The 44,983-nt window shown below is 55.9% G+C and carries 49 protein-coding genes; 20 read left to right on the top strand and 29 right to left on the bottom strand.

Features of this window, described 5'->3' with window-relative positions:
- The coding region (locus tag GEAM_RS20745) for a DUF2931 family protein (RefSeq protein WP_034795563.1) at positions 1-220 on the top strand (220 nt) is incomplete at its 5' end.
- 16 nt (positions 221-236) lie between these two features.
- Here the strand turns inward: GEAM_RS20745 and GEAM_RS20740 are convergent.
- The 7 genes from GEAM_RS20740 to GEAM_RS20710 all read right to left on the bottom strand — a co-directional run bounded on the left by GEAM_RS20740 (position 237) and on the right by GEAM_RS20710 (position 7,713).
- On the bottom strand, positions 237-1,058 hold the full coding sequence (locus GEAM_RS20740) for a sulfurtransferase (protein ID WP_034795561.1): 822 nt from the start codon (positions 1,056-1,058) through the stop codon (positions 237-239).
- Complete coding sequence (locus GEAM_RS20735) at positions 1,039-2,055, bottom strand: ornithine cyclodeaminase family protein (RefSeq protein WP_034795560.1); 1,017 nt, start codon at positions 2,053-2,055, stop codon at positions 1,039-1,041. The genes GEAM_RS20740 and GEAM_RS20735 overlap by 20 nt, the downstream gene beginning before the upstream one ends.
- Before the next feature lies 1 nt (position 2,056).
- Entirely contained in the window at positions 2,057-3,055 is a 999-nt protein-coding gene (locus GEAM_RS20730) for a 1-aminocyclopropane-1-carboxylate deaminase/D-cysteine desulfhydrase (protein ID WP_034795559.1), read from the bottom strand.
- A 66-nt stretch (positions 3,056-3,121) separates the two neighbouring features.
- The gene (locus GEAM_RS20725) at positions 3,122-4,450 is read right to left on the bottom strand and encodes a M20/M25/M40 family metallo-hydrolase (RefSeq protein WP_034795558.1); all 1,329 of its coding nucleotides are present in this window, start codon (positions 4,448-4,450) and stop codon (positions 3,122-3,124) included.
- Positions 4,447-5,361 (bottom strand): ABC transporter permease, encoded by a 915-nt coding sequence (locus tag GEAM_RS20720; protein ID WP_034795557.1) that lies wholly within the window; start codon positions 5,359-5,361, stop codon positions 4,447-4,449. The genes GEAM_RS20725 and GEAM_RS20720 overlap by 4 nt, the downstream gene beginning before the upstream one ends.
- Before the next feature lies 1 nt (position 5,362).
- Positions 5,363-6,223 (bottom strand): ABC transporter permease, encoded by an 861-nt coding sequence (locus GEAM_RS20715; RefSeq protein ID WP_034795556.1) that lies wholly within the window; start codon positions 6,221-6,223, stop codon positions 5,363-5,365.
- Positions 6,220-7,713, bottom strand: coding sequence for an ABC transporter substrate-binding protein (locus tag GEAM_RS20710; RefSeq protein WP_034795555.1), 1,494 nt, complete (start codon positions 7,711-7,713; stop codon positions 6,220-6,222). The genes GEAM_RS20715 and GEAM_RS20710 overlap by 4 nt, the downstream gene beginning before the upstream one ends.
- Before the next feature lie 185 nt (positions 7,714-7,898).
- On the opposite strand from GEAM_RS20710, the gene GEAM_RS20705 reads away from it, so the two are divergent.
- On the top strand, positions 7,899-8,558 hold the full coding sequence (locus GEAM_RS20705; protein ID WP_034795554.1) for a GntR family transcriptional regulator: 660 nt from the start codon (positions 7,899-7,901) through the stop codon (positions 8,556-8,558).
- 66 nt (positions 8,559-8,624) lie between these two features.
- Here GEAM_RS20705 and gap read toward each other — a convergent pair whose 3' ends face one another.
- The 4 genes from gap to GEAM_RS20685 form a co-directional block, all read right to left on the bottom strand.
- On the bottom strand, positions 8,625-9,635 hold the full coding sequence (gene gap, locus GEAM_RS20700; RefSeq protein ID WP_034795551.1) for a type I glyceraldehyde-3-phosphate dehydrogenase: 1,011 nt from the start codon (positions 9,633-9,635) through the stop codon (positions 8,625-8,627).
- 77 nt (positions 9,636-9,712) lie between these two features.
- Entirely contained in the window at positions 9,713-10,693 is a 981-nt protein-coding gene (locus tag GEAM_RS20695; protein WP_034795550.1) for a GlxA family transcriptional regulator, read from the bottom strand.
- Between the two features lie 64 nt (positions 10,694-10,757).
- The gene (map, locus tag GEAM_RS20690; RefSeq protein ID WP_034795547.1) at positions 10,758-11,519 is read right to left on the bottom strand and encodes a type I methionyl aminopeptidase; all 762 of its coding nucleotides are present in this window, start codon (positions 11,517-11,519) and stop codon (positions 10,758-10,760) included.
- Positions 11,509-11,766 carry a ParD-like family protein gene (locus GEAM_RS20685; RefSeq protein ID WP_034795545.1) on the bottom strand — a complete coding sequence of 86 codons (258 nt, stop codon included), beginning with the start codon at positions 11,764-11,766 and terminating at the stop codon, positions 11,509-11,511. The genes map and GEAM_RS20685 overlap by 11 nt, the downstream gene beginning before the upstream one ends.
- Positions 11,767-11,954: 188 nt before the next feature.
- Here GEAM_RS20685 and GEAM_RS20680 point away from each other — a divergent pair, with 188 nt between their 5' ends.
- Positions 11,955-12,377, top strand: a complete 423-nt coding sequence (locus GEAM_RS20680; protein WP_244956660.1) for a nucleotide triphosphate diphosphatase NUDT15 — start codon at positions 11,955-11,957, stop codon at positions 12,375-12,377.
- A gap of 670 nt (positions 12,378-13,047) precedes the next feature.
- Here GEAM_RS20680 and GEAM_RS20675 read toward each other — a convergent pair.
- Positions 13,048-13,935, bottom strand: coding sequence for a LysR family transcriptional regulator (locus GEAM_RS20675; protein WP_034795540.1), 888 nt, complete (start codon positions 13,933-13,935; stop codon positions 13,048-13,050).
- An 88-nt stretch (positions 13,936-14,023) separates the two neighbouring features.
- On the opposite strand from GEAM_RS20675, the gene GEAM_RS20670 reads away from it, so the two are divergent.
- From GEAM_RS20670 to GEAM_RS20640, 7 genes are all read left to right on the top strand, one after another.
- Positions 14,024-14,575: an NAD(P)H-dependent oxidoreductase gene (locus tag GEAM_RS20670; protein WP_034795538.1), complete on the top strand. Its 552-nt coding sequence runs from the start codon at positions 14,024-14,026 to the stop codon at positions 14,573-14,575.
- A 98-nt stretch (positions 14,576-14,673) separates the two neighbouring features.
- The gene (locus tag GEAM_RS20665) at positions 14,674-15,252 is read left to right on the top strand and encodes a flavin reductase family protein (RefSeq protein WP_034795535.1); all 579 of its coding nucleotides are present in this window, start codon (positions 14,674-14,676) and stop codon (positions 15,250-15,252) included.
- Between the two features lie 213 nt (positions 15,253-15,465).
- Positions 15,466-16,878 (top strand): MATE family efflux transporter, encoded by a 1,413-nt coding sequence (locus GEAM_RS20660; RefSeq protein WP_084674152.1) that lies wholly within the window; start codon positions 15,466-15,468, stop codon positions 16,876-16,878.
- Between the two features lie 56 nt (positions 16,879-16,934).
- Complete coding sequence (locus GEAM_RS20655; protein ID WP_051899591.1) at positions 16,935-17,822, top strand: MBL fold metallo-hydrolase; 888 nt, start codon at positions 16,935-16,937, stop codon at positions 17,820-17,822.
- A 144-nt stretch (positions 17,823-17,966) separates the two neighbouring features.
- The gene (locus GEAM_RS20650) at positions 17,967-18,563 is read left to right on the top strand and encodes a TetR/AcrR family transcriptional regulator (protein WP_034795533.1); all 597 of its coding nucleotides are present in this window, start codon (positions 17,967-17,969) and stop codon (positions 18,561-18,563) included.
- Between the two features lie 29 nt (positions 18,564-18,592).
- A complete protein-coding gene (locus GEAM_RS20645) occupies positions 18,593-19,309 on the top strand; it encodes an SDR family oxidoreductase (protein WP_034795531.1) in 717 nt (238 codons plus the stop codon).
- A gap of 71 nt (positions 19,310-19,380) precedes the next feature.
- On the top strand, positions 19,381-20,250 hold the full coding sequence (locus GEAM_RS20640; protein WP_034795529.1) for an NmrA family NAD(P)-binding protein: 870 nt from the start codon (positions 19,381-19,383) through the stop codon (positions 20,248-20,250).
- Between the two features lie 10 nt (positions 20,251-20,260).
- Here the strand turns inward: GEAM_RS20640 and GEAM_RS20635 are convergent, their stop codons facing one another.
- Entirely contained in the window at positions 20,261-21,151 is an 891-nt protein-coding gene (locus GEAM_RS20635) for a LysR family transcriptional regulator (protein ID WP_034795527.1), read from the bottom strand.
- Between the two features lie 101 nt (positions 21,152-21,252).
- Between GEAM_RS20635 and GEAM_RS20630 the strand changes: the two genes are divergently transcribed.
- On the top strand, positions 21,253-21,891 hold the full coding sequence (locus GEAM_RS20630; protein WP_034795523.1) for an NADPH-dependent F420 reductase: 639 nt from the start codon (positions 21,253-21,255) through the stop codon (positions 21,889-21,891).
- Here GEAM_RS20630 and argE read toward each other — a convergent pair.
- The 9 genes from argE to GEAM_RS20585 form a co-directional block, all read right to left on the bottom strand.
- Entirely contained in the window at positions 21,859-23,022 is a 1,164-nt protein-coding gene (argE, locus tag GEAM_RS20625) for an acetylornithine deacetylase (protein ID WP_336509653.1), read from the bottom strand. The two genes, GEAM_RS20630 and argE, sit on opposite strands and share 33 nt — an antisense overlap.
- A gap of 7 nt (positions 23,023-23,029) precedes the next feature.
- Positions 23,030-23,440, bottom strand: coding sequence for a RidA family protein (locus tag GEAM_RS20620; protein WP_210435893.1), 411 nt, complete (start codon positions 23,438-23,440; stop codon positions 23,030-23,032).
- An 84-nt stretch (positions 23,441-23,524) separates the two neighbouring features.
- On the bottom strand, positions 23,525-24,277 hold the full coding sequence (locus tag GEAM_RS20615) for an amino acid ABC transporter ATP-binding protein (protein ID WP_034795513.1): 753 nt from the start codon (positions 24,275-24,277) through the stop codon (positions 23,525-23,527).
- Positions 24,264-24,932, bottom strand: coding sequence for an amino acid ABC transporter permease (locus tag GEAM_RS20610; RefSeq protein WP_034795510.1), 669 nt, complete (start codon positions 24,930-24,932; stop codon positions 24,264-24,266). Before GEAM_RS20610 ends, GEAM_RS20615 begins: the two co-directional genes overlap by 14 nt.
- A complete protein-coding gene (locus tag GEAM_RS20605; RefSeq protein WP_034795508.1) occupies positions 24,929-25,600 on the bottom strand; it encodes an amino acid ABC transporter permease in 672 nt (223 codons plus the stop codon). The genes GEAM_RS20610 and GEAM_RS20605 overlap by 4 nt, the downstream gene beginning before the upstream one ends.
- A gap of 92 nt (positions 25,601-25,692) precedes the next feature.
- Complete coding sequence (locus GEAM_RS20600; protein WP_034795506.1) at positions 25,693-26,493, bottom strand: transporter substrate-binding domain-containing protein; 801 nt, start codon at positions 26,491-26,493, stop codon at positions 25,693-25,695.
- Between the two features lie 114 nt (positions 26,494-26,607).
- A complete protein-coding gene (locus GEAM_RS20595; protein WP_034795505.1) occupies positions 26,608-27,576 on the bottom strand; it encodes an agmatinase in 969 nt (322 codons plus the stop codon).
- A gap of 43 nt (positions 27,577-27,619) precedes the next feature.
- On the bottom strand, positions 27,620-28,495 hold the full coding sequence (locus tag GEAM_RS20590) for a MurR/RpiR family transcriptional regulator (RefSeq protein ID WP_034795503.1): 876 nt from the start codon (positions 28,493-28,495) through the stop codon (positions 27,620-27,622).
- Between the two features lie 312 nt (positions 28,496-28,807).
- Positions 28,808-29,782, bottom strand: a complete 975-nt coding sequence (locus tag GEAM_RS20585; protein ID WP_034795501.1) for an NmrA/HSCARG family protein — start codon at positions 29,780-29,782, stop codon at positions 28,808-28,810.
- Between the two features lie 94 nt (positions 29,783-29,876).
- Between GEAM_RS20585 and GEAM_RS20580 the strand changes: the two genes are divergently transcribed.
- The gene (locus GEAM_RS20580; RefSeq protein WP_034795499.1) at positions 29,877-30,782 is read left to right on the top strand and encodes a LysR family transcriptional regulator; all 906 of its coding nucleotides are present in this window, start codon (positions 29,877-29,879) and stop codon (positions 30,780-30,782) included.
- Positions 30,783-30,872: 90 nt separating this feature from the next.
- Complete coding sequence (locus GEAM_RS20575) at positions 30,873-31,262, top strand: hypothetical protein (RefSeq protein WP_034795496.1); 390 nt, start codon at positions 30,873-30,875, stop codon at positions 31,260-31,262.
- A gap of 11 nt (positions 31,263-31,273) precedes the next feature.
- Here GEAM_RS20575 and GEAM_RS20570 read toward each other — a convergent pair whose 3' ends face one another.
- From GEAM_RS20570 to GEAM_RS22900, 3 genes are all read right to left on the bottom strand, one after another.
- Entirely contained in the window at positions 31,274-31,612 is a 339-nt protein-coding gene (locus GEAM_RS20570) for a tRNA-binding protein (RefSeq protein WP_034795493.1), read from the bottom strand.
- Between the two features lie 192 nt (positions 31,613-31,804).
- A complete protein-coding gene (locus GEAM_RS20565) occupies positions 31,805-32,014 on the bottom strand; it encodes a hypothetical protein (protein ID WP_034795490.1) in 210 nt (69 codons plus the stop codon).
- 51 nt (positions 32,015-32,065) lie between these two features.
- A complete protein-coding gene (locus tag GEAM_RS22900) occupies positions 32,066-32,401 on the bottom strand; it encodes a hypothetical protein (protein ID WP_072009940.1) in 336 nt (111 codons plus the stop codon).
- A gap of 290 nt (positions 32,402-32,691) precedes the next feature.
- On the opposite strand from GEAM_RS22900, the gene GEAM_RS20560 reads away from it, so the two are divergent.
- Together GEAM_RS20560 and GEAM_RS20555 are read left to right on the top strand one after the other, a co-directional pair.
- Positions 32,692-32,961 (top strand): metal-sensing transcriptional repressor, encoded by a 270-nt coding sequence (locus GEAM_RS20560; protein ID WP_034795488.1) that lies wholly within the window; start codon positions 32,692-32,694, stop codon positions 32,959-32,961.
- A 77-nt stretch (positions 32,962-33,038) separates the two neighbouring features.
- The gene (locus GEAM_RS20555; protein WP_034795486.1) at positions 33,039-33,389 is read left to right on the top strand and encodes a DUF3147 family protein; all 351 of its coding nucleotides are present in this window, start codon (positions 33,039-33,041) and stop codon (positions 33,387-33,389) included.
- A 20-nt stretch (positions 33,390-33,409) separates the two neighbouring features.
- Here GEAM_RS20555 and GEAM_RS20550 read toward each other — a convergent pair whose 3' ends face one another.
- Complete coding sequence (locus GEAM_RS20550) at positions 33,410-34,351, bottom strand: GlxA family transcriptional regulator (RefSeq protein ID WP_034795483.1); 942 nt, start codon at positions 34,349-34,351, stop codon at positions 33,410-33,412.
- Positions 34,352-34,540: 189 nt separating this feature from the next.
- Here GEAM_RS20550 and GEAM_RS20545 point away from each other — a divergent pair, with 189 nt between their 5' ends.
- Positions 34,541-35,359, top strand: coding sequence for an SDR family NAD(P)-dependent oxidoreductase (locus GEAM_RS20545; RefSeq protein WP_034795480.1), 819 nt, complete (start codon positions 34,541-34,543; stop codon positions 35,357-35,359).
- 63 nt (positions 35,360-35,422) lie between these two features.
- On the opposite strand, the gene GEAM_RS20540 is transcribed toward GEAM_RS20545, so the two are convergent.
- From GEAM_RS20540 to GEAM_RS22895, 3 genes are all read right to left on the bottom strand, one after another.
- Positions 35,423-36,298, bottom strand: coding sequence for a dioxygenase family protein (locus GEAM_RS20540; protein WP_034795477.1), 876 nt, complete (start codon positions 36,296-36,298; stop codon positions 35,423-35,425).
- A gap of 311 nt (positions 36,299-36,609) precedes the next feature.
- A complete protein-coding gene (locus GEAM_RS20535; RefSeq protein WP_034795474.1) occupies positions 36,610-37,677 on the bottom strand; it encodes a maleylacetate reductase in 1,068 nt (355 codons plus the stop codon).
- 380 nt (positions 37,678-38,057) lie between these two features.
- Entirely contained in the window at positions 38,058-38,327 is a 270-nt protein-coding gene (locus tag GEAM_RS22895) for a PAAR domain-containing protein (RefSeq protein ID WP_072009939.1), read from the bottom strand.
- A gap of 230 nt (positions 38,328-38,557) precedes the next feature.
- On the opposite strand from GEAM_RS22895, the gene GEAM_RS20530 reads away from it, so the two are divergent.
- From GEAM_RS20530 to GEAM_RS20515, 4 genes are read left to right on the top strand one after another with little or no spacing between them, the layout of a single operon-like run.
- On the top strand, positions 38,558-41,116 hold the full coding sequence (locus GEAM_RS20530) for a type VI secretion system Vgr family protein (protein WP_051899590.1): 2,559 nt from the start codon (positions 38,558-38,560) through the stop codon (positions 41,114-41,116).
- The gene (locus tag GEAM_RS20525) at positions 41,113-43,386 is read left to right on the top strand and encodes a T6SS effector phospholipase Tle3 domain-containing protein (RefSeq protein WP_244956658.1); all 2,274 of its coding nucleotides are present in this window, start codon (positions 41,113-41,115) and stop codon (positions 43,384-43,386) included. The genes GEAM_RS20530 and GEAM_RS20525 overlap by 4 nt, the downstream gene beginning before the upstream one ends.
- Entirely contained in the window at positions 43,383-44,096 is a 714-nt protein-coding gene (locus GEAM_RS20520) for a T6SS immunity protein Tli3 family protein (RefSeq protein WP_034795472.1), read from the top strand. The genes GEAM_RS20525 and GEAM_RS20520 overlap by 4 nt, the downstream gene beginning before the upstream one ends.
- A gap of 29 nt (positions 44,097-44,125) precedes the next feature.
- Positions 44,126-44,839: a T6SS immunity protein Tli3 family protein gene (locus tag GEAM_RS20515; protein WP_034795469.1), complete on the top strand. Its 714-nt coding sequence runs from the start codon at positions 44,126-44,128 to the stop codon at positions 44,837-44,839.
- Positions 44,840-44,983: the final 144 nt, after the last annotated feature.

Genomic DNA, 44,983 nt, shown 5'->3' with positions numbered 1-44,983 from the left:
CATGATTATAGGTTTGGCACCCGAAGGAAAAGTCACGGTCTGGCTGCAAGATGTGGGTAAGTATCCTAATTACCATGTTACACCTTTAGCCATAGAAACACTTTCAGGTGACCAGTTAAATGCATGTAAAGGTATTACCCGATTTTCTAATGGCTATGAATATGGAGAAGAAACAAAGGCTTTCATCAAAAACAAAATCTACCCCTACGGCAGCTGGTAGAGGCCGTGCTTTAGCATCACTTCCCCGTCACTGAACCCAACTCCTCGTGCTCGGCCCATTCGTGCCACGAGCCAACGTAAATTGCGAGGTTTTGGTAGCCCGCCAGTCTGAGGGCGGCGAGAACGGTGGCGGCTCTAGCGCCGCGATGGCAGTAAATCATAATGCGCTGTCGCGAGTGTAAACCCGCCTGCTCGGCGCGTTGGGCGATTTCAGCGGCGGGTCGAAATGCGCCGTTTTCCAGTACATCTTCCCAGAACAGCAAGTGTGCGCCAGGAATGCGGCCTGCGCGGTGGCAGCAGTCGTGGACAAAGCTGCCGTCGAATTCGCTCGGGCGTCTGGCGTCCAAAATCACACTCTGCACGCCACCGGCGGCAATCACTTCGTCGCGGCTGGCAACCCATTGGCGCTGCCTTGGTGTCAGTGCGGGGGCGGGGATTTCGCTTGGCGAGACAACTGCCGATGCGCCTTGCCCCGGCGCTAATGGGCCTCCGGCAGCGACCCAAGCTTCTAGCCCGCCGTCAAGGATCAGTGCCTCTTCGCAGCCGATAAACCACGCAAACCACGCGCCGCGCGGGGAGCGCATTCCCACCCGTTGCTCGAAGAATACCGGAATGCGGTTTTCTGCCTGTGGAAGCTGCCGCCAAGCCTGTTGGAAAGAGTGCGCCATGGTGGCGAGGCCCGCCTCGGTGCAGTCGGGGATAAAATAGTCGTAAACGTTGAGATTGACCGCGTTCGGCAAGCTAGCCTGCTGCCAGTCAGCCTGTTCGCGCACGTCAATCAGTAAAAATTGCTCGCCCCGTGCCAATTGGGCCAATAAGTCAGCGGCTTGAATGAGCATCAGGCGCTCCGTTGAATAGGGGTAACAGCTGGCCGATCTCTTGCTGCTGGGCGTCATGCAACAGGCGGGCGGCGAGGGCGATATCAAACACGTTCAGGCCAAATGAGGAGAAATAGACGCAGTCATCTGCCGAAGGCCGCCAGTGGTCGATAAGCAACTGCGCGAGGTCGGCGTCCAGCTGTTCGGCGCTAAACTCTCCGGCGCGATACATCTGGAACAGGCTTTTAGCGCTGGTCTGGCAGAAGTCGCCCCATAAATCGGCGACGACCTTGCTGGCTTGCCGAATACCCTCAAAGCTCATCTCGTGGTAGCCCACTTGCAGAATGATTCGCCCCTGCTGCATCACCTCGGGGCCGAGAAATGGCTCCGCGGCGCTGGTACAGGTAATGAGCGCGTCGAAAGGCTGCGACAACGCCTGTTCGAGGCTGTCCGGCAGCGCCACTGGCCAAGGCAGAGGGCCGGAATTTTGCACTAATTGGTCGCGCTTCTCGGCGGAACGGTTCCAGCAGATCAGGCCATCCAACTCAGGGAAAAGCGCTTTTAACATATGCAGATGAGCCTGCGCCTGCACGCCTGCGCCGAGCAACAGCACCCGCCTGACCGGGCGCGGTGCGGCTAAACGCAGAGCCAGCGCGGAAACTGCGGCGGTGCGGGTGGCGGTCAGCCCGCCGCTTTCCACCAGCCCGACGGGCATGCCGCTGTCGGCCTGATTTATCAGCGTCATGGTCAGCGCCAGCGGAAAACCGTCTTGCGGCTGCGGGCGGTGAGCCGTCCATTTGACGCCCGCGGCGTTAAACCGCCCGCCGACGCTGGCGGGCAGCGCGTAAGCCTTGGCGCGCGGTGATGCTAAATCGACATGCGTCTCGGCGGGCATCTGTGCCGCATTGCTACGCATCAAATGCACCACGTCGGTCACGTCCTGCACCGCCCGCTGCGGGCTGTCGCCGCCGAGTGCCAGCACGTCTCGCGCAGTCAGATAACGCAGCATCGGCAACATCTCAGCGCTCCAGCAGTTTTTGAGCGAAGGGATAGAGGGCCGGAGAGCCGCCGCAGTGGACGAAAATCACTCGCGAGTTGGGTTGGATTTTGCCCTCCTGCACCAGTGAAATCAGGCCGTGCATGGCTTTGCCGGTGTAAACCGGGTCAAGCAGCACCCCTTCGGCCTGCGCCACGCGATAGATGGCCTCGATCCCGCCTTCAGAAGGCACGCCGTAGGCCGCGCCGACAAAGCCGTCTTCAATCCAAATGTCCTCTGGCGACCAGCTTTGCGGCCATTGCAACAGGTCTGCGCAATCCTGCGCCATCGCGGAGATCCGCTCTTGAAACCACTGCGCCTTGGCACTCACGCTGATACCAACGATTTTGGTCTGTGGCCAATACTGGCGTGCGCCGACATACAAACCCGCCAGCGTGCCGCCGGAGCCGGTCGGGGCGACAATGACGTCTGGCGGCTGTTGGCCACGGGCTTTGAGCTGCGCGTCTAGCTCTTCCACGGCTCGCACATAGCCCAACGCGCCCAGCGGGGTTGCACCGCCGAGGGGGATAATCAGCGCCTTTTCGCCGCGCGCGGTGGCAGCATCGGCGTGAGCCTGCATCGCATCGGCAATCTGGGTGAAATAGCCGTCCGGGTCGAGAAACTCTAGCTCTGCGCCAAACAGCTTGTCGAGCAGCAGGTTGCCCTGATAGCTCTCCGGCGAGTTACCGCGCAGCACCAGCACCGGCTTCATGCCAAATTTACGCGCCGCGGCTGCCACCATGCGCGCATGGTTGGACTGGTGCCCACCGGTGGTAATGATCACATTGATCCCCTGGCGCACGGCGTCGGCCATCAGATATTCCAGCTTACGGACTTTATTGCCGCCGCCGCCAAAGCCGGTGTAATCGTCGCGTTTGATGTCCAGCTGGATACCCAGCGACTCGCCGAGGCGGGTTAACGGCTCAAGCGGCGTGGGGAAGAAACCGAGTTCTACGCGTTCAAAATCATCTGTCTTGTGCATATTTTTTATCCTGAAGTCAGGTTGGGTGGTTCCCTGGTGTTAACGCCCGGCCAGAAGCCGGAAAAATCAAAATGCGGTCAGCCAGTCGCTAATGGATTGCTGAAAACGCTGCAAACCGCGCAGCGTAACGAACTCGTTGACGCCGTGGGCATTGCCGCCGTGGCCCAGACCGCCAATCAGAAAAGCCGGGGCGATGGGGGCGAAGGCGTAGGCGGGCGCGCAACCCGGCGCCCACGGCCAGATCTGTGGCACGGCCTGTTGCTGGTGGTAGCTGGCGAGTAGCGGCTCGACGCCCGTGGCCTCTAGGCCAAAGCGGCATCCGGGGTAACTGTCGTCGAGCTGTAATGCTGCGCCGGGCAAGGTAGCAAGCTGCTGTTGAATCGCAGACAGCAGGGCGGCAGAGTCAATGCCCGGCGGCGTGCGCAGGGCGAACTCGGCCTCGGCGTGATGTGGGATCACTCCGCGCCCGCCCTGAGGTTGCGTGTGGATCTCGGCTATGTTCAGCACCGCGCTGCCTAGCCACTGTTGCAGGCAGCTCAGGGTGTCGCCGCTGACTGACAGCGCCTCGCTGCGGCGAAAACGCAGTTCTTCTTCAATGCTGAACGTCTTCGCCAACTCGCCAAGCAGGGCATTGGCCGGGGCATCGGGCAAGATTTTTGCCAACACGCCGTTGGCGCTTGCCGGAGCGATTTGGCCAAGGGCTTCGACTAAGCGCCATGCCGGGTTGGCTATCCAACTGGCGTTGCTGGCGTGAATGGCCGCATGCGGGCCACCCCACGCGCCGCCGCTGACGCTGAGTCTGCCGCCAGCCAGCCCGGTAAAGCCGAGGTAAACGCGCGGCGCGCCGCCGCCGTATTCGCACAGAGAGGGGAACAGCACGGCCTCTGCCGGAGCAATCGGGCAGGGACTCCGGGCCAGATAGCGACGCAAATAGCCGCTGCCGATCTCCTCTTCACCTTCAAGAATAAATTCCAGATTGACGTTAAGCAGGCCAGTATCCAGCAGGTTTTTCACCGCCATCAGCATGCCCGCCAGCGGGCCTTTATTGTTCTCCGCGCCGCGCGCCACGTAGACTTCGCCCAGTTCCGGCCACTCCACCACGCCGCCAGAAAACGGCGGAATATCCCAGCCGCTGTCGGTGGCGGGCATCACGTCATACATGTTGTAGAGCACCAGCGTTTTGGCCGCGCCGCGTTCTAAGCGGGCGTGAACCAGCGGCGGGGCAGGCTGCGAAAGCTGCGCGCTGACCGGCAGCACCGGCTCGGCACCCAACTCGTCGAGCAGCCAGTTTTCCAGCCACTGGGCCAACTCGCGCTGTTGGTTAATTTCCCCGGCGACGCTGCGAAAAGGGGTGATGTCGGCGAGCAGTTGCAGCGTGGGTTTGATATCAATCACAGGCGGATCCTCGGGTTGAGCACCACGTACAGCAGGTCAATCAGCAAATTGATGCCGACGAACACCAGCGCGGCCAGCAGGACAATGGCCTGAACTAGCGGGAAGTCGCGGTTTTGGATGGCTTGCACCGCCAATCGGCCAATCCCCGGCCAAGCAAAAATGATCTCGGTGACCAGCGCTCCGCCTAGCAGCGAGGCGAAATACATCCCCTGCACGGTGATAACCGGGATTAAGGCGTTGCGCAGCCCGTGTCGCACCACAATCCGCCACTGGCTGAGGCCCTTGGCGCGCGCGGTACGGATGTAATCTTGCTGGAGGACGTCAATCAGGCTGGCGCGCACTAATCGCGCGATGGCGCTCATGTAGTAAGCGCCGAGGCTCAGGGCGGGCATCACCAGATTTGCCGCCTGACCATAGCCGCCCGAGGGCAGCCAGCGCAGGTTTAGGCTAAACAGGATGATCATCATCAGTCCCAGCCAAAACACCGGCACCGCCTGTCCGCTGAAGGCTATCAGGCGCGAGAACAGATCCCATAAGCTGTTCTGCTTGAGGGCGCTCAGGATGCCGAGCGCCAAGCCGACCAGCGTGCTCCACGCCAGCGCGGTAACCGCCAGCAGCAGGGTGGCGGGGATGCGTTGACTAATCAGGCTAGTGACCGGCTGGCTGTAGCGCAGGGAATCCCCTAAATCGCCGTGCAGTACGCCGTTGAGATAGTGGCCGTATTGCCACAGCAGAGGACGGTCGAAGCCCATGCTGTGGCGAAATGCGTCGATTTCCTGCTGGCTGGAGCCGGGGGGCATCATCACCGCCGCCGGATCGCCGGTCAGGTGCAGGCTCAAGAAAATCAGCACCGAGACGCCAAACATCACTAAAACTGACTGGCCGAGGCGGGCCAAAATGTAGCTCAGCATATCAATCCAGCCTTATCTGCGTTCTGCGCAGCAAACTGTCACCGAGCAGGTTGCAGCCAACCACCAGCGCCACGATAAACAGCCCCGGATAGAGCACCAGCCACTGCGCCAGCAGCATGTACGAGCGGCCTTCACCAATCAGATTACCCAGCGTCGGGGTCGGCGGTTGAATGCCCACCCCGAGGAAACCGATGGACGCTTCCAGTACGATCAGCCGAGGAATATCCAGCGTTAACAACACGATAAGCGGCGTAGCAAGGTTGGGTAACAGATGGCGCAGCAGGATGCGCGGAGTGGAAAAGCCCATCGCGCGCACGGCTTCGATATATTCCAGCTCACGAATTTCCAGCGTTTTGGCACGCGCCACGCGGGCATAAATCGCCCAACTGGTGACGCCCATGATCACGATGATGTTGCTGAGAGAGGCACCGAACAGCGCCATCACCAGTAAAATCAGCAGGATAAAGGGCACGGCGAGCTGGATATCCATCAAACGCATAATAGTGGCGTCCAGCCAGCCACCGACGTAACCCGCCAGCATGCCCAGCAGCGAGCCGACCACGGCGGCAATCGATGCCGACATCAGCACGATAAACAGCGACAGCCTGCTACCGGCCAAAATGCGCGAAAGCATGTCGCGCCCGAGCTGATCAGTGCCCAGCCAGTGCATGCCGGACGCCGTGTGGCTGCCGGGCGGCAAGAAGGTATCGGCCAGACTGTTGGTCAGTGGGTCGGGTAGCGGCAGCCACGGCGAAAGCAGCGCGGCGAGGATAATCAGCGCCAGCAGCAGGCCGCCCAGAATCCCGTCGCCATACAGGCGGCGACGAGGTTTTCTGCGCAAAACGGAGAGCGGTGAAATCATTTAATGCTCATTGTGAACAGGGAAATACGCGCATCCGGGCGACCGGAGAAGGTCAGGGCGTCGCTGCTGGCGTAAATCGAATCCTCACGGTACAACGGGATCAGCGGCTGCTTGTCGGCCACCACCTGCTGAATCTGCTGCAAGATTTTCTCGCGCTTGGCGGGGTCAACCGTCAGGCGGCTCTCATTGAGTAATTTGTCCAGATCGGGGTCGCTGACGGTTGAGTAAGGCTCGCCGGAGTGCAGAATTGGGTACAAGGCGGCGTCGGCGTCCAGCGTTTGGGTGGAGCCCCACGCCAGCATATAGAGCGGAGCCTGTTTTTGCGCCGCCACTTGCTGGGTGTAAACCGACCACTCCGGCACCTCCAGCTCGGCTTTGACGCCAATCGCAGCTAAGTCCTGCACGATGGCCTGCGCCACGTCAGCACTGGCGATGTAGCGGCGCGGAGCCTGAAACTTCAGGCTAAATCCGTTCGGATAGCCCGCCTCTGCCAGCAGCTGCTTGGCCTTGGCGATGTCCTGCGCCGGTGCGGCAATCGGCTGATAACCAAAATCTTTTTCCCCCGCCATAGTGCCGGTCGGGGTGCCAAAGCCGTGCAGTAGCTGGGTGGTGTAAGCCGTGCGGTTGAGATCCAGCGAAAGGGCTTGGCGCACGCGCACATCATTCAGCGGCTTTTGATCGTTCTTCAGGCCGAGATAAATCGTCAGGCCGCCGCCTTTTACCTGTTCGAGATGAATGCCCGGCTTGTTTTTCAACGCCGGTACCAAGTCGGCCGGCACGCTGTCCACCAGCTGTACTTCCCCGGTCAGCAAGGCCGTGACGCGGGCGGTGGCTTCAGGAATAGGCTTCCAAGTCACCGTGTCGATAGCCGGTTTGCCGCGCCAGTAGTCCGGGTTGGCTTTCATCACCACTTTCTCGTCAGGCACGAACTCGGACAGTGTGTAAGCACCGCTGCCAATTGGCTTACGCGCGAACTCGGCGGCACCGACTTTACTGACATAGGCCGGTGGCACGATGTAGGCCGGGTAGCGGCTCATGCGGGTTGGCAGCAGAGGGTCCGGCCCATCGGTGTGGATGCGAACTTGATAATCGCCGGTCACTTCGACCGACTTGATGGTGCGGATGTAAGAGATGGTCGGCGCGTGGTTGGCCGGGTCGAGAATGCGGTCGAGGGAGAACTTCACTGCCTTGGCATCAACCGGCTCGCCGTCGGTAAACTTCACCCCTTGGCGCAGGTCAAATTGCCAAGTCGAGGCATCAATGGCTTTCCAACTCGTCGCCAGCCCCGGCTGTAATTTCATCTGCGGGTCGCGCAGCACCAGCGTATCGAACAGGTTATCAACCAGCGTGGCGGGCTCTTTCAAAAAGCCCGGATCCATGGCCGTGGCCGAGGTCGCCTGAGCAATGGTTAATTCAGAAGCTGAAGCCAGAGGTGATATCAGGCTGATTAACACAGCCAGCGAGGCAAGTTTGAAGGCAGGTAGTCTCATAGCATTTCCCCAATATGATGTCGTCAACAAGCGGTTGGCGAAAGTAGAATGCGTCTTTGACGGCGCGTGGTTGTTTACTCACTGTTCGATTTCTTAATACAGGATATATCCTATATAATGTATTTTTTGCAAGCCATGCATAAAACCGCAAAAGCAAAGTCAATTTTTTGCTAAAGGAAATTCACATGTTTGAGATGGAAAAAGCGCAGCGGGTTAGCCTCACCATGCAGGTTGAAGCCAATCTGAAGAGCGCGCTAATTGTCGGCGTGTTGAAGCCGGGCGCGCGGTTAGTGACCAAGGAAATTGCTGGACAGTTGGGAACCAGCGTGACGCCGGTGCGCGAGGCTTTGCTGCGGCTGGTGGCCGCCGGTGCGTTGGATGCTACCCCCGCGCAGGCTTTTTTGGTGCCGGATATTTCTCTGGCTCAGTATCAGGAGATCACCCTGATCCGCAAAAATCTCGAAGGATTAGCGATTGCGCAGGCCAGCCAGAAGATGGATGCCAGCAAGCTAAAACGCCTGACCGCGCTCAATGCCGCTTTTATGAAAGCCAAGCTGGCGCAGGATACCGAGCAGGCGTTGCAGGCCAACCGCGAGTTCCGTTTTGCGTTGTATGAGTATGCCGAGATGCCGACCCTGACCTCGCTGATTGAGCAGCTTTGGGTGCAGATTGGTCCGTGCTTCAACTACTTATATCCGCAATCTGCCGACATGGCGCAGGGCCACCATAACTATGATGAGCTGTTGCTGGGGCTGAAGGCGGGGGACAGCGCGCGCTGCGTGGCGTCGATTCATAAAGCCATCGACGACGGCGCCGCCATTCTCGAAAAGCACTATTTCGCTTAATGATTGATTTACTGATACAAAAAGGCCCGCACGACGGCGGGCCTCAACTGTTGCTTCACACTGCCATTACAGGCCGCGTTGGTCCATCAGCACGGCTAAATCGACCAGACGGTTGGAGAAGGCCCATTCGTTGTCGTACCACGCGAGGATCTTCACCAGATTGCCGCCAATCACCAGCGTGGACAGCCCGTCGATAATCGACGAACGCGCATCTCCCTGATAGTCGCTCGACACCAGCGGCTCGTCGCTGTAGCCCAAAATGCCTTTCAACGGACCGGATCCTGCGGCTTGGCGGAAGGCGTTATTCACTTCTTCGGCAGTGACGTCGCGTTTTAGCGTCACGGTCAGGTCAACGATAGAAACCACCGGCACCGGCACGCGCAGTGAGTAGCCGGTCAGGCGTCCATCTAGTTCAGGAATGACTTTGCCCAAGGCTTTGGCCGCGCCGCTGGAGTAAGGAACAATCGACAGGGCCGCCGCACGCGCGCCGCGCAGGTCTTTTTCTGGCTGGTCGTGCAGTGCCTGACTGTTGGTGTAGGCGTGGGTGGTGTTCATCAGGCCATGCTCAATGCCGAAGCTCTGATGCAGAACCTGCGCGGCCGGAGCCAGACCGTTGGTGGTGCAGCTGCCGTTGCTGACAATTTTGTGCTGCGCCGGGTCATATTTCTCATGGTTCACGCCCATCACCACGGTGATGTCATCGTCTTTGCCCGGCGCGGAGAGGATCACGCGCTTGGCGCCGCCTTTGGTGATGTGCACTTCGGCTTTGGCTTTTTCTGTGAAGAACCCGGTGGACTCAATGACCAGTTCGACGCCCACGCTGCTCCATGGTATTGCACCCGGATCGCGCTCAGAGAAAACGCGGATGGCGTCGCCATTCACTTTCAGCTGGCCTTCGGAGGCTTCGACATCGGCCGCGAGGGTGCCTTGCAGTGAGTCATATTTAAGAAGGTGTGCGAGGGTTTTGCTGTCGGTCAGGTCGTTGATTGCCACGACTTGAAAATCGCTGCGGCCGAGCGCGGCGCGCAGAACGTTTCTACCAATGCGACCAAAACCATTAATGCCTACTTTGACCATGATGTACTCCTTGGTGAGTTGTCTGGTTTCAAAATAGTGCTTTGGCTGGTTGGCGTAAATGACAAATAAGAATCAATTTAGGCCATATTGCGCGCATAGAAGCGTTCGCGATAATCCGACGGCGTGAGTTGCAGATTGCGTTCAAACACCCGGCGCAGATTCAGGCTATTGCCAAATCCGGTCATGGCGGCGATCTGCTCGATTTTGTCTGAGCTTTGCTCAAGGTGCTGGCGGGCGACGTCGAGACGCACTTCTTCAACGTATTTCGCCGGGCTGCTGCCGGTTTCTCGGGTGAAGACGCGGGTGAAGTTGCGTGGGCTCATGGCGACGCGCTCGGCCAGTTTCTCCACTGACAGGTCGCCGGAAAGATTTTGCAGGATCCAGCTTTGCAGGTCGCGGATAGGGCCGGGGGTGTTGGACTGGCTGAGCAGGAAACGGCTGAACTGTGACTGCCCGCCGGGGCGGCGCAGGAACATCACCAAGTCTTGTGCAACGTCGCGGGCCAGCGTGAAGCTGTGATCATCTTCCACCAGCGCCAGCGTGAGGTCAAAGCCGGAGCTGACACCCGCCGAGGTCCAGACATTGCCGTCTTGCAGATAAATCGGGCCTTTCTCGACCAGCACGTTGGGATAGGTATTTTGCAGGTTATCCAGCTGCCGCCAGTGGGTGGTGGCGCGACGCCCGTCGAGCAAGCCCGCCTGCGCCAGCAGCAGCGCACCGCCGCAAATCGACACCACTCTTTTGGTATGAGGCGCCGCGCGGGTGATCCAGTTGGCGACCAGTGCGGATTCCTCAGGAGTCGAGCCTTTACCGGTGATCATCACGGTATCGCGAGGCACTGCGGGGTCGAGGTCCTCCAGCCGATGGTCGGCCAGCAGGTTCAAACCGGACATGCCGCGGATCACGCGATGCGACTGGGTGGTGGCGATTTCCACCTGATAGGGCGGATGAGGGGAATCCTTGGGCCTCAAGCGATTGGCTTGCATCAGGATGTCGGCGATGCCGGTAGGCTCGAACAGCATGCCCCCTTCGGGGACAATAATCAGGAATGTGTGCATGTCCTTAAAATACAAAAAAGGACAAAATAGGTCAAGAAAGGCCCAAGTGAATGGGCCTTAAATTTTATGGCCAAGGGGTGAGGATTTCATAGCCATCTTTGGTGACTAACACCATGTGTTCCCACTGCGCGGAGAGGGAGTGGTCTTTGGTCACCACTGTCCAGCCATCTTTTAACAGTTTGGAGAAACGCTGGCCGGCGTTGATCATCGGCTCGATGGTGAACAGCATGCCCTCTTTCAGCACTAAGCCTTGGCCTTTTTGGCCGTAGTGCAGCACCTGCGGATCTTCGTGGTAGCCCTGTCCGATGCCGTGGCCGCAATACTCTTCTACCACGCTAAAGCCTTCGCGCTTGGCAACGGCGGCAATCGCAAAGCCCACGTCGCCAAGGGTGGCGCCCGGACGAACCACTTCAATACCCGCGTGCATGGCTTCGAGGGTGGTGTCCACCAGTCGGCGGGCGAGGATTGAAGGCTCACCGGCATAGAACATGCGGCTGGTGTCGCCGTACCAACCGTCTTTGATCAGCGCCACGTCAACGTTGACGATATCGCCTTTTTTCAACACTTTATCGGAAGGAATACCGTGGCAAATTACGTGATTCACCGAGATACAGGTGGTTTTGGTGTAGCCCTGATAGCCAATGTTGGCCGGGATAGCGCCCAGCTCGTTGACGATAAAGTCGTGGCACAGCGCGTCCAGATGATCTGTGGTGACGCCCGGCTGCACGTGTGGCTCAATCATTTGCAGCACACGGGCGGCAAGGTGCCCGGCGGCGCGCGCCTTGATGATGCCTTCGGGGGATTTAATAAAGGAGTTATTGCTCATTAACACTCTTCCTTGTTGTCACGCCATCGTTAAGTAGTGTCTTTATGCCATCGAACTGCTCGTTCGATTCCGTGCTGGCTTTTACCAATAGCTGGCAGATATCACGGTGAGAAAGGTCTGGGTGCATTTCCATCAGCATGCCGACTTTCATCCAATGCTCGGCCTGAGCATTCATTGAACGAGTGAATGCCATGCTGGCGATACGCAGGTTTTCATGCATCATTTCTGAGATTTTGATAATGCCCATCGGGGTTCTCGCAATATATGGTTTATATATGATTCGTATATGTTCCGTATCTTAGCTGACTTGCGCGCCAAGTTGCAACTCCGAGGATATTGTTGGAGAAAGCGGCGGGGCTGGTTGGCAAACCACTCGGTGAGAACTATGTTGGAGGGGAGAAATAGCTGCCAGCAGAGCGAAATTAACGGAGAGAAATGATGAGCTTAATGCCTAAAATCGGCGTTGGGGTACTGGTTTTCCGCGAAGGGAAATTGTTGTTAGGTCGCAGGAAAGGCAGCCACGGAGCGGGTTTTTGGTCGGCTCCCGGCGGCCATTTAGAGTTTGGTGAAACGCCAGAGCAGTGCGCCATGAGAGAAACCCTCGAAGAAACCGGCCTGTCTCTTGACGTGGTGCAGCCCGGCCCGTGGGTCAACGACATTTTCACTGCTGAACAAAAACACTATGTGACCCTGTTCTGTATCGCGGAATCAAAAGCCGGGCAGGGCGAGCCGATTAACACCGAGCCTGAGAAGTGCGAAGGCTGGGGTTGGTATGATTGCGAGCAGCTGCCACAGCCGCTTTTTCAACCACTTGAAGACTTGATAGAAAAAGTGGGAAATATCAAAAATTTGATTTAATTTTCGGGTATGGCTGAGAATAAAAACATGTTCTTAAATACAGTGTTGACACCTCGCTAAGAACGAGTAGATTGGGACTTAACGGTGAAGCGAAGTTTGAAGTAACAAGTATTTCTTACCCCTCCTTCATCGTTATATAGAGAGTTTTAAATACTCTATAAAATAGAGTGCGATACGGGCCACGAAATATTGTTGTTTGGGCGATTCACCGCGGAGAGGGATGAAAACCAATTCGAGTGATGACGATTTCAGGCCACGTAGTTAATCTTCACAATCGCACGCATGGGAATGCGCGATGATGTAAGGCCTTGTTGTTAAGAGTAATGTTCGCGATTTGGGTACGAAAGTATGTGATCGAGAATGTCGCGATGAAAGTAAGGCAACGCATCAAAGAGTATATATCGCGTGGGAGATGTACTTATCCGCTTCTCTATTTCGAACAGAGAAACCGATAAATGACACAGGATTGATGCTTTATTCCATTTTATTATAGGAGGACGGCAGTACCTGAGTTACTAATATATCCTGTGAAGCTATGTACATCATTTGAAGTAGTATTAAGTTATAAGTTGATGAATGTTAATTACTAACACTGTAGTACCTTAAAAGCCCCGGCAAATATCGCTGGGGCTTTTTCATTTCTGCTACAGAAATACTTTGTTTTCTCTTATCAGTGCAGCAGTTGGCCGAGGATCTCGGCGACGTGCTGCAACGCGATGTCCTGCGAGCGGCGCTGATGCCAGGCGATGTGTAGCGGGAAGCCCGCCACGGGTACCGGCAGGGGAAGTGCAGTAATGCCTTGGGTTAAAGGCACAACCCGTGAAGGGAGCAGCGCCATTAAATCTGACCTGGACAGCAACGGCGGCACCATCTGGAAATTTGGCAGCACCAGCCCGACCCGGCGGCTCAACCCCCTTTGTGCTAACGCGGCGTCAACCGGAGTCGTATTCTCACCTTTACCTGAAACCACAATGTGCGGATAGGCTAACCAGCCATCAATGTCGAAGTTCGCGGCGGCGGGATGCTGCTCGCGCATGGCAACCACGTACTCCTCTTCCAGCAGCGTTTTGCAGTAAAGCTCCTCTTCCACCTGTGGGAAAACCGAAACTGCAATGTCAGTTGAACCGTTAAGCAGTGCCGTTTTTGCACTGTCGGCTCCGGCCCATGTCTGAATAACTAAGTTAATTCCTGGCGCAGACACCTGCAAAGTCTGCATCAGCGGCCCGATCACAAAAAGTGCCGGGTAATCCGCCATGGTGATGCGTAATGTCTGCTGGATCTGATTGAGAGGAAGCGAAGGCGGATTGATCAGTTCGACCACGTTTCCCAGCAGCGATTTGAGCGGCGCGCGCAGCGTCTGGGCATAAGGCGTGAGGCGCATGGTGCCTCGCCCGCGCTCGAGTAAAGGGTCATTAAACAGAGAGCGGCAGCGCGCGAGAGCAGCCGAGGTCGCAGACTGTGACATGCACAATCTGTCCGCCGCGCGGGTGACGTGTGCTTCGTCCAATAAGGCGTCGAGCACCACCAACAAGTTGAGGTCGAGCGTTCTTAAATTCATCTCATCGATAATAGATTATCTTTATTATCTGTTGGAGTAATTTCTCACCGCTGCTCATTATCTCCTTATCAACCTAAGGAGACGCGCCATGAGTAAAACATTAATCCTGATTTTCCATCCAGACCTGACCACTTCCAAGGCGAATGCAGCCCTAATCGCCGAAGCGTCCAAGCTTGAAGAAGTTGAAATCGTTGATGTTCAGTCACTTTACCCGCAGGGGATGGACATCCATGCTGACGGCGAGCGCGAAGCCGCGCGGCTGCTGTCTGCCGATCGCATCGTGCTGCAATTCCCACTTCACTGGTACAGCATGCCAGCCGTAATGTTGCAATGGCAGGCGGCGGTACTGACGCGGATGTTCTATCTGTGTTATCTGCAAGAGGGCAGTAAGCTCGAGGGTAAACCGCTATTTATTGCCGCCACCGCGGGCAATGTTGAAGAGTCTTATCGCCGCGGGGGGAGAAATCTGTTCAGCATTGAGTCCCTGCTGGCGCCGCTGCAAGCCACTGCTCATCGCTGTGGGCTAGCGTGGAACACGCCTTTTGTGGTGTATACCGCCGACAAGCTGGAGGCTGATGTTTTACAGGCCAAAGGTGAGGAATATGCACAGGCGCTGCGTGGATGGATGCAGAGTGAATAATTCACCTTCAAGGGTTTTTCTGGGTAACTGACTTTTGCTATTGTTATGCCGCCTAACGAACGACAAACAGAAGCGAGCCTAGCCGCCAAGGAACCCTGATGAACGAATTTATTGCGCCCGTTGAACTCGAAAAATCATACCGCTTACTCAATCACGGACCGACGGTGTTGGTGTCTGGCAGCCACGGCGGGGTGGATAACGTGATGACCGCCGCGTGGTCGTGCGCGCTGGACTTTACCCCGTCCAAAGTGATGGTGGTGCTGGATAAAATCACTAAAACCCGCGAGCTGATCGAAAAGAGCGGCACCTTTGTGTTGCAGGTTCCGACCGTGGCTCAGTTGCAACTGACTTATGATTTAGGCCGCAGCAGCCTGTTTACCGAGCCGGAGAAATTGGCGAAAACCGGCGTGCAGCTGTTCAGCATTGAAGGCCACGACGGCCCCTTTGTCGAAGGTTGCTCGGCGTGGTTGTCCTGCCGGTTAATCAATGAGCCGCACAACCAGCAGGCCCACGACATGTTTATTGGCGAAGTGATTGGCGCATGGGCCGATACGCGCGTGTTTAAAAACGGCCACTGGGCGTTTGAAAGCTCCGACCCAGATTTCCGCAGTTTGCACTACATCGCTGGCGGCAACTTCTATGCCATTGGCGAGTCACTGCAAGTCGAAAGAGAGTAACCAGACGACATAGGGTCACATGAGAAAATTTTATTCATGTGATCCTTGCTTACTTTCCCCGTCACTCATCTCCCCAAAAATATTTATCATTCCCCCTCTTGCGTTCAGATTTCACCACTCATAGTATTATGATCATAATATAATGATGTGAGCTGATGGGCGTTGCCCTTCATGCCGCGTAGCGAGCAGCCTTAACCACACCAGGGTGAAAAAATGAACGCGAATGTCCAACCAAGCAGTGAGGCTGTGAAGCGCCAAAAGCGCGAAGCGATGCTTAACGGGCCTGTGTTTAAAACCATGATGCGCCTCGCGCTGCCAACCATTGGCGTGCTGGTGGCACAGACATTGGTGAGCGTGGCCGAGACTTACTATGTGTCGTTTCTGGGCACATCCGCGCTGGTCGGCGTCTCAATGGTTTTCCCACTGTGGATGCTAATGACCATGATGGCCGCCGGTGGGATTGGCGGCGGCGTGGCTTCCGCCGTGGCGCGGGCCGCAGGGGCGGGCAGACATGCTGACGTGGACGCGTTGATCCTGCACGCCATTGTAATTGCCGTTGCCTTCGGGCTGGCCTTTTCGGTGCTGGTTATCGGATTCGGGCCGCACCTGTATGCCGCGCTGGGCGGCACGGGTGAGGCGCTGAAGTCGGCGCAAACCTACTCGATTTTTGTCTTCTTAGCCGCCGTGCCGATTTGGATCGTCAATCTGCTGTCGGCAGTGCTGCGCGGGGTGGGGAATGTCAAGGTTCCCGCCACGGTGACGCTGGTCGGCGCGCTGGTGCTGATCCCCCTTTCGCCACTGTTTATCTTCGGGCTGGGGCCTTTCCACGGCTTCGGATTGGCCGGGGCCGGTATCGCCATCAGCCTCTATTACTGGCTGGCGGCCATTGTGCTGATTCGCTACATGGCTAGCGGGCGCTCGGGTCTGCACCTTCGCCGCTCTCCGCTGCGTGTGGACTTATTCCGCGACATTTTGAAAGTCGGCATTTTGGCGGCGCTGGGCACTATTCAGTTGAATATCATGGTGTTGCTGGTCACTGGCGCGGTGGGCAAGTTCGGCGTTGAAGCCATTGGCGGTTACGGCACGGCGTCGCGACTCGACTATGTATTGATCCCCATTCTGTTTGGTCTGGGAACCGCCGTCCTGACCATGGTCGGCACCAATATCGGGGCAGGGCAGATTGCCAGAGCGCGGAAGATTGCCTGGATTGGCGTGGCAGCCAGCGTGGTTATCACTGAAACAATCGGTCTGATGGTGGCGCTGTTCCCTGACCTGTGGCTGGGTCTGTTTACCCACGACGCGGCGATTAAACAGACCGGCGCACTCTATCTGCACGTCATCGCCCCTCTGTACGCGGCCAACGCCATTGTTTTCGCGCTCGGTTTTGCGGCGCAGGGCAGTGGTCATATGTGGCGCATTTTCTTGGCAGGCACGGTGCGTCTGGCGATAGCGGCGGGAGGTGGCTGGCTCGCCGTCTCGGCCTTCGGCGCGAGTCTGGAAGCGCTGTTTATCATCGTGTTATCGGGCATGGTTATCTCGGCGGTTATTTGCGTGGTGACTGAGCTTTCAGGGGCGATGTGGCCGCGAACCTCCCCCGACGATTCAGCGAAAGCCCAACTGGCCTAGTTGCTCCAATAGTTTTGAAAAATAAGTTTTAACGCTGAATGAGGAAGAGGTAAACCATGAATACGCAAATCGGGGCGACCTGGAAAATTGGGCAGACGATTGTCACGCGAATTGAAGAGTTGCACGGCCCAAGCTTTAGGCCAGCGGAGCTGTTCGACAACTGGGACCCAGAGGTGCTCAAGGAGCACGGCCACTGGCTGGCGCCGCACTTTTACCAGCCTGCCACCGACCAGATTGTGATGTCGGTACACTCGTGGTTAATCCGCACGCCGCATCACACCATTCTGGTTGATGCCTGCTGCGGCAATGACAAACAGCGCCCGGCGTCGCCGCACTTCCATCAGTTGAACGAGCCTTATCTCGACCGATTGAAAAGCGCGGGCGTCTCGCCGGAAGAGGTGGATTACGTGCTCTGTACCCACCTGCATGTGGATCACGTGGGCTGGAATACGCGGCTGGTGGACGGGCGCTGGGTGCCGACCTTCCCCAACGCCAAGTACGTTTTCTCCCTCGAGGAGCTGAATTTCTGGGATCCGGAGAAAAACCCGCATCTGCCGCAGGAGCCGCGCGACGTGTTCACCGACTCGGTGCTGCCGGTGATTGCCGCCAATCAGGCGCAGGTGGTGAACATGAGTGACCAGCTCAGTGACACGCTGTTAATCGACCCAACGCCGGGCCATTCGCCGGGCCACATCAGCCTGCGTCTGGTCAGCGGGCAGAATGAGGGGATATTTACCGGCGACGTGATGCACCATCCGATACAAATTTATCGGCCCGAGTGGAACAGCCGGTTCTGCATGGATCCGCAGCAGGCGGTGACCACCCGCAAGCAGCTGCTCGAGCACTGCGCGGAGCATGATTCGCTGATATTCCCCGGCCATTTTGGCGCGCCGCACGCCGGGCGCATTCGCCACAACGGGCAAGGTTTCCTGTTCGATTTCTGACACTTGCCTGATGCATAAAGGCTATCGCAGCACTTAATTAGGGTTATCTTTGGCGAACATTAAATAGATGATGACTTACTGACGCCTTCTTATATTATGATCATAATTTAATGAAGATGAAGATAACCCGAGGAGAGCGATTTCATGCGCTATGCAAAAGACCATAAAGAAGAGACGCACAAGCACATCGTCAAGGTGGCGTCGCAGCGATTCCGCGAGGAAGGAATTGAAAAGGTGGGGGTTGCTGCCCTGATGGGCCACGCAAATCTTACCGTAGGTGGCTTCTACAGCCACTTTAAATCCAAGGAAGAGCTGATTCAGGAAGCCGTAGGCAGCGCGGCGGACGAGACTTACTGCCGCATTTTCGGGCGTCCTGAAGACGCGGCGAAAGTCGACCTTGAGTTGATTCTAACTCGCTATTTGAGCGTCGAGCACCGCGACACGCCAGAGGCGGGCTGCGTGGTAGCGGCGCTGGCTTCGGAGCTGAAAAATCGGCCACCAGAGACGCGCGCCATGATTGCCAACAAGACCCTGGATTTCATTGGGCGCATCGCCGACTGCCTGCCGCCAGAGGCAAGTGACGAGATCCGCCAGAGAACGGCCCGCTCTATCTGGGCGGTGATGGTCGGGACGCTTCAGCTCTCCCGTTTGGTTCCAGATAAGGAGCTGTCAACGCAGCTTCTGCAAGACGGCATCGCCAACGCATTAAGGCATGCCTCGGAAGTTAAAAATCTCACCTGAGGGTGAGCACAACTCAATAGGTAAATAAGATGAATATTCAAGGCAAAACGGTGTTTGTTACAGGTGCCAATCGCGGTATCGGCGCTGAGTTAGTGCGCGCGCTGCTCAAGCACGGCGTGGGCAAAGTCTATGCCGGGGCGCGTAACCCTGAGACGCTGCCTGACTTCGGCGATAACCGCGTTTCCGCCATCAAAATTGATATCACGAAAGCGGATGAAGTGACCGCCGCAGCGGCCAGCGTCGGTGGCGTGGATATTTTGGTGAACAACGCGGGCGTGATGCACGTTAATGGTATTTTGACCGCCACCAGCGCCGAGCTGGCCGGGGATATCGAGGTCAATTACTACGGCACTCTGCGCGTCATTCAGACCTTCGCGCCGTTAATCGAAAAGAACGGCGGTGGCGTAATTGCCAACGTGCTCAGCGTGCTGGCGTTGGCACCTATGGCACCGGTTGCTGGATATTCTGTCTCAAAAGCGGCGTTGCACTCAGCCACTCAGGCGGCACGCGGCGCGTTAAAAGCTAAAAATATCAAGGTTGTCGGCATCTTCCCTGGCCCTATCGACACGGAATTATCTTCCGGCCTGCCAATTGATAAAACTTCTCCTGACGTCGCCGCCGAGGCCATCGTTCAAGGGTTTATCGACGATCTCGAGGATATCTATCCCGATCCGGTTTCCCAGCAAGTTTCTGGTTTTTGGGGCAGCAACCCTAAAGGTCTGGAGCACCACTTCGCCAGTCTGTGAGTCACACCGCGGCGGCCTGCGCGGTTGACTCACACCCGCAGGCCGCTGGAAATCTTAAATCTGGGGCATTGATGATGAAAACCTTTCTGGTAACCGCTGCGGCGGGGGACACGGGCGCGGCGACGGTAAAATTCCTGCGCGAGAGTGGGCACAAGGTCCGTGCGCTGGTGCGCCGGGACGATGAGCGCGCCGAGCAGCTGCGCGCACTGGGGGCGGAAGTGGTGATCGCCGACATGCTGAAGCTGAAACAGGTTCGTGCGGCGCTTGACGGGGTGTCTGCCGCCTATCTCTGCTTTCCGCTGGCTGACGGGTTGGTGGAAGCCACGGCGATTTTCGCTCAGGCGGCGAAAGAGGCGCATCTTGAGCTGATTGTGAATATGTCGCAAAAGCAGTCGCGCTCGAACGCCACCAGCCAGCAGACGCTCAACCACTGGATGGCCGAGCAGGTGCTGAACTGGTCCGGCGTGCCGACCACGCATCTACGGGTGACGTTGTTCGCCGAGTGGCTGCTCTACACCTCGCACCTGATCCGCGAAGGGCGCTATGTCACGCCGTTCGGGGCAGACAGCCGCTTTGCACCGATTGCGGCCAGTGATATTGCACGGGTGATTGCCGCGATACTGCTCAACCCCGAGCCGCACGTCGGCAAGGTTTACCCACTGCACGGGCCGCGCGAGCACAGCCATCTCGATATCTCAGAGCTGTTGGCGTCGGTATTAGATAAGCCGATTCGCTTCGAACAGGTGGAAGTTGATGAGTTCCTGAGCCTGCTGGGTGCGCCGGATAACCCGACGCTGCGCAGCCATTTCACGGCTATCCGGCAAGATCAGCATGAAGGTTTGCTGGCCGGGCTGGATGACTTCGGCAGGGAGATTATCGGCCAGCCGCTGATGACCTTGCCCGAGTTCATCGAGCGCCATCGCGGGCAGCTCGGCGGCTGATCTCACTCACTTAATGGCCGAACTCCGCCACCATCGCATCCACAAAGCTGCGGAGTTTGGCCGTTGGTCGGCGAGTGGGCGGGTAGACAATGTGCATCGGGCGGGCCGGGCCTTGGTACTGGGTTAACACCTGCACTAGTCGGCCTGATTTGACTTCACTTTCTAACACGATTTCCGGGCCGAGCGTAATGCCAAAGCCGCTGATCGCCGCGTGCAGCAAGGCATTCCAATTATTGCAGTGAAAACGCCCGGCGATATGCACTTCCTGCGTTTTGCCGTCGCGGCTAAACAGCCAGCGGCAGGGCTGCGAGGCGGGGGAAGAGCCATAGTGCAGGCAGTCGTGGTGAGCCAGCTCCTCCAGCGTTTCCGGCGTGCCGCGCTTGGCCAGATAGTCCGGCGAGGCGCAGGCGATCAGCCGGTATGGCCTGAGCTGGCGGGCAATCAGCGATGAATCCACCAAATCCCCCAGACGAATAATCACTTCTATGCCCTCTTCCAGCGGATCCACGTAACGGTCGTCGAGGGAGAGGTCAATCTGCATATCCGGGTGCTGGGCCAGAAAACGGGTGACAAAGGCGGGCATGGTAAAAGCGCCGAAGGTGATGGGCGCGCTGACTTTCAAAATGCCTTTGGGATGCGTTTGCATATCCAGCGCCAGCGAGTCTGCGGCTTCAACCTCAGACAGCACGCGTTTACAGCGTTCATAGTAGGCGCGGCCCACGTCGGTCAGCTGCTGGCGGCGGGTGGTGCGGTTGAGCAAGGTAATGCCGAGCTGCGCTTCCAACGCGGCGATGTGCTTCGCCACCATTTGCGGCGACATGTCCAGCGCGTCCGCTGTCGCGGCGAAAGAGCCTAAATCGGCTGATTTCACAAACACGTTCATGCTGGTCAGTCTGTCCATGATTCACCACTCTGGGTTGTTAGTTATCAAAATAAACGGCCATTTATCTTCGAATCTATATCAATCAAGCTCTCTGTGTCATTAACCTCGGAGAGAAGATCATGAAGATAGGCATTATTGGGGCAGGGTTTGTCGGCCGGGCTATCAGCAAGCTGGCTTTAAAAGCGGGGCATCAGGTGATGTTGAGCAATTCACGCGATCCCAAAACATTATTCACCTTAACCCGCACCACCCAGTGTCAGGCGGGAACTCCGCAGCAGGCGGCCGAGTTCGGCGATATCGTGGTGATCGCCATTCCATTAGAGGCGTATCGCAGCGTGCCCGCCGCGCCGCTGGTGGGCAAGGTGGTGATTGACGCCAACAACTACTATCCCGACCGCGACGGGCGCATCCCTGAGCTCGACCAGCATCAGACCACCACCAGCGAAATGTTGGCAAAGCACTTGCCCGAGTCTCGGATTATCAAAGCTTTTAATGCCATCAGAATGGATGATTTGCTGAATGACGGACTGCCTGCTTCCGCTGCGGAGCGCCGCGCTTTGCCGATTGCCGGTGATGACGCGCAGGGCAAGGCGATAGTTACGGCGCTGCTCGACGAGTTCGGTTTTGACGTGGTGGACGCCGGTGGGTTGGCGGAAGGTTGGCGTTTCGAAGCCGGAACGCCAGTCTATTGCGTGCCGCTCAATCAAGAGCAGCTGAAAGCGGGGCTACAGGCTACCGCCGCTAACCATCTTGCGTAAAAAAGTCAGGCAGAGTTCCAGCTGCGACAGCTCAATGTATTCGTCGGCCTTGTGCGCCTGAGTAATGGAGCCGGGGCCGCAAATCACGGTAGGGATGCCAGCCTGCTGGAACAGCCCGGCTTCGGTGCCAAAAGCCACGGATTCGAAGTCGTGCTGGGGCAGCGCGCTGGCGCATTGCTGCTTGAGGGCGTCCATCGACTCATCGTCTTGCAGCCCCGGATAGGCGACTTGCTGCGACAGGTGAATATCCGTGTCCGGACTGACGCGGCGCATATCGGGGAGCAACTCTTGGCTCGCCCACTGCTGCAAGCTCTGGGGCAGCTGCTGGTGGGGAGAGCCGGGCAGGGCGCGAATTTCAAAGTCGAATTCGCAGTGGTCCGGCACCACGTTGACGGCGGTTCCCCCTTTAATGGTGCCGACTTGCACCGTGGACCACGGCGGATCGTAGCGCGCGTCGCCCGTCTCCTGCTGCCAGCCTTTGCCCTGCTGGCGCAAAAATGTCACCAGCTCGGCGGCAATTTCAATCGCATTCACCCCCAAATCGGGCTGAGAAGAGTGGGCAGCCTGCCCGTGCACCGCGCAGCGCCACGCGCTTTTGCCTTTGTGCGCGGTAGCAACTTTCATCAGGGTCGGCTCACCGACGATACAACCACTCGGGCGCACGGCGTCGCGCGATAATTCATCCAGCAGGCCGCGCACGCCGACGCAGCCAATCTCTTCATCGTAGCTGACCGCGATATGTACCGGCGTGGCGTCCGGGTGGCGCGTGGCTTCAATAAATTCGGGCACCAGCGCCAGCACGCAGGCCAAGTAGCCTTTCATGTCGGCGCTGCCGCGACCATAGAGGCGGCCATCGCGGGCGGTCAGCACAAAGGGGTCTTGCGACCACGGCTGGCCTTCAACCGGAACCACGTCGGAGTGGCCTGAAAAGCAGATCCCGCCGCGCTGAGGGTTGCCAATGGTGGCGTAAAGGTTGGCGCGCAGACCGTCTTCGCTATAAACCCGGCGAGCCGCGATGCCATAATCGGCCAGATAAGTGTCGATATAGTCAATCATCGCCAGATTGGACTGGAGGCTAATGGTGTTAAAACTCACCAATTTAGACAGGATATCTACCACGGTCTGCATCATGCTTTCCTTATGATTTTACTGCGATTACGTCAATCTCAACCCACCACTCAGGGCGCGCCAGCGAGGTGATCATCAGGCCGGTAGAGACTGGGAAAACGCCTTTCAGCCAGCGGCCCATGATGTTGTAAACCGTCTCGCGATAGCGCACATCGGTGAGGTACACGGTGATTTTGCAGATGTCTTCCAGCTTGCTGCCCGACTCTTCCAACAGCATTTTAATGTTGTACATCGCCTGCTCGGTCTGTGCCGCGACGTCGCCCTTGCCAACCGACTCGCGGGTATCAAGGTCTTGACCAATCTGACCGCGCAAAAACACCATATTTCCGGCGACCACCGCCTGACATAAATCATTATCCAGATTCTGTTCAGGGTAGGTGACTTTGGTGTTAAACGGGCGAATACGAGTATGTGCCATGATGCTTTTCTCCTGGTTTACTGCATTAAGGTGTTGGACTCAAGGTGGGGGAATGCCCCGTAAAACTGCGTAATGCTGCTGCCGAAGCTAGGCAAGGAACTGCTTTAGCTCCGGCGTTTGTGGTGCGGTAAAAATCTGCTCCGGGGTGCCCACCTCGTGGACTTTCCCCTGATGCATAAAGACGATGCGATCGCTGACTTTGCGCGCAAAGTTCATCTCATGGGTCACCATGATGATGGTCATCCCCTCTTCGGCGAGGTTTTCGATTACCTGCAGCACTTCGCCGACCAGCTCGGGGTCGAGCGCCGAGGTGATTTCGTCACACAGCAGCACCTCCGGGTTCATCGCCAGCGCGCGGGCAATGGCCACGCGCTGCTGCTGGCCGCCGGAGAGACTGGCGGGCCACATGTCGAATTTTTCCTCTAGACCGACGCGGGCCAGCAGGGTTCGCGCGGCGCGCTCCGCCGACTCTTTTTGCATCTTCTTCACCAGCGTCGGCGCGAGCATGATGTTGCGGCCCACGGTGAGATGCGGGAACAGATTGAAGCTCTGGAAAATCATGCCGACGTTTTGGCGCAGCTCGCGCATGGCGGCCGGGTCGTCATGGCGCAAGGCTTGGCCGTCGACGGTTAACGTGCCTTTGTGGAAGCTCTCCAGCCCGTTAATGCAGCGCAGCAGGGTGCTTTTACCCGAGCCGCTTTTGCCCAGAATGCATACCACTTCTTTGCGTTTGATCTTCAGATCAATGCCCTTCAGCACTTCATTGTCGCCAAAGCGTTTGTGCAAACCGGTGATATCAACGACCGCAAAACCGGCCTCGGTGTGGTTAGTGTCGGTCATGGTTATCAGCTCCACGCATTACTTGTTTTTCGAGATACCTGCTCCACAGCGAGAGCGGGAAACAGAGGATGAAATAGAGCAGCGCCACGCTGCCGTATACCAAAAATGGTGAGAAAGTGGCGTTTGCAATAATCTGCCCGGAGCGCGTCAGCTCGACGAAGCCAATCACCGAGGCCAGCGCGGTGGCTTTGACGGCCTGCACCATAAAGCCCACGGTCGGGGCGATAGCCACGCGCACCGCCTGCGGCAAAATCACGTAGCGCAGCTGCTCGCCGAAAGAGAGCGCCAGACTGGCGGAGGCCTCCCACTGCTGCTTTGAAATGCTCTCCACGCTGCCCCGCCAGATATCGGTCAGATAGGCGCTGGCGTAAAGGGTTAAACAGAGGCTGGCTGCCACCAGCGGGGTGGTATCAATGCCAAACAGCGCCAGTCCGAAGTAGGTCAAAAACAGCTGCATCAACAGCGGCGTGCCCTGAAACAGGTTGACGTAAATCACCACGATGGTTTGCAGCCAGCGGCGATGGGACAGGCGCATGACCAGCAGGATTGCGCCGACGATACCGCCGCCGATAAAGGCAATCAGCGACAGTCCGACGGTCCAGCGCAGCGCCAGCAGCAGGTTGCGGTAGATATCCCACAGCGAGAAATCACTCATGATCTTTTTCCTGTTTGTGGACCAAAGATAAAGCGCGGGCCGAACCACCCAAGAAACTGACGCACCGCGATGGCAAGCAGCAGGTAAATCGCCGTCGCCACAATGTAAGACTCAAAGTTGCGGAAAGAGCGGCTGGCAATCAGGTTGGCCGCGTAAGAGAGCTCCTGAGTGGAGATTTGGCTACAGACCGCCGACCCGAGCATGATGATCACCACCTGACTTATCATGCTCGGCCAGACGCGACCCAAGGCCGGAGGCAGCACCACGCGGGTGAAGATTTGCCATGGGTCAAGCGCCAGACTTTGCGCCGCTTCAATCTGGCTGCGCGGGGTGTTTTGAATCCCGGCGCGGACGATTTCAGAGGTATAAGCGCCGAGGTTGAGCACCAGAGACAGGGTGCTGGCCTCAATGGCCGACAAGTGAATGCCCAGCACCGGCAGGCCGAAAAAGATAAAGAACAGCTGCACCACGTAAGGCGTGTTGCGCAGCAGTTCGACATAGCAGGCCACCAACAGCCGCAACAGGCCGCGGCCGTTAGCGCGCGCCCAGCCGCTGGCAATCCCCAGGCAAATACCCAAGAAGGTTGATATCAGCGTCATGACTAGCGTGATCAGGGTGCCACTCAGCAATAACGGCCACTGCTGTAGCACGGTAGTAAAATCAAACATAGAGACTCGGCTCCTCAAGTGGCATAGATGCCCGATATTGGCAATTCACTTCCCCCCGCCAACGCAGTGCGGCAGGGGGAAGTGACTGCGGGTTATTCCGGTAAGTTGCCTGCCGGCGCACCCAGCCATTTCTCAGAAAGCTTGTCCAGCGTGCCGTCTGCCTTGGCGGCGCGGATAATGTCATTCACCTTGGCAACCAGCTGCGGCTGGTCCTTCGGCATCCCGACGTAGCACGGCGAGTTGGCTAGCATCACTTTCATATGCAGGTCGAGCTTCGGGTTCTTCTTCATCATGGCGCCCGCCACCGGAGTACCAATCGCCATAAACTGCGTTTGCCCGGAGAGATAAGCTGCCACGGTGCTGTTGTTATCTTCAAAACGCTGAGGAATGGCGTTTGGCGACTGGCTGGTCAGCTCTTGGTCTTCCATGGAGCCGCGCGTCACCCCAACTTTCTGCCCGGCCAGCTGGGCGAAAGTGGTGATATTTTGCTTACTGCTGCCAAATACCGCGTCGAAGAACGGAGCATAGGCAATACTGAAATCAATCACTTTGGCGCGTTCTGCGGTTTTGCCTAGTGACGAGATGGTCATATCCGCCTTGCCGGTTTGCAGGTAAGGCACGCGGTTGGGCGCGGTGACCGGAATTAGGGTGACTTTCACTCCCAGCTTCTGTCCGATCAGCTTGGCGACGTCGACATCAATGCCTTCCGGCTCCATGGACGCGCCGACATAGCCGTACGGCGGGTAGTCCACCGGGATGGCGACGCGCAGGTTTTTGTCCGCCATCACCTTATCCAGCACGTTTTCAGCGCTGGCGGTCAGGCTAAACATGGCGCTGGCCGCGCCGAGCAAGACGGGTAGGACATAAGCAGCAAGTACACGACGAGTTTTCATTGCGGTTATCCTGTGTAGTGAAGTGATGAATGTTTTTGTTGCGCAGTCGGCTGCGCTTATAAGTTGAGCCGGTGAAGGCTCCCTGGTGTTGACGCTTTACTGTTGTTTGGCACTTTATTTTTTGAAGTACCCGGCCCGCACGGCCATGCCAATCAGGTTGACGAAGAACCGGCAGGCGGTGATGGCGGTAATGCCGTTAAGGTCTTTTTTCGGCGTGATTTCAACGATATCCATCCCCACCACGCGGCCTTTCTTGACTAACCCGTGGATCAGTTTGCGCGCTTCGCTGTAGGTCACGCCGCCCAGCGCCGGGCCTGCCACGGCGGGCATAATGGTCGGGTCGATGCCGTCGGCATCCATGGTCAGGTAGTAATTGCCGCCGTCGGGAATGCGGCTGAGAATGGCCTCGACGCCTTCGTCATGCAGCTCGTGGGCGGTTATCAGATGTGCGCCATAGGCCAGCGCGGCGTCGACTTCTTCCTGACGCGCGGAGCCGTTGGCACGCAGGCCAATCTGGAAGATTTCGCCGATGTGGGCCATTTCAGAGGCGCGGCGGATTGGGCTGGAGTAGCCGTCGGTCACGCCATTGACCTCCTGACGCCAATCCAGATGGGAGTCGATCTGAATCAGGGTGATCGGGCCGACGCCGTCCAGCGCGCGCAGTACCGGGATTGGCACGCCGTGGTCGCCGCCGATGATCAGTGGCATGCCGCCGAGGGAGAGAATTTTGCGCACCACGGTTTCTGCCGCGTCGTAATGGCCGTTGAGCTGGCGGGCGTCACCGGCGATGTCGCCGCAATCGACCATGCGGATAGGCTGGTTGTCCATCAGCGGGCCGCCGATATCAAAGTCATAACGCTCAATGCTGCGCACGGCGCGGTCGGTCGCCTGACGCACGGCGGTCGGGGCGTTGGTCTGATCGTTGGTCACTTCATCAATCGAATACGGCGAGCCATAAGGAATGCCCAGCACGGCGATATCCACGGAATCCAAGGTGTTCAGGTCGCTGACCACTTCTGAGTAGAGCAGGCTTTTGTGGCCATGTTTCGGGGCGGTAGTCAGTTCTGGTTTGTAAACGCTCATCTTTATTTCCTATCAATTAGGGTTGCCAAGGGCCGGGTAAGATCTATTTGTGGCTCCACCATTCGCCCATCAGCCAGAGCTTCTCTTCGGTGTCCGTCACGCAGGCGCGGACATCGACTTTCGCCGTGGCCGCCATCAGCGTGGCTAAGAGTTCGCTGACTAAAAAAGCCGGCGTCATGGCGTCAAAAAACGAGGTGGTTTGCTTCTGAACTAAAATGGTGTCGCTGGCCAAACGCGCGACGGGCGAACTGGCGTCATCAGTGATGGCGACGATTTTGGCTTTCTGCTGCGCCATGTAGCGGGTCAGCACCACGGCGCGGCGCGAATAGGGCGATAGGCTGCACACCAGCAGCACGTCTTTCGGACCGATGCTGTGCATCAGGGTCATCAGGCCGCTTTCACCGGCGCCCTCCACCAAAATCAGGTTGCTCTGGAAGTAAGAGGCCACGTGATAAAAGTGAAATGCGATGGAGAAAGAGGCGCGCATGCCCACGCAGTAAATATTGCGCGCCTGCGACAGGGTCTTGGCCGCGCTGACAATCGAAGCCAGATTGCTGGCCTGACACAGCGACTGAATGTGGGAGATGGTGGTGTTCGCCAAATCCAGCACCAGTGAGCTTTCGCCGACCTTCTGCTTCATTTCGACCAGCGCCGAGACTCGCGAGCTGTATTCATTGCCTTTATTGCGCAAGGCATTGATAAAAATCTCGCGAATGTCGTCATAGCCGGAGAAGCCCAATCGCTTGGCGAAACGGGTCATGGTCGAAGGGGGAAGCCCGGCCAGCTTGGCCTGCTCACGCATCGACATCACCGCCACTTCCTGCGGGTAATTCAGCACAAAGCTTGCCACCAGCCTTACCTGCTTGGGTAAAGACTCATATTGATCTTTGATTTTCTGAATCAGTGCTTGCTGTTCCATAGGGCCTCGCCATCGATATCTCTCTCATGATGGTTGCAACGGCCATGCCAAATTTTTTCCAAGGTGAAACAGTTGAATCAAAATTGGCTGGATATTTTTTGCGCGAAAAGCCTAAAAAGTGGTGGGGGGATTAAGTGGATGATTTGAATGATTCACGGCAGGTTAAAAATAGTGGTGACTGTTTTGCTTTGCGCCATTTTGCGCAGAATTTGCGGCAGTTTCCCCTGCGCCAGTTTGGTGCGCAGGGGCGATCATTAAGGCGCATTGCCACTTTTGTTGCACCTTTTGCGACATTTTTCGCCAACGGGCAGCTTAGTCTTGAGGTAGCCCGAAGCGAGCGCTTTCGCCTTGCCAGCCAGTGGCTTTCAGAAATTGCTCCCACGTCAGGCTGGCGGGATTAACGCGTCGACTCCATTCTGTATCGCGGTTCGGGCGATAGTAGCCGTGCTCCACGGCGTACTCGGCCATGCCCACCACTTCATCAACCAGCGCATTCATCCCGGCGAATGACGGGAAATGCTGCACCAGCTCTTCTCGGGTAAAGGCCGAACTGTAGGCCGCTTTTCGGCCCGTGACGCGGCTAAAGGTGTCGACAATCTCTCTGGGTGAGAGGAATTCGCCAATCACCGGCAATGACTGGCCTGCATATTTCTCGCGATTATCCAAAATTTCTAACACCGCTGGCCCCGTTGCGGTCAGGGGATCGACAAAAGGCGCGCGGTGATTTTCCGGCAGATAGAGGGGGAAAATCAGCGTATCGCCTTCAAGGCGTGGCGGGTAATACTCCAAAATATTGGTGTAGAAGAACGCCATATAAATGAAGGAGCTGGTCACCGGCAGGGCGCGGATATACTCCTCGACCCGGCCTTTATCGGTGAAGTGCGGCACCCACTTTTTGCCTGCAGTGATGCTGTCGACATTCTCCAGCGCGGTGAAAACGATATGCTCCACGCCCGCCTCGACGGCGGCATCGGCCAGCTCTTTGCCCAGCGGGGCTTCGTCGCTTTCAGCATAATTGGCATCCGGCGCAATGGGCGGCGTCATCAGAAAGGCGGCCCGCGCCCCTTGAAAAGCCTCAACAAACAGCGGTTTATGGCCTAACTCAAGGGGCACCGCCACCAGCTCGGCACCAAGACGCGCCAGCTCCTGTGCCTCGCGGGAGTCCACCCGCCGGGTTAAAGCTCGCACTCGATAACGCTGACTTTGCAACAGAGTCTGCACCACGCTGCGGCCCTGTTTGCTCAGCGCACCGACGACGGTAACAAGGGGTTTTTGAGAGGAGTTCATCGACTTTTCCTGCCTGATAGGGGGTTGAACTTGCATTATCAGCAGAACTCAGGGATAACAGAAATCGATTGATTTATATTAAGGAATCCAAATTATGGATACCACGCGCATGGATCTCAACCTGCTGGTCACCTTCGAAGCCCTGCTTGCCGAGCAGAATGTCACTAAGGCGGCGGCGCGGCTCAACCTCAGCCAGCCTGCGGTCAGCGCACAGCTCAATCGACTGCGCGAGATGTTTGACGACCCGCTGCTGGTCCCCGCTCGGCGCGGCATGACGCCCACCGCCAAGGCGCTCGAGCTGCTGGGGCCACTGCGCGAGGCGATGGACCAACTGCGGCGCACGCTGCAATCTCATCAAGATTTTCATCCGCAGAGCGCACAGTTGACGGTGACCATCGCCTGCACCGACTATATTCAGGCCGCCGTGGCGATGCCGCTGGTGCTGGCTCTGCGCCAATCAGCGCCCGGCGTGCGCATTGCGCTGCGCCACTATATCCCCGACCAGCTGGAGCCACAGCTGGCCAGCGGTGAGATTGATCTGGCAATCGTCACGCCGGAGAGCCGCCACGCCCAGCTGCGAACCCGCCATTTATTTGATGAAGACTATGTGCTGGTGGGAAGGCGCGGGCATCCGGCGCTGAATGGCGAGTTGAGCATGCAGGCATTTGCCCAGTTGGAGCAGGTGATTGTTTCCCCCTCGGGCGGCGGTTTTACCACCCCGATTGATGACGCGTTGGCGACTTTTGGCCTTCAGCGCAGGGTAGTGATGTCGGCGGCGTCCTTCCTGTTCGTGCCGCAAATCGTTGCCATCAGTGAGCTGGTCGCGCTGGTTCCTCGTCGGCTGCTACAGCAGGTGATGACCGATCGCCTTTCGCAGGCCGAAGTCCCGTGGCTGGTGGAGCAGTTCGAGGTCAGCCTAATCTGGCACGAGCGCAACCACGGCCACGCCGGGCAGCGCTGGGTGCGAGAAGCGATTTTAGGGTTGGTGAAAGAGTCATAGCTGGCGGGACCCGCTTGACGGCAATCACCGCCCCTGCCAGATTTTAACTCTTACTGCGCGACATCATGACCAACAGAAGGGATTCACTCTATGCGCCATTTCATCTCATATTCGCTAATGATTGGTAGCCTTTTAGCCATATCGCCGACCATGGCAGCCAGCAAAAACGCCGAGCTGCGCTTTGATTCAGCTTGTGATTTCAAAGCGTTAAATCTGAGAGTGCTGGAAGAGGATAATGTGAATCCGGGCAGCGTGCTGTTGGAAATTAAGCTGCAAGATAAGGCGGTGAGCCGCATGGCACAGGTGACGCGTGACCATCTGCATCAAAGCCTGAATTTTTATGTTAATGGCACCAAAGTCAGCACCGCCACCGTGCAGACCGAGCTAGCCATGCAGGAGATCCAAATCGCCGTCGATAAACCCACGGCGAAGAAGATCTTTCCGGGCCTAATGGCAACCCAGTGCAAGGCTCGGGGGTAACCGGCTGCCAATTAAAGCAGCTTGGTCCCCAGCGGCACGTCGCCGTCGGGGACGCACAGCACTACGTCGCCATTCTGGTCGTGGAAGCCGGTCACCAGACACTCTGACTGGATCGGGCCAATCTGCTTTTTGGGGAAATTCACCACCGCCACCACCTTTTTACCCACCAACTCTTCAAGCTGGTAATGCTTGGTTATCTGCGCGCTGCTTTTGCGCACGCCCAGCTCTTCACCAAAGTCGACGTGCAGAATGTAAGAAGGGTTTCTGGCCTTGGGGAACGCCTCGGCTTTAACGATTTTACCCACCCGCAGCTCAACTTTCAGAAACTCAGGGAAAGTGATTTCATCCATAGCGACCTCTGTCTTCGTTGAATCGGTTAATTCTCTATGTTACCGAGAATCAGCTATTTTATCCAAGTATCCAATGATCTCTGCTTTCAATTCAATAGGCGGCGAGTTAAATAAACGAGTAACTTATTCCATTAAATAATTGCTCCAGTAAGAATATATTTTCTGGAGCAATGTTCTAGAATTTTAGCTATTTTATTTTTTAAATTTCTCAGCAAACAGATATTTAACCAAGAAGTTAGCAGCCAGAATGAAGCACCCTGAGAAAACCACCGTAACGATAATTATTGATAATTCTTTTGGGGCATTGTAGCCGTGAGTAAAAGTCACTCCGGCACCGCCGAGAAAACAAGTGGCTAAGGTGAATCCGATGAAGACAAACACTGCACGAATTAATTGATACATACCGTTTACCATGAGCTGAAAAATAGGGTTTACTACTGTTTTAACAGGTTTTTACCAGCTACAGCCACCGGAGTCGTTCTTGCCTGCGCAGTTCCCCACACCGCCTTTATTGCCACCTTTACCCATGCCAACATTGCCGCCACCTTTATCGCCATTATCAAAGCAACCTCCTTTGAAAGCACCAACAGCAACGCCTGGAAGACCGCCTAGCATTCCGGTAAATACGCCATTAACGCAGTTAGGATTGGTGTGTCTGGAATAATAGTCGCCATTATTTCGCCCGCCTCTTGAGTTGTTTCTATTACGCGTTCCACGCTGGGCTGCACTATCATTACGGCCACCGCCACCCGAGATTCCATCAAGTTGAGAGGATTCTAATACTTTCATAAACAACTCCTTTGTTATGTGAAATAATACTATTTGATAATTCCCGCCGAATTACTTTGAAGTGAATTGCAAAAAAACAGAAATTTTATTTAAATGCCTTTTATTATTTAAAATACATTCCAAAACCATAAGTAATTTATATTGTTTATCGAGTATTCATCTGCTGTGCAAGCTGATGAGAAGCTGTGATCCCTCCTCAAAGTCTGATCGAAAGAAAATGGGTAGAAATTCAGTGCGGCCAAAACAGAAATCATCTATTCTCATCCTATCCCCCCCGATAGGATAAAAATATGCATTTGCACGAAACCCACCCGGAGATCATCAAACGTTTAAAACGCGCGACGGGCCATCTCAACAGCGTCATAACCATGCTGGAGAGCGGAAGAACCTGTCTTGATATAGCTCAGCAGCTGCAAGCTGTTGAAAAAGCGGTGAGTAACGCCAAAAAGACGCTGATCCATGACCATCTCGACCACTGTCTGGACCATGCCGTAAAGGCCGATGGGGAAGGGTCGCCGGATTTGATCCGCGAATTTAAAGAGATCACTAAGTATCTTTAAGGCTGACTGGCTGAGGCGGCGTTTGCGCCGCTGGCAGCTTCAAGGCGTTGAACAATCGAAGGTTTACCGGAGGGCATATGCTCTGGATCATCACAAAGTACATCCTGACTGCGGCAGTCGTGGTGGCGGTCTCTGAAGCGGCAAAACGCAGCGATAAGTTCGGCGGTTTTATGGCGGCTTTGCCGCTGATCACCATTCTTGCCTTGGTTTGGCTGTATGTCGAAAAGCAACCGATGGAGAAAATTGCCAATCATGCCTGGTATACCTTTTGGTATGTGATCCCGACGCTGCCGATGTTTCTGGTTTTTCCTGCACTGCTTTCACGGTTGGGGTTCTGGCCCACGCTTGGCGTTTGCGTGGTGATGACGACCCTACTTTTTGGGCTGTTTGCTTTGGTAGTGCGGCGTTTCGGTATCGAGCTTTTGTAACCCCAAAACCTCAGTTGAGGCTAAGAGACCGCCCCGCTGGAAGTGCGTTTGATGGCCTGCGGCGGCATGCCGAAGGCACGGAGAAAGGCTTGGCGCATTCTTTCGCGGTCGCCGAAGCCGGTTTCTCGCGAGATGATTTCAATCGGATGATTGGTGGTTTCCATCATCAGGCGTGCGGCCTCAACCCGCAGCCGCTCAATGGCCTTCGCCGGAGACTGCCCGGTCTCCTCGCGAAATACCCGGCTGAAGTGGCGCGGACTGATACTCGCGGCCTCGGCCAGCGATTCTACCGACAGGTCAGAATTCAGGTTCTCTTTGGCGTAGGAGAGCGCCATTTGGATTCGATCAGATTTAGCATCCAGCTCCAATAGCGCGGAGAATTGCGACTGCCCGCCGCCACGGCGCTGGTACACCACCAGTTTGCGCGCAACCTGACGCGCGGTATCCAATCCAAAATCCTTCTCGACGATAGCCAGTGCGAGGTCGATACCCGCCGTCATTCCGGCCGACGTCCAGATTTGCCCGTCGGTAACGAAAATGCGGTCTTCGTCGAGCATGACGTTGGGGTACTCTTTTCTGAATCTCTGCGCGTGCATCCAGTGGGTGGTTGCGCGCTTGCCGTCCAGCAGCCCGGCCGCCGCGAGAATAAAAGCTCCGGTACAAATCGCCGTGACGCGACGGCTTTCGTTGGGCGCGTTATGCAGATAATCCAGCAAGCTCTGCGGCGGCAAGTTGCACTCATTGTCACCGGCAACAATCAGGGTGTCATAGGTGGAGTCTCTGAGTCGCTCAGTGTTGACCGAGAAGCTTTGCGAGGTCATCACCGGGCCGCCCGCCTCGGAGACGAGCTTGAACTGGTAGACTTTTTCACCACGCAAAATATTGGTGTATTCAAACACGCTGGAGACGGCGAGTCCCAGAGCCTGAAAGTCTGCAAAAACAACAAAGCCAACAGTGTGCATCATTCCCTTCTTATTGAAGTGGCGTAATTCATTGCATTGAGCATAAAACAGATATTTCTATTGTGCCAGAGGGCAAAAACAATGTCCTAAAACGTGGCATATACGTCATTGAGGCTGACTCGAGTAGGGGGCAGAATAGCCCCATTCCCGATATTTTGCGGGCTACCCTATGAAAAGAGAGATGATGAAATGAGCAACTCAACAACTTCCCAAAAAGGCAAAGCACTGATCACCGGAGCCTCTGCGGGCATCGGTGCGATTTACGCAGATCGTTTGGCCAAACGCGGTTATGACCTGATTTTGGTTGCCCGCAACGGCGAGCGTTTAAAGGCGCTGGCCGAACGCCTGAGTGCTGACACCGGTCGCTCGGTCACCACGGTGGTAGCCGACCTTAATGATAAAGCCGGGCTGCGTCAGGTCGAGAGCCTGCTGCGCGAAGATAAAAGCATCACCATGCTGGTCAACAATGCCGGTATCGGTTCGGTGGCTTCCGTGCTGAACAGCGATGTTGATGAGATGGAAGCGATGATTGCGCTTAACATCACCGCGCTGACTCGCCTGACCTACGCCGTTGCGCCGAGTTTTGCTACCAAGGGGAGCGGCACCATTATTAATATCAGCTCGGCGGTGGCCATTGCGGTTGAAGCGCTTAATGGGGTCTACAGCGCCTCAAAATCTTACGTGTTGAGCTTTGGTCATACCTTGCAACGTGACCTTGCTGACAAAGGCGTGCGTATTCAAACCGTGCTGCCAGCGGCCACCGCGACAGAGTTTTGGGACGTGGCGGGCTACGCCAAGCAGAAAGAGTCAGCCAGCACCATGAGCGCGGCCGACATGGTTGACGCTGCGCTGGCCGGGCTGGATAAAGGCGAACTGGTGACCATCCCTTCTCTGCACGACGGCGAGGACTGGCAAGCATGGGAAGCCGGTCGCCGCGCGATCTCCGCAAAATTCTCCAATGCCAAACCTGCTCCGCGCTATGGCATTACAGGCAAAGTCGGCCAGTAAGATTTCCCGCGATTTAGTGCGTAAAACAAAAGCCAAGGGCGTTTTTCCCTTGGCTTTTTTGCGTTAATTAACCTCAGCCGAGCTTGGGTTGAGGACAATATCAAAATTCAGCGTGCAGAAAGGTTGTGCTGAATAGCTGCCATCAGGCGCGATGCCGGCATCATGCATTACCCACTCTTCAATCAGCGATGAGCGCACGCCAAACACCGCGTCGGAATCCAGATATTCATCCCCTTGTTTGAAGATATGGGTAACCAGTCTTTGGTAGCCGTCGGCGTGGACCATAAAGTGCAGATGAGCAGGGCGCCAAGGGTGGCGATCGAGTGCTCGTAGCACCCTACCTACCGGGCCATCGTCGGGGATTGGATAGGCCACGGGCACGATGGTTTGAAAGTTAAAATAGCCCTGTGCATCGGCCCTGATAATGCCGCGGCCTTGGGCTGCTTCAAGGTCGGATTTTTGCACGTCGTAGAAACCTTCTTCATCGGCTTGCCACACTTCCAGCATTGCGTTGGGGACAACTTCGCCATCCAACCCTCTTACCGTGCCACTGACAAACCACGGCTTGCCGGGCATATTGGGCGAAATATTCCCCCACGGCTCAATGGCCGGGGCATCAGCCACGTGGAACGGGCCGAAAACCGTCGCTTCGGTGCAGCCTTGCGGCTTGCGATGATTCTGCGCGGTGACCAGCGTCGAGAATCCGAGGATGTCAGAAAGCAGAATAAACTCCTGCCTCACCGGGCTACAGGTTTGGCCCACGCTGGTCAAAAATTCGATGCCTTTTTCCCACTCTTGCTCGGTGAGATGCACTTCTCTGGCGAAGTCGTGCAGATGCTGTATCAAACTGCTGAAGACGTGGTGTAAACGCTTGTCTTCCGTTCCTGTCATTCGCGAGAGAACTTCCTGCGTGATGGTGTGTTCATCGAGGTTCTGCATCTTGACTCATATCTCCGGTTTTTTATTTTTGCAGGGCAGTGTTGACCCATCGCTGGGGTCGTAAACCTCGTGCTATCACTGGTCACAAGGCAGAAAATCCACTGCCATACTAGTTGAGCTAAAAGTGTGCATTTTCAACAAGGTGTAACCAAAACCTGCAACAGCGATTTAGCGATAATGAGGGGCGATGACGGGCAGTTCGTAACAGCGGAACTGGCTAGCGAGGTGAAGTGCGCGAGGGTCAAGATCGGCGGGGAAAGTCTACAAAATAGGCTGGCGGCAGCGCGCCAGCTTTTGAGATGTAGATCACGTTATGGTCGATTGCCCGCAAACGCATCTTGTAACAGTTCGCGCACGGCTTCGCGCTCGACCGGCCTTGGGTTCCAGTATGGATTGGCGAGCGCGATGTCAGTCGCGCGGTCTAATTCGGCCTCTTTCATTCCTAATGCTTTTAGCGACAGCGGCGCGCCCAGCGAGGCGGCCAGATCGTAGATTGCTCGTGCAGCATTGGCGCCTTCAATTCCTAAAGCCCGACAGATGCGTTTTGAAGCTTCTGGGGTTTGCGACGCGTTGTAGGCCAGCGCGTGGGGCAGCACGACGGTGTGAGTTGGGGCATGAGGCAGATTGAAGCTGCCGCCCAAGGTGTGGCAAAGCTTATGGTGCAAGGCCATTCCAACGTTGCCAAGCACGGTGCCGCACAGCCACGCGCCGTAAAGGCAGTCGCCGCGAGCGGCAAGGTCTTGGGGCTGCTCGACCACCTTGCGCAGCCCTTGAGCCAGTGCGCGAATACCCTCTTCGGCCATGAGCGACATCACCGGGTTGCCGTCTTGTGCGTACAGACCTTCAGCCGCGTGGGCGATGGCGTTGATGCCGCTGGTGACTGAGAGTTCGACGGGAAGCTGCAAAGTCAGCGTGGGGTCGTAAATCACGGTTTTGGGCAAAACGCGCGAGTCTTTGCCGGTCCGCTTGACGCCTTTCTCGGTCAGCCCATAAACCGGGGTCATTTCCGAGCCGGAATAGGTAGTGGGGATGGCTAAAATTGGCAAGCCGGATTCCAACGCAATGGCTTTGCCAAGGCCGGTCGTGGAACCACCGCCAATGGCAATTGCACAATCAGCACCGAGGCTGCGTGCCACGTCGCGGGCCTCGCGGGCTGTCTCAATGGGCACATGCATCACCGCCTTGTCGAAAATGCCCACGGCGCGGTTGCCGAGTCGTGCGGCGATATTCTCCGCCTGCGGGCGTTGCCCCGCTGTCGACAAAATCAGCACGCGAGCCGCGCCCAGCCGGTCCAGCTCCTCGCCCAGTTGACTCAGCGTGCCCTGACCAAAAACAACCCGGCCGGGTTGCGAAACAAAAGTGAATTCCATCAATGACATCGGGCGTTCCTGTGAGTGGCTGCTGGTGGGATTTCGCAACAGCTTATATTCACAACCGCGAGGAGGAAATGGGGGAAGTGCAAGACTCTATTTCTGCTGGCAGGCTGTCTTGAATCTGATGGCGGAATGAGAGGTATGCTGGCAAAACAAAAGCAGGGGGAAGTAAATAATGTCGCTCATGCCATTACTTGCTTTAATATTTCAGGATATTCCAGTGCTATACAGAAGTAGGGGGAATGTGGCCAGATGCGTTTTTCGGGTTTTCATGCTTAATAAGTATCAACTTACTCGAATGATTTAATAGATTAAGTATTATTAACGCATTGAGTTTCGCATTACGCTAATTCAATTCTGATTCTCGCGCGAAGGGATCTATTCCACTATTTATAAAAACTTTCAGATACGGCGCTGCCATAATGTAAGGCAATCGCCCCGCAGGTTGCTTCATCCCCTTCAAGTACGCGAGACCTACCCAAGACTGAAACAGGGCTGGTGCCAATGAGCATGGCCTCCACGCCGCACTTGGGGCAATCGAATCTATGCCCGGTCAATACTGCCGCTGCGCCATCGATGCTCAGCAGGGGTTCACCTTCGCATATTGTGCCGCCGTGGGTGGTGGTATCACCTAAAACAATAAAGGATTGACTCATTATGGCTCTCTTTATACTTCACTCTATTCGCCACTCCCCAAGAAAATTCTTAAGGTGAAGGCGATTAAATATAAAAATGCAAAGTTCCTAAGAAAATTCTGATGTGGTTTTGCATCTTTACTATTAGTGAAAATTAAATGATGAAAAAGCTAGGGTTATAATTATATATTTATTATGATTTAGCAAATTTCGTTATCATTGACGATAACGACGCAATAAAAGGGATGCCAATGTACGGATACTCGCTAACTCCTCAGCAACCTAAATTTATTCCAGAAGAGTCGCTGAATAAATACTTATTAGATATCCCCAACTCTGAATTTGTCGCTGATGTGGAGTCTTTCCACGGCGAGGAAGCCCTCAGCGAACCTTACCGGTATTGCATCCGCTTTACCTCAAATGAGGCTGACGTCGCCGCAGCCAGTTTGCTGAAAAAGAGTGCCTCATTCAGAATGCGAGGGTTCAATCCTGATTGGTCAAGCTTGATACAAACGGCCAATCGATGGACAGCCTTGCGCCAAATTTGTGGCGTGATCACTTCACTTGAACGTATCAGCACCAGTGTGGATGAAACGTTATACGAAGCCGTGCTGGAGCACCCTCTGGCGCTATTGGATACTCGCCTGCGTTGTGCGATTTATCAGGAAATGTCCGTTCCAGAAGTGGTCAAAAGCATTCTGAAGGAGCACCGTTTCGAGGGATATGAGATTAATTTTGATTCTCTAAGCTACATTTACCCGCGCCGCGAAATGATTGTGCAGTGGAGAGAAACGGATCTGGCTTTTATCCGGCGACTATTAGCAGAAGTGGGCATATGGTTCCGGTTTGAGGCTCATCCTGAGCATGCCGATATTGTCGTCATCGTATTTGGCGATTTACAGACTAGTTATCTTTTTGACCATAAAATCACAGCGGCTAACCCGTCAGGTAATGTCGCAGCGGGTTATAGCATCCAGAATTTGGTGGCAAAACATGTTGTTGTCCCCGGTTCTGTTGACGTCAGAAACTACAGTTATGTGTCCAGTAAAGGTTATCACCAACTGGATCAGCAAGCCGACTCGCTTCGTGACGAGGATTTAACCCACGGCGGCGAATATCACTATGGTGATATCCATCTCGAAGGCGGTGACCGCTGGAAGATTGGCAAAAACCAGCAGGCGGAAACCAGCTGGCACTACGCCAAAATGAGAAACGAGCTGGCGCTCAACGGCATGACGATCTTAACCGCTACCACCGACGATCCTGGCATCGTTCCGGGTACCGAAGTCAAAATAGAAGGGGCTATCCCTCAGGCATTTATCAACGCTATGGTCGTGACGAAAATGCGGCTTAGTGGCTCTCGTCAATCCAGCTTTCAATGCCAACTCACCGGGATCCCTTACAACGAGAGAGTCTGTTTTCGCCCGGCTCGTATAGCGCGGCCAGTGATTAGCGGCACTATTCCCGCCCGAATATCCGGGCAAAAGCTCAATGACCAGCTGGCCAGAATTGATAATATCGGGCGCTATCGGGTGCATTTCGATTTCGATAAAGCCGATTGGAAAAAGGGGCTGGAGAGTATGCCGGTGCGCCTTGGCCGCCAGTACGCTGGTGACCGATACGGCATTCATTTTCCTTTGCAGGATAATACCGAGGTCGGTATAGGCTTCCAACTAGGGGACCCCGAACGGCCTTATATTGCTCATGCCTTCCATGATGAAATCAACCCAGATTTGGTCACAGATTTTAACTCAACCCGCAACGTGATCCGCACATTGCGCAATAACAAATTGCGCATGGAAGATAAGGCGGGCAAAGAGCACATCAAGCTGGCTACCGAATACGGCAAGAGTCAGCTGAATTTAGGCCATCTGGTTAATGCTCAGGGCGAGCCACGAGGCGAAGGGGTTGAGCTTCGCACTGATAAACAGGCAGCCCTGCGTTCCGCAGAAAGTTTTCATATCACCACCGAGCGGCAAACCAAGGCTGCGGGCCAGCAAAATGACATGGCCGCCACCATCGCGCAGCTCGAGTCAGCATTACAGCTAGCGCGATCCCTTGCTGCCAGCGCGGAAATTGCCGACACGCCGGCGGCTGATCTGTCATCCGTGACTGAACTGCGCCAACACATTGCCGAGGCGCAGAAGCCAACCTTGTCAATGCACGGTGAAGCAGGTGTGACGGTGACCTCTCCGGCCAGCGTGATGGTGCATGCAGGTGAAGATCTGGCATCGACCGCCAAGCGGGATATGAACATTAATACCTTCCGGCGGCTCACCATGGCCGCAGGCGACGTGTTCTCGGTGCTGGTACGCAAGGCGGGGATGGTCTTCACCGCCGCCAAAGGCCCGATCAAGCTGACTGCCCAGCAGGGTGAGATAATTCAAGTCGCCAGTCAGGATATCAACCTCACCAGTTCGCAGGGGCGGATTGTCCTCAACGCGCAAAAAGAGTTGCTGTTGATGTGTGGCGGCGCGGGTATTCGGCTCATGAATGGCAGGGTGGAGGTTATCGCGCCTGGCGACATTTCTTTCAAAACGCAGCATGTCGCTTACATGTCACAAGCCAGTATCGATCAGGTGAAACCCTCCTTCAATGAGGGCCAACTTGCCCAGCAGTTTCGCCTACATGCCCCCAACGACCCCGGCCACATCTTGACCCAGCAACGCTTCAGGCTGCATAGAAAAGGCGAGGTGATTGAGGGGATAACCGACGATCAGGGGGAGTCCCCGTTACTGAACAGCAGTGAGCTGGATACCTGGTCGCTTGAAATACTGCACGATAATGACAGCCCGGAGGGAACCGCGTGACTGAACAACCTGAACAACAAAACTCCAACCCCTTTGATGACGCGCCAGAGCCGCACGACCCACAAAGCCAGAAAGTGCATACTCCGCGTTTTCTGGCCAGCGATTGCATCGGCGTGCCGGTCAGCGCGGGCAAGAAAAGCTATACCACCAACTGTCCGGTGAATCGGCCGATGCCGGGCATCGTCATTCTGGTCCACGGCGTAAATGATGTGGGGGAGGCCTATCAGAATCAGGAGCGCGGCATCATTGAGGGGCTGAAAAAGCGTTTGGGACGTGATGACCTGTGGCCGCACCAGTGGGAAGAGAAAAAGTACCGCATTCGCAGCGCGTCCGGCGTGATGGAGGATTGCCACGAGCCGCAGCAAAAACAGATGACATGCTCAGACAGCGCCCGTTCGCCGATCATTCCTTTCTACTGGGGCTATCGTCCTGTTGACTACGAGACGTGGCAAGAGGACCAACGCCAGTATCGTGAAGCGATGGTCCAAAACGGTAAAAACCCTGATACGCCTCTGCCTTACGATGCGTATCGAGAAAATAACCCGGAAATACTGCGCCATTTTGGTGCGAAATATCCGATGGACTGTTTCCATAACACTCTGGATTTAAAAGGTGTCTGGGGCGGCGGAACCTTTGCCAACGCGACCACAAACATCCCCGATATGCTTGGGCCGGGCGCGGGCGGAGCGACGTTAGGCGTGGTCGGGTTTCTCAGCCGCGCCGAGCTCGCTAACGGCGGCGACTTTACCCACCCCGTGTACAACAATCCTCACCGGATTTACCAGTTCTATGCCGCGCAGCGTCTTGCCAGTCTTATAAGGACCATTCGTAGCAGGAGAGAAACGTCCAAAGATACGATCAATATCGTGGCGCATAGTCAGGGTACGATCATTACCATGCTTGCAAATATGATACTCAAAGCTGAGGGTATAAACCCCGCAGACTGCGTGATCCTCAATCACTCCCCTTATTCGCTGGAAAATCGCTGGCTGGAGAACGGCCAGCCGGGTCATCACCAGACGGACGCGGCGCGGCAGAAGACCTTTGAAAATTTCTGCAAACTGATGGCGACCAACAGCAAATATTGTGCCGACGGCGACGGCTTAGTCAGTCCTGCAGAGCAAAAGAAACTGCTGGATACCATGGCGCTGCCTCGCAAAGAGTTTAATAACAGTTGGTACAGCACGCCGCTCAATCAGCGTAATAACTTCGGCAAGGTCTATAACTACTTTTGCCCCAATGACGGCACGGTGTCGCTGTTGCCGATACAGGGTTTTGGCTGGCGAGGCGTACCGCAAGAGATTGCCAAGACGCTTCCCAATCTCAAACAGCGAGTCTTCTTTCAGAACAGCAGCGTCGGGCTACCGCCTGACGGCAAAGCCTTTAGAAGACCCCCTGCCGCTAAAGGGGACTTTGAGTACTCCACGGCGACCAATGCCCGCTGGTCCTTCAGCGACGTGATCCCCAACGGTGAGACGCTTCCCGAGCCGTTTATTTTTACCCTGATGGGCCAGCCTGACCCATTGGATGACGCGGGTGATAAAAACAAGGCCTACCATGCTCCGGTGGGTGGGAATGACGCCATGGTCTCCTATAACGCCCGCGCGGGGGCGACGGGTGCGTCTCAGCGAACCGTGGAAGAAACCGTTGATTGCCCGCCGTATCACCCCTTCAAGGATTTGCGGCCGGGGCACGTAATGACCCAGCGAGAACTCGATACGCTCAAATACTGGCGCAACGTGGATATCGTCAGTGCCAAAGTGGTCGGCGTAAACGAGGCGAATAAAAAGATTGTTTTTCGCCGCAGGCTGACCGAGGCGGAGCTGCATGATTTATACAGCAAGTCCGACGACGTGATGTTTAGCCAGCACTCCTCGATAGTGATGTCAGACAAAGTCCCCGAGTTGGCAATGGCCTACGATTTGGCCATCGGGCCCTGTAAAGCATTCGATATGGACCACGGTGACTTCTGGAAAAGATTGATAAAATTTGCCGACTGGCGTGAATGGTCAGATGATCAAGACGCCAGAGAGTATTATCAAACAGGAATATTACCTTTCGAAAATACAAAAAAATTTATGAATAAACCAGACCAAATTTTACCGACTGGTGAATTTGGCGTAGTGAATCTGTTTATGAACGCCACCCGCGTTGTACCGGCACGCTATCCGGAGATTCATAACAAAGAGGTGGCTAACCTGCAGTGGTCGATGCCGCGAGTAGAAAGCTATGACAGAGTGCCTGCTCAACCAAGAAGGAAGACTGTATGAAAATCAAAGGACTGTCTCTGGTCATGATGGTCAGCTTACTCACAGTCTCGGGCTGCTCCCGATCGCAAGAGACACCCACGCAGGTCATCTACCGTTTTGACGACCACCGCTATCTGGAGCTAAAGGGATGGTACTGCCAGGGAGCACTGTATTACGTTGACCCCATTCGCGGAATCCGTTCTGAAGTGGCCAGCCAGTTTTACCGCGCTTTTGCCGATAAATATGTCCATCCATCTGAGCGCTACATCGCTATCCCTTCGTGGGACCCCGACGCCTTCGCGGTATCAAAAGATTACGGCAGAACCTGGCGCAACGCGCAGTATGCAAGCAACACTAATACCGTAGAACCGAGCAAGACTCGGCGGCCTACCAGACAAAATATGCTTTCCTTCACCGTGGTCAACGATCAGGGTTTCCTGCTCACCCGTCAGGGAAACCTGTATATGAGTTCAAAACCCTTTGATGATCCGCGAGTTATGCCGGGCGGCCCCGGCGTTGATTATGTGGATATGGACGGTGAAAAGCAGAACATTGCTCCTGGCTCAGCGGGCCCCGGTTGGGGGCTCGAGTATATTGCTATAAAAGCCATAGGTGGCCTGACGGCAGAGCTTCTTACAAATTGGCAGGACATGCCCACAAGCGTGCCAGAGGTGAAAAACTATAAGGGCTGGAGCCGAATGCAGTGTGACCCGAGTAAGGGCTTGCGGTAATTGTTGGCGTGGTCAAAAAGGAAGACTGTATGAAAATCAAAGGACTGTCTCTGGTCATGATGGCCAGATTACTTACAGTGTTTGGCTGCTCCCGCCCGCAAGAGACACCCACGCAGGTCATCTACCGTTTTGACGACCACCGCTATCTTGAGCTAAAGGGGTGGTACTGCGAGGGTGCACTGTATTACGTTGACCCCACTCGCGGAATCCGTTCTGAGGTGGCCAGCCAGTTTTACCGTGCTTTTGCCGATAAATATGTCCATCCATCTGAGCGCTATATCGCCATCCCTTCATGGGATACAGACGCCTTCGCCGTATCAAAAGATTACGGTGAAACCTGGCGTAGCGGTGATTTCGCTACCAACACTCATACCGTTGAGCCAAACGGGACTTGGAGTCCGTTAAGAGAGAATATGCTTTCCTTCACCGTGGTCAACGATCAGGGTTTCCTACTCACCCGTCAGGGTAATCTGTATATGAGTTCCAAACCCTTTGATGATCCGCGAGTTATGCCGGGTGGGCCAGGTATTGATTATGTTGATGATGACGGTGATCCACACCACTTAAATTATGGCTCAGCAGGTCCAGGCTGGGGGTTGCAATACATCGCCATAAAGGCCATAGGTGGCTTGACCGCAGAATACCTTTCCAACTGGCAGGAACTGCCGACCACGGTCCCAGAAGTGAAGAATTATAAGGGCTGGAGCCGAATGCAGTGTGACCCGAGTAAGGGTTTGCGGTAACTGTTGGCGTGGTCGAAAAGGAAGACTGTATGAAAATCAAAGGACTGTCTCTGGTCATGATGGCCAGCTTACTCGTACTGTCGGGCTGCAGCCGCCCGCAAGAGACACCCACGCAGGTCATTTATCGCTTTGATGACCACCGCT

The sequence above is a fragment of the Ewingella americana ATCC 33852 genome, assembly GCF_000735345.1.
Taxonomy (GTDB): domain Bacteria; phylum Pseudomonadota; class Gammaproteobacteria; order Enterobacterales; family Enterobacteriaceae; genus Ewingella; species Ewingella americana.
The sequence above is the reverse complement of the archived record's forward strand: the minus strand, read 5'-3'. Positions and strand labels throughout refer to the sequence as shown.

Bases quoted from the DNA above. Each gene is read 5' to 3' on its own strand.
- GEAM_RS20540 (WP_034795477.1), bottom strand. From the start codon at position 36,298: ATGCAGAACCTCGATGAACACACCATCACGCAGGAAGTTCTCTCGCGA.
- GEAM_RS20660 (WP_084674152.1), top strand. From the start codon at position 15,466: ATGAACGCGAATGTCCAACCAAGCAGTGAGGCTGTGAAGCGCCAAAAG.
- GEAM_RS20575 (WP_034795496.1), top strand. From the start codon at position 30,873: ATGCGCCATTTCATCTCATATTCGCTAATGATTGGTAGCCTTTTAGCC.
- GEAM_RS20595 (WP_034795505.1), bottom strand. From the start codon at position 27,576: ATGAGCGTTTACAAACCAGAACTGACTACCGCCCCGAAACATGGCCAC.
- GEAM_RS20560 (WP_034795488.1), top strand. From the start codon at position 32,692: ATGCATTTGCACGAAACCCACCCGGAGATCATCAAACGTTTAAAACGC.
- GEAM_RS20545 (WP_034795480.1), top strand. From the start codon at position 34,541: ATGAGCAACTCAACAACTTCCCAAAAAGGCAAAGCACTGATCACCGGA.
- GEAM_RS20630 (WP_034795523.1), top strand. From the start codon at position 21,253: ATGAAGATAGGCATTATTGGGGCAGGGTTTGTCGGCCGGGCTATCAGC.
- GEAM_RS20675 (WP_034795540.1), bottom strand. From the start codon at position 13,935: ATGAATTTAAGAACGCTCGACCTCAACTTGTTGGTGGTGCTCGACGCC.
- GEAM_RS20610 (WP_034795510.1), bottom strand. From the start codon at position 24,932: ATGAGTGATTTCTCGCTGTGGGATATCTACCGCAACCTGCTGCTGGCG.
- GEAM_RS20655 (WP_051899591.1), top strand. From the start codon at position 16,935: ATGAATACGCAAATCGGGGCGACCTGGAAAATTGGGCAGACGATTGTC.
- GEAM_RS20535 (WP_034795474.1), bottom strand. From the start codon at position 37,677: ATGTCATTGATGGAATTCACTTTTGTTTCGCAACCCGGCCGGGTTGTT.
- GEAM_RS20520 (WP_034795472.1), top strand. From the start codon at position 43,383: ATGAAAATCAAAGGACTGTCTCTGGTCATGATGGTCAGCTTACTCACA.
- GEAM_RS20600 (WP_034795506.1), bottom strand. From the start codon at position 26,493: ATGAAAACTCGTCGTGTACTTGCTGCTTATGTCCTACCCGTCTTGCTC.
- GEAM_RS20715 (WP_034795556.1), bottom strand. From the start codon at position 6,223: ATGATTTCACCGCTCTCCGTTTTGCGCAGAAAACCTCGTCGCCGCCTG.
- GEAM_RS20730 (WP_034795559.1), bottom strand. From the start codon at position 3,055: ATGCACAAGACAGATGATTTTGAACGCGTAGAACTCGGTTTCTTCCCC.
- GEAM_RS20735 (WP_034795560.1), bottom strand. From the start codon at position 2,055: ATGTTGCCGATGCTGCGTTATCTGACTGCGCGAGACGTGCTGGCACTC.
- GEAM_RS20665 (WP_034795535.1), top strand. From the start codon at position 14,674: ATGAACGAATTTATTGCGCCCGTTGAACTCGAAAAATCATACCGCTTA.
- GEAM_RS20640 (WP_034795529.1), top strand. From the start codon at position 19,381: ATGATGAAAACCTTTCTGGTAACCGCTGCGGCGGGGGACACGGGCGCG.
- GEAM_RS20570 (WP_034795493.1), bottom strand. From the start codon at position 31,612: ATGGATGAAATCACTTTCCCTGAGTTTCTGAAAGTTGAGCTGCGGGTG.
- GEAM_RS20585 (WP_034795501.1), bottom strand. From the start codon at position 29,782: ATGAACTCCTCTCAAAAACCCCTTGTTACCGTCGTCGGTGCGCTGAGC.
- GEAM_RS20740 (WP_034795561.1), bottom strand. From the start codon at position 1,058: ATGCTCATTCAAGCCGCTGACTTATTGGCCCAATTGGCACGGGGCGAG.
- GEAM_RS20615 (WP_034795513.1), bottom strand. From the start codon at position 24,277: ATGACCGACACTAACCACACCGAGGCCGGTTTTGCGGTCGTTGATATC.
- GEAM_RS20555 (WP_034795486.1), top strand. From the start codon at position 33,039: ATGCTCTGGATCATCACAAAGTACATCCTGACTGCGGCAGTCGTGGTG.
- GEAM_RS20695 (WP_034795550.1), bottom strand. From the start codon at position 10,693: ATGCACACATTCCTGATTATTGTCCCCGAAGGGGGCATGCTGTTCGAG.
- map (WP_034795547.1), bottom strand. From the start codon at position 11,519: ATGAGCAATAACTCCTTTATTAAATCCCCCGAAGGCATCATCAAGGCG.
- GEAM_RS20685 (WP_034795545.1), bottom strand. From the start codon at position 11,766: ATGGGCATTATCAAAATCTCAGAAATGATGCATGAAAACCTGCGTATC.
- argE (WP_336509653.1), bottom strand. From the start codon at position 23,022: ATGATGCAGACCGTGGTAGATATCCTGTCTAAATTGGTGAGTTTTAAC.
- GEAM_RS22900 (WP_072009940.1), bottom strand. From the start codon at position 32,401: ATGAAAGTATTAGAATCCTCTCAACTTGATGGAATCTCGGGTGGCGGT.
- GEAM_RS20670 (WP_034795538.1), top strand. From the start codon at position 14,024: ATGAGTAAAACATTAATCCTGATTTTCCATCCAGACCTGACCACTTCC.
- GEAM_RS20680 (WP_244956660.1), top strand. From the start codon at position 11,955: ATGATGAGCTTAATGCCTAAAATCGGCGTTGGGGTACTGGTTTTCCGC.
- gap (WP_034795551.1), bottom strand. From the start codon at position 9,635: ATGGTCAAAGTAGGCATTAATGGTTTTGGTCGCATTGGTAGAAACGTT.
- GEAM_RS20635 (WP_034795527.1), bottom strand. From the start codon at position 21,151: ATGGACAGACTGACCAGCATGAACGTGTTTGTGAAATCAGCCGATTTA.
- GEAM_RS20605 (WP_034795508.1), bottom strand. From the start codon at position 25,600: ATGTTTGATTTTACTACCGTGCTACAGCAGTGGCCGTTATTGCTGAGT.
- GEAM_RS20650 (WP_034795533.1), top strand. From the start codon at position 17,967: ATGCGCTATGCAAAAGACCATAAAGAAGAGACGCACAAGCACATCGTC.
- GEAM_RS20530 (WP_051899590.1), top strand. From the start codon at position 38,558: ATGTACGGATACTCGCTAACTCCTCAGCAACCTAAATTTATTCCAGAA.
- GEAM_RS20590 (WP_034795503.1), bottom strand. From the start codon at position 28,495: ATGGAACAGCAAGCACTGATTCAGAAAATCAAAGATCAATATGAGTCT.
- GEAM_RS20565 (WP_034795490.1), bottom strand. From the start codon at position 32,014: ATGTATCAATTAATTCGTGCAGTGTTTGTCTTCATCGGATTCACCTTA.
- GEAM_RS20720 (WP_034795557.1), bottom strand. From the start codon at position 5,361: ATGCTGAGCTACATTTTGGCCCGCCTCGGCCAGTCAGTTTTAGTGATG.
- GEAM_RS22895 (WP_072009939.1), bottom strand. From the start codon at position 38,327: ATGAGTCAATCCTTTATTGTTTTAGGTGATACCACCACCCACGGCGGC.
- GEAM_RS20645 (WP_034795531.1), top strand. From the start codon at position 18,593: ATGAATATTCAAGGCAAAACGGTGTTTGTTACAGGTGCCAATCGCGGT.
- GEAM_RS20515 (WP_034795469.1), top strand. From the start codon at position 44,126: ATGAAAATCAAAGGACTGTCTCTGGTCATGATGGCCAGATTACTTACA.
- GEAM_RS20710 (WP_034795555.1), bottom strand. From the start codon at position 7,713: ATGAGACTACCTGCCTTCAAACTTGCCTCGCTGGCTGTGTTAATCAGC.
- GEAM_RS20705 (WP_034795554.1), top strand. From the start codon at position 7,899: ATGTTTGAGATGGAAAAAGCGCAGCGGGTTAGCCTCACCATGCAGGTT.
- GEAM_RS20550 (WP_034795483.1), bottom strand. From the start codon at position 34,351: ATGCACACTGTTGGCTTTGTTGTTTTTGCAGACTTTCAGGCTCTGGGA.
- GEAM_RS20580 (WP_034795499.1), top strand. From the start codon at position 29,877: ATGGATACCACGCGCATGGATCTCAACCTGCTGGTCACCTTCGAAGCC.